The sequence below is a fragment of the Pontibacillus chungwhensis BH030062 genome (genome assembly GCF_000770675.1).
Classification (GTDB): Bacteria; Bacillota; Bacilli; order Bacillales; family BH030062; genus Pontibacillus; species Pontibacillus chungwhensis.
In genome coordinates, this window is sequence record NZ_AVBG01000014.1 from 1 (window position 1) to 57,671 (window position 57,671).

Here is a 57,671-nt window from a genome sequence, read left to right on the forward strand (position 1 = left end):
GACAGGGTGGAGGTCGCTGGTTCGAGCCCAGTCGGAATCATACGTGAAATCCCTAGAGCCTGAATGGTTCTGGGGGTTATTTATGAGCAAAGATTCCCTCTCTTCATATTCAAGCGTGTTTGAAGAGCACCTCTCATTAGATAAAAACCGCCCTATAAGGCGGTTTAGTTAATCTCTATGTTCTTTAATACTTCTATAGCTAAGTCTTCGTAGTTAGCTTCTACTTCGTTACCAATGTTAAACGAGAACTTGTGATTTGTTTCATTGACAATCTTAAAAACCTTATATCGTACTTGAGTTCCATCATCAATTATTTGTCCAAAATCATACTTTCCTTCAAGTTCTGGATATTTGCTAAAGTCCATTTCCGTTACTTTAGGTTCAACTTTAGCTGACATTCTTATATTAGCTTGTCTTTCAGCTATCATGATCTCGAAATCAAGATCTGCCTTCGCTTGACTAGTGGAAGCAAACAACCTAATTTCTTGAAACGCTTCTTCACCTTCAAGTAAGAAGTTATCATCATTGTCTCTGATAGTAAAATTTGCAGGAACCTTTATGTTCTTTGCAGCTCCATTTTTTGGTGTAACCTCTTGAATTTCCACTGATTTCTTCGTTCCATCAATTTCATATGTGATAATATTTTTATCCACAGTATTCTCTTCTTTTTTTACAGCCTCTTTTTCATCTTTAGTAGCACCATTAGCTTCACTGTTGCAAGCGCTTAATACTAAGGCTGTAGCTAGCCCCAAACTAAATAACAAAATTTTTCTCATTCTCAACTTCCTTTTTATATCAATTTATGTAGCTTTTACATTATAGACTATTTCTTGGATAGTTGAAATAGTTGGTACGAGAACCTTGCATTATTGCTACATGAAACAGGTTGTTAACGGCCTTGTTTCATAAATGATTAAAATACATCTATGTTTAAGAATAATAGATGACCAGTATCAGACTATTACCCTAGCTATTGAATAAAAGCAGTAGACTTAGAATGTGAGGACGTTACATATTTTCGACACAAATTAGGAAGCATTGGTCCCGAACCGTCCCCGTGCCTCCCTAGTCTAAATAAATGAACACGGGGAGGAATATACATCTTATTAATTGAACTTTTTTAAGTAAGAGAACCTCATAAAATTAATTTACAAACTTTTGAGAAAGAAGTGGGGGGGACTTATGTTACCAGAAACAACTAGAGGAAGACTCAGTGGTCTATTGGTTACCGCTAATATCTGTGTTCTCGCTATCGTTATTGTATTTGTTAATAACGGTGGAAGTATATATAGTGTTGTATCTCTATGCGCAATAAGTTTACTTGGAATAGCTCTGAGTGGGAAACCTATCAGGGAAGAACAAGGTTATAGAAAATCAATACCTATTATGTGCACCTTTTTAAGCGTAATATCAGTTGGTGGTATGGGATTGCTACCTTATATGTTATCTTAGCTTTAACTTATTATAAAAAGGAGCTGTCTAATAGACAGCTCCTTCTTTAAAGAACTAGCACGGCCGAGCATAGGAGTACGAGGGCGGTTCCTGTGCTCCTTTGATCTATAGTTCTACTTTTCAAGAAGAGCATAGAAATAGGGATATATATTTTGTTCTACCTGATTGTTTTAAAGATTCAGTATAATATGAGATAGTAAGATAAAATGTTTAGATACGAAAATTGGAAGCAACAGAACCGTCCCCGCGCTTCCACATTACTTTCAAAGGAGCTGTATTTAAGAATGGAGGAAAATAGATTTCTGAAATTAATTGGAGGTAAGACCTTTTTTTACATAGTAGCTTTCTTTCTTCTTGTTGGAATAACCATTTATATATACACTAAAATCTCATTTATCTTTTATCCACTAGAGGTCATTTTATCTACGATAATACCTCCAGTAATCCTGGCATTCATAGCCTACTATTTATTTAATCCAATTGTAGATTTGCTCGAGAGATTACGGATTAAAAGAATTTGGGGAGTCATCATTCTTATTCTAGGTTTTAGTGGTGCTTTAACTGGAATGATCTTGTTAACTGCTCCATCTATCGAAGCGCAGATTAAAGATTTAGTTCAAACCTTCCCTGATTATCTAAAACAGCTAGGGGAAACGTTGACTCAATGGGTACAAAGTTCATTCTTAGGTCCCTATTATGATGATGGGTATAACTGGGTAATGGAAAGGTTAAGTGAATTGCCACAATTAATTGGAACTTATATTTCAAATGGTTTTCAAGGGGTACAGAATGTCGCTAGTACGATTACAAATACGATTGTGTCCATTGTAACCTTTCCATTTATCTTATTTTTCTTATTAAAGGATGGTAAAAGATTTCGACGTTTTATCATTAAATTATTTCCACCGAAATTTAGAGATGATACGAAACAGATCTTAACTAATATTGATATTCAAGTTGGTTCATATATCCGAGGGCAGATTATTGTCGCTACTGTTATTGGAATTCTATTATTCATTGGTTACCTTATCATAGGTCTTGATTATGCATTCACATTAGCAATTATCGCCGCTGTAACAAGTGTTGTACCTTATTTAGGACCAACCATTGCCATTATTCCAGCTGCTATCATTGCAATTGTTAGCTCCCCATTTATGTTTATAAAGCTAGTCATTGTATGGATCGCAGTCCAATTTTTAGAAGGGAATTTCGTTTCTCCGAATATCATGGGTAGAACTATGAAAATTCATCCATTAACGATCATCCTTGTTTTAATGATTGCGGGTAATTTATTTGGTGTGGTCGGTGTGATTCTTGGTATTCCAGGCTACGCAATCGTAAAAGTAATTGGTTCTTATCTTTTCTATAAGTTTAAGCAACGATATAACCAGTATTACGGGGAAGATCGTGGATATTATGAAATGGAAGAGTAATTATGGTTTTAATTAGAAGCACAGGGACGGTTCTTGCGCTTCCTTTTCTTATAAATAATCGTACCAGCCGGCGGGGTGGTACGATTTGAATGGATACTGTTTAATATAGTAGTAAGTATTTTTTTACCATTTGGAATGAAAGGGGTGGTTAAATGAGAGAATACATCTACATATTGAAGCTTATACCTCGATTACATGAAGAGAAAAATTGGACGGAAAAGGATGAAGGTCTCGTTCGTGACCATTTTGTTAGACTGAAAGAGTACTGTGACGAGGGGAAAGTCATCACTGCTGGTAAGACAGACAGAGAAGATGACAAAGGCTTTGGGATTGTAGTTTTTAAAGAAGAGAATGACGAAAAGGCAGAAGAATTTATGAAGGAAGACCCTGCTGTTAAACATGGAATCATGACAGCAGAAGTTTTCTCTTACAAGACAGCTCTTCGAAGTGAAAAGTAATCGAAGAAGATAAAACGCTTAGAAATTTTTCTGAGCGTTTTTTTACGATCTATCATCATCTTCTGAATATCGCATCCCGCATTTTGCTTGAGAGGGTTTCCGCTTGTTCCTGATATTTAGTGACAATTTCTATTGTCCTGTAACTAATCAACGTTCTACTTTACAGAACAGCATAGAAATGGGAATATGTATTCCTGAATGATATAAAAGGTTTACTAGTATGGAAGATAGTGAGATAAAATGCTTTAGAAATGAAGGTAAGGAAGTACCAAAACCGTCCTTGTGCTTCCTAAGGGAGAGAAACTAATGATTATACATATGATGAGCAAATCAGAATGGACCATCGTCCAAGATGAGGGCCTTTATCGACCAGATAGTTTAGAGAGTGAAGGTTTCATCCATTGTGCTACACCAGACCAAACGGTGTATGTAGCCAATACATTTTTCAAAGGGCAAAGTGGGCTCGTCTTGCTCGTTATTGATCCTCATAAAGTCCAAGCGGATCTTGTATATGAAGATTTAATTGCAGCAGGCACTTTTTTTCCACACATCTATGGCCCCCTTAATTTAAATGCGGTAACGAAAGTTGTTTCATTTGAACCGAATGAACTAGGGGAGTTTATACGACCGACAGAAATATAATCCGAGAGAGGAGTTCAGTATAGATAGGGAGGACTTTTATGAAGAAAAATTTTGTTATTCTTTCAATAGCAATACTGATCACCTTGATGAGTGCATTTTTGGACAGTACGGAAGTCAATAATTCACAAGAGTATAAGCAGTACTTACAACAAGCAGTTAATGGAGAATTAGTATATGGTTATCCTTTCCCGTATATTAAAATGCATGCTTCTGACTTAACACCACCATTTCCTTATACTTTCTTATTTGAATATGAAAATGCAGGTGAAGTCTTAATGGGTGCTTTTTTCCTTAACACTATTATTTACTTTGCTTTATTATGGTTACTAGTCGTTCTCTTTAAAGCTATAAATAGATTCTTACCTAAATAGGTGTTGATCAATTCTGTTGAGAACAACTCACATAAGGCTTTTTTAAGTCTTTGTGAGTTGTTAAATGGATGTATGTTTGATTTTTATTTTATTGATTTGGCTGAAAGATAGTGTGTGGGTAATCAAAAGACTAATCTTGATCTTGACTAAAAGCTTTTTCAATCCCTATTACAATGGCTGTTCCACACAATCCACCGAGACTCAGAGCAATTATCCGCCCCCAATCTATTACTTCATTTCTCCACAGGACTATAACTACTTCTGCTACAAGCACTCCAATACTCCAAGTTAACCAAAAATTGAATAACCTTTTAATAACGATCTTCTCCTTTTATGTAAGGTATTGCTTAGTGCTACTAGTCTATCTAATTGAAAACTGTTGCTTTAGCTCGATAATCCAATAGCTATAGGGACGGTCCTGAGCTTGTTTGCCTTATCATTACTCAATGACAGACTTACTAAAAGTAGAACAAAATATAACTCATCTTCTTTTATCTAGGAAGCACTAGAACCGTCCCCGCGTTTGTCCTTAATGCTTTCAATAGTTCTAAATACATTAGAATATATACTGCTCACATTATCTTTTACGAAATTCTTCCCATTGTGTAGATAACGGTATTTATAAGCGAAGTAGCCTTTATCGTTTTCTTTATAAAGGAGACCAGAAATATAAGTCTGAGATTCATCTACTCTATCAGCGTAGGTCTCATATGTAACCTCACTATTATCAACAAATGGGATAGTTGAAGCTTTAGAACCTACAAAGAAAAATGGGATTTTGCTTTGTTTATAAATTTTGTTATAACGTTTTTCTGATGTTTCAGAAAGATATTTAGGCATTATGAAAACTGCATCATAACGATCCAGGTTTCTTTTCGTTAAATTTTCTAAGTTAATGTTTGTAAACGATATGTTTTTCTTTTCTCTTATATTGGGGTTATCCCCTACCACTAATATATCTAACTTTTCACCTTTATAAATTTTAATTTCAGTTATTTCGTTATCATCTTTAGTCTTGGTAGGGTTATCCTCATTAATCCCATTAAAACTATTACTGAAGCTACATCCAGCTAAACTCAACATTATTAAAGAAAACAAGAATAACCGTATAAGTTGTTTCATTCTTTTCCCTCCCAGTATAGAAGCACGGGGGCGGTTCCTGTGCTTCTTTTTCTTATAACTGATCTAAGACAGACTTTCTAAAAGTAGTACAAAATATAACTCATCTTCTACTTTGCAGATCGAAGAAGGTTTACTTCAATGATAATATTTATTTAAATACTTTACGAACGAAATTTAGGAATCATAGAACCGTACCTGCCCTTCTGCGCGACTGGAGGAGCAAGTGAAGTAGAAGAAAAAAACGATACTCCCAAAGGATTTGTAGAGTATCTTTCCAATCAAGAGCGAGAAATGGCCCACGATACTTATTAGAAAAGAACAAGAAAAGTTTATATATTAACCAAATAATGGTAAAATGCAATGGGAAGTACTTCATGTTTCGATAGAATCTGGTGAGACTGCTGAACTTGAAGGTGGAGATGTAGTCCGGATTACCTGCATTCAATTATGATTTAAATTATGATAATGTTTCTACTCAAATTGGTAGCTTGGCTCACAAGATTGTTGGAGGCGCAGGTGGAAAGGTAAAAGGTTACGTATATAACCCATAGAATTAGGGGGGATAAGGTGATTCAAGAAAGAGGAAAAAAGATTCTTTGGATAACAGTTATTACAATACTTACGCTATTGGTTTTATCCACCATTGTAGGTATAGCAGGAGTTAATAGGTAACTAACCTGAGGCTGCCGGTTAAATCGGCAGCTTCAATTTTATGTTTTACTTGCTCCCGGAACATGTGAAAATGATGAAGATAATGCGGGAAGATCTACCTAAGGGGACGGGTACCTTGGAAAAGTAAACTGTTTCAGTGAACCCCTCCCTATGGTTCTCAAAGGTATTGATTAATGCTGCTTTATGTAACGAAATAATTGTAGCTCTAGCTCAATATTTCACTATCCATGCAAAAACTCATTAAAGTTATAGAATAGAATGAGGCTAACAACTAGTACCACTACTGTACTGATATATTGTTTTGACCCTTTTATAAAGAAAAATTCCATAACCGCCTGGAATCCTAGTAAAAAGGTTAAATAAGTCATGAAATAAAGTTTTGTTATCAAGATTGAATCATTCTTAACTACAAACCACAGTGTACTTACAAAAATTAAAAGAATAACACCTCGGCCAAAGCGGTCAATCTTCTTACCAGATGTCTCCGATATCATAATCTTTTCGACCTTAAGAATCTTAGTTGTTATTTTTTCTACCATGAAAAGCAAGATGGAAAACACTAATAAAAGCACAATAACATTCATTCTTCTCCCCCCTTAATAAATTTCTGTAAAAAGTGTACCTTAAGATAAATAAATCGTAAACAGATATTTCCAAGTGAGGGTTTCTGTACTTGTCAGTAAGTTAAACTCGTTACGTTAAAATTTTTATATCAAACAATGGCCTATTCCGAATGATTTCCTATATATGTTATCATGAAGAAAACAGCCGGAGGTGATCCTATGAACGGTATTGTATTATTCGACGGAGAATGCAACTTCTGTGACCAGAGCGTGCAGTTCATTATTAAACGAGATCCAAAAGGTTATTTCTCTTTTGCGTCATTGCAGAGTGAGGTAGGGCAGGATCTGTTGAAGAAATACGAGATCCCGGCTGACACGGATAGTTTTGTCCTGATTGAAGGTGGGCGTGCTTATACGAAATCTTCAGCGGCTTTACGTGTATGTAAGCATTTAAAAGGAGCGTGGAAGGCATTTCACTTGTTTGCGATCGTTCCTAAATTTGTGCGGGATTTTGCTTATGAGATCTTCGCTAAGAACCGGTATAAGTGGTTTGGTAAGAAAGATAGTTGCATGCTGCCATCGAAGGATATACGGAAGCGGTTTTTATAAAGAAAGAGGGAGAACCTCTTTCTTTTTTTGTATAGAGGAAAATGGAAATCATGGAGGTGTCTGGCTTCAAGAAGTGGATGTGTATTCTCTTTATAGTGGTTACTCTAGTAGTGGGCGGGTGTCGTTCAACTGAAGAGGAAATCATATACGAAGGAAAATCTGAGCATTGGAAGATACAATATATAAGTGCTCTTACCGAAAGAGGGAGAGAATCTAAGGTGACCATTGAATTTATAGGCTCTTCAGAACCCTCCCAAACGTTTTACTATGATGTGGGAAGATTCAGTGGTTCCGCGCCTTACAATGGCGATCAAGTTGTCATTGGGCCTGGAATTTGTGAGCATTGCGAGGTATTGGTGCAAGAAGAAGAAAAAGTTGGACACATCAAATGGGAAAACACTAGTGAAGAAATAAAGTTAACACTTAGATAAGTTCAACAAGCTCTGGAGGACGCCTGTTAAGTGAGTTGCTAAGGACAGCACCTTAATGGGGGTTCTTTTTTATTTGTATAGGAGGTTATGTGGGGTGTTTACATTTAAGAGTTTGAGGGACAATGAACCTGTCCCCCTGGCCCTGTTCGCTCATTTAAAATTCCATTTTAAATGACGTATTGTGGTGGTGCTCATCTCTCCAACCTCGTTATAATACGCTTCAATTGTATCGTAATCTCCGTATTTGTCTGAAATGGCAAGTAGCTTTTCGAAATCATTCAAAACATGTTTAAAATCTTCTTTAGACTCTTGGTCATTATTTAGAGAATAGCTACCATCAGTTAATCGTTCAGAATTCTGCACTCTAAGGAAATCGTGTTTTATATGAGAGAACTTATATTCATATTCCTTAAAGGTATCGGTTGTCCTCAAATCAATGTAAGGGCCAAGCTCTGACATTTTACTGTTTAGTTTATTCGCGCTTTGGACGATATCTCTTATGGATTCTGTACGCACTTCTCCGGAATCTAAGCTGTCTCTGAGAGCCTGAACAATTTGTTCCGTTTCATAGTGTATGATGCCATTACTTATTTGAACATAATGTTCGTGAAACGTAACGGCCTCATTAATTTTGATGCTAGCCGCAATAAGGCAGAAGAGTACAACTAACATAAGTAAAATTTTATAGGGCTTTTTCAAATAAACCACCTCTTGTAGAAAATAACATGGTGGGATTTTACCATAAATAGGTAGTTTGGGTAATGGGGAATGTAAGGGTCTTATGATATAAAAAACTAGCCAGTCCAAAAGACTGGCTAGTTTTTATGGCTTATATATATTGTTGATGGCGTTAACTAAAATTAACTCCCAAACGTATTCCCGCCATTCACATTCATATTCTGCCCAGTCACAAATGAAGCATCTTCGCTGCATAAGAAATTGACCATTCCGGCGATATCCTCTGGTTTACCTAACCGTTTCAAGGGTACTTGGTTAATATAACCACTTGCACTCTCTTCGGTAACGTCACCGTGGCGTTCAACTGGGGTGAATCCAGGGTGTACGGCATTTACCGTAATCCCGTATTCACCAAGTTCATTAGCCCATGAGCGTGTCATGCCGATCACAGATGATTTCGCTGTAACATAATTGGAGAAGTGGCTGTTTCCTAAACCAACAACTTCACTGCCAATGTTGATAATGCGTCCCCATTGATTCTCTTTCAGTCCGTTCATCACTTGCTTCGTTAAAATCAGAGGTGATTTAACGGAAAAATGGAGCTGGTCGAGATAGTCTTGCCAGGTTACATCTTCTAACGATTTTTCAGGTTGAGGGCCTGTTGCGTTATTGACTAAAATATCGACCGGTTGGCCATATTCTTTCTCTACATTTTGAATAAGCTCCTCAACTTCTTGCTCATCTGTTATATCTGCCTGCAGCATAATAGCTTCTCCGCCGTTTGTCTTTATATCATGTACGACACGCTCTGCATTAGTAGCATTACTATTGTAGTTAATCACAACTTTCGCACCATTTGCAGCAAGCTTTTCAGCGATGCACTTTCCTAATCCTTTTGAACTTCCTGTTACTAATGCGACTTTACCGTTAAGATTCACTTAATCATCATCCTTTCTGGTCTGACTATGTCCATTTGAATTCAAACAGCCAATACGCTGACATAAATCTAAATGAACTATAAAACTGTACTTAAATTCTCAATACACAACATACCCTTAGTGACTCTTATAGAAACGGATGCTTACTTAATCAATCTTTCTAATCTTGAGTGTTTGGAATACATACCATGAGCAACACAGACATACACTTGTCATGCTTGTTTAATTTTAGGGAGGGGAATAAATGGAACGATATGCGCGTATCAAAAGCTTAAAAGGTTTCATGTTTATAAGTTTATTCATATTTCTTCTATTAGGGGCTGCAGGTGGCATAGCTGCTGAAGAGAAGGAATGGACAGGAAGTGAGAAAGTCGTTCCGGCTGATAAGAAGTGGACAATCACATTCAATACTTCCGTTGTTTATGATCAGAATAGCAGTGGGATTACCGTCGAGGATCAAAGTGGGACAAAGGTGAATGTGACAGTCAAGCAAGCCGGTGAGGAAAAGGTAGAAGTGTTGCCGCCTGCAAAAGGGTATACAGCTGGTAAATCCTATGTGCTGCGCATTAAGGATATCGCCTCAACTCAGAAGGTAAAAATGAAAGACGACATTACAATGACATTCACCATAGAAGAACCCTCCTCGACAAATAAACAGACTTATATTGATTTGGTTGAATCTACCAACTCAACCATTCGGAATATACTGGTAAGCGGTTGGGACCAGGAAACCTTATCACCAGGGGATTTCTCTGACATAGAAGGTGAGCTTGAGAAAGTGGCCACGGTGCGCTTTATTCAAGATACATTAAAGCCGTATTTCGAGGCTGAGATGTGCTATCCATGTGATTCGTCCATGTTTCCTTTTAGCATAGCACCTGATCTTCATTTTAAAGTGATCAAAGCTACAAAAGATGAACGGATCTTTCAAACAGCAGAGTTATCAGATGAGTTGTCTGAAGGTAAGCTTGTCACCTATACATTTAAAAATGAGGACGGTAAATGGCTGTTAGATGATTATAAGGAAGAAAGATTTAGCGGGGACGGACTTGGGGTAAGTGCAGAAGCAGCCCAAGACTATCTAAATAACTTGTATCTTAACCAGAACTACGGTTATGAAAATGTAGTCGTAACGTATTTAGAAAAGGGTGAAGAGGAACAGTATGATTGGTATTCCAACCGAAGTTACAATCGGGAATATTATGTATTTCAGGTGAATACAGATAAAGGGGATTTTAAGAGGAAGTTCTTTCCTTTTGATGGGTATATCGTATATCTGAAGGAAGGAAATTGAACCTCGATGAGGAATAGAATGACAGGGAGAACCGGGACTCTAAAGCATAAAATGTAGCTAAAGAGTCCCGGTAAAAATAAAGTTAGCCCCGGGCTTTGAGTAGCTAACGAAAAAGAAAGAACTTCTTAGAACGTAGTTCATCGTAACAAATGATATGTGGCTTGATCTCAAAAGGATAATATTCCAATCTTACTGGAGTGATTTCCATGAAAGATATAAGCTGATCATTAGAAGTCAACTCCAGTAGGTTAGAGAATTGCACGACATTATATTCGTCATGAAAACTTATTCTAGTAAAGTTTTCTTTTTTTAAAAGATTTAGAAGTTCCATTAAATTCCCCCTGAAGAAAGGTTACCCTAAAAAGGCATTATGAAACCTACTATTACTCATTATTACTGGGGTGGTGTTGCCTAGATATAGAGTTAGTAAGAAATCTTGGAACTAGATAAAAGATGGAAGAAATTATATATTAATAGAATTTTCTTTAGGTTCTTTGTTCATTTTCAGGTCTCCTTTAGGACAACTCCAGATAAACGTGGTAAGATAAATGCGTATATTTTATTGAAAATTGCTACATCTCAGGAGGTCATAATGGAGAATATAAAGAATCAATTGAGAGAGAATGGATATAAGATCGTAAAGGAGACGACGAAATCGATTGAAATTGAGGATGCAAGGACGGGGGAAGTGGCTTACGTGCTTCCATATAAGGAAATGACACTCGCTCTTAATCCAAAAACGGTTGAAGCGGATCAGGAATTGATCGATCAGTCTGAGGGGTTAACCCATAATACCTCGTTTCTCCAATTCCCCAAAAGGCAAAATACCGGTAAGAGCCTGATCCAATACGGATATGCTTTCAAATTTCAATCAACTGAGGAAGCAGTAGGTTTTCTTAATAGAGTCAGCGCTAAGGTGTTCACAAGGAGATTAACTGATACATACATGTAATACGATAATAACATATCGCATACCACAAAAGCCCCCTACTATAGGGGGCTTTGCTCGTTTGTTAATTTGTCTTCACATTCATGTGCTTCCTGCTGGTGTTATACATCACAACAGCCACTCCTATATAAAGTGCAATATACATAAATCCAAGAGTCATAGAAAGTTTAAATGCACTTATAGTTGAACTGATTGAGAAGTATAGAAAAATAGCCACCATAACCATCAATCGCTCTTTACTCTTTACTGCGTACGTCTTAAACAAGACGAGAAATAACGCAGCTATAATCGCACTTATGAGAAACAATCCGGTGAAAAGCAATATTCCGTTATCGAAATCAGGACCTACCTGATACATCTTTTCCCCTCCTAAACGAATCTTATCAATATTTTACCAAATGTACGGTTGGATCAAAAACAAAATCCCTTATCCCTTCAGTCCAACATCCACGGGTGGTTGTCATTCTCTCAGTCTTACTCGACCTGCATAGAGTCTAAAGGTTTCAATCCCCACCCAAATGGTAAAAGTCTTACAAACTGACGTAATGGAGGTGGGTGGGGTGAAGAAGAAATTTAGATATGGAGGCATTGCTGCCATGGTAGTTGGGTTGCTCGCATTTTTTATAGGGCTGCCACTATTCTCAGGCGGTGGTGAACCTACTTTAGGTGATGGACTTGTGATCCTTGTAAGCTTTTTGTTTGTATTTGCTTTTGGCCTTTGTTTGACGGTTGTTAGTGCATTCCTAAGAGATTGGTAGGTAGAGTTTGCAAATGAAGGGACGAGGAACCCGTCCCTTTGTGCCGTTTGATTTGACCTCTTCCTGATTGTGTTATATAATTATCTTGAATTCGAGATAATTAATTAAACAAACCAAAAAGGTGGTTAGAATATGAATTTATTAGGTATTCATCACGTTTCAATTTTGACGGGTAAAGCTGAGAAGAATTTTGAATTTTATACAAAAGTGTTAGGAATGCGACTTGTGAAGAAAAGTGTGAATCAGGACGATACTAGTTCGTATCATTTGTTCTATGGAGATGCGAAAGGAAATCCTGGTACAGAGCTTACTTTCTTCGATATTCCCATGCTCGCACCTACGCACCCAGGCGTATCTAGTATTTCAAGTACCTCTTTACGAGTAAGGGATGAAGAATCCTTACAGTATTGGAAGAAGCGCTTTGAAGAGTTTGGCGTGACACATGAGGAGATCAAGAAACGCGCTAACCGCAATACGTTAGCCTTTGAAGATTTTGAAGGAACGAAGCTTATTTTAGTAGCGGATGACGGGGAAGATGGTGTAGCTGCTGGTGAAGCGTGGAGCGATTCAGATGTGCCGGTTGAACATGGGATTGTAGGACTTGGTGCTGTACTGCTTCGTGTCCGTGATCAGAAACCGACCGCTCGTGTCTTAACGGATGTGTTGGGCTTTGAACACGTCGGCACGTATCCTTCAGTTGATGGAGACGGACTGCCAGATGTTCACGTGTACTCAACAGGTGAAGGTGGTGTAGGAGCTGAGGTTCATATTCAAGAACGACCTGATTTACCAAAAGAACGTATAGGTCGTGGCGGTGTGCACCACGTTGCCTTCCGTATTCCGAATGAGGAAGAGTATGACAAGTGGGCTAAAAGGATACAAGAAGCGGGACTTATGAACTCGGGCAAAGTGGACCGTTTCTATTTCAGGGCGCTGTACTTTAGAGAACCAAACGGAATTCTGTTTGAACTATCAACAGACACCCCGGGCTTTGATGTCGATGAATCAGTAGATTCCTTAGGTCAGAATTTATCCCTTCCACCATTTTTAGAAGATCAGCGGAAGCAGATTGAACAGAAATTACGTCCGTTGACGTTAAGTGAATAGAGTAACTTGTTAGGGTCAAGGCGAACATGCCTTGATCCTTTTTTGTGATTGTCTCTTCTAACCTATGCTACACTTTTATGTGATTGGGGCCCGCCACGTTTATAAGTGCAAGGGCAGGCTTGGGGACAACTCGCTTTCCTGCGGGGAGCTGGGAAGCCTCCTCAATCGCTACGCGCTTTCCGGGGTCTCCCCTAGATTTAAAGTGCAGGAGTGGTGCCTAGGACCGTACGGATAAGCCAGCTTTTTGGAAAAGGCGATTAGCCTTTGTAAAAAAGATGGCTTATCTCGCTAGGTCCTCCACTCCGGAACTGGATAGGCTCCTTACCCCGCGGGAGTCTCGCAGTCCCCAATCCTACCCTGACGTTAATGTGGTGAACGGACCCGCTTATTGTAATGGCTCTTAAGCCTCCTATCACCCAATATGTCTTGTTTCCGTCTATTCTCATTTGGTAAAGGTGGGCCTGGAAATTGCGAGACTCCTGCGGGAGAAAGAGGTAGGCGAGATCCCACAGAGAGCGTAGCGAACGAGGAAGCTCGGCAGCTCGCCCGCGGAAAGCGAGTGATTTCCAGGCCAACCTTTCGCTCTACTCAAGCTGACGGAAACGTCTCTATCTAACGTAATATTGAACAATCTCGTATTCACATCTTCCATATAAGGCGTATATGGAATGAAATCATCACTAAACATGAACAGAGCAAAAAGATATTAGTAGAAGGTGGGAGCGGTATGGAGTATGTGGCTTCTTTTGACATAGGAACGACAGGAATAAAAGGATGCCTTGTGAGTAGAGACGGCGAAATGGCTCATATGGCCTATGAGCCTATTCATACATATGAAGGGAAAAATGGAGAAGTCGAGCAAAGTCCAGATGACTGGTGGAATGGTGTGACGAGGATCTTTCAACAGTGGAAGGACCGAGATGCTAGCCTTACTAAAGGGATAGAAGCAATTACATTTAGCGGGCAAATGGAAGACGTCATTCCGGTTACAGCGGAAGGTTCCCCTGTTCGAAGAGCGATTCTGTATTCAGATGGAAGGGCCGTTGAGCAGGCTGAAGCTATACGTGAACATTGTGCTCCTTGGAGCGATAGCGTAGTCAATTCCATTACAGGAACGACGCCTGTGGCTAAGATCGCCTGGATGATGGAAAAAGAAATGGATCTTTATAATCTGACTTCGAAATTCCTTTTTAGTTCAAAAGATTACATCATTTATAAATTAACAGGAAGAGCTGTAGCTGATCCAACTACTTCTGCGACAACGGCCATGATGAACATCCACACGCGAGACTGGGAAGAAAAATGGGTGCGATTCAATGGCATCGATCTATCCAAGATGCCTTCACTAGTAGCTCCAGAACAGCGAGCGGGAAAGGTGATGGAGGACTTAGCATCCTCCCTCGGACTAGATGGAGATGTTGCGGTTTTCTGTGGAGTCGGAGATGCAGGTGCGACAACAATCGGTGCAGGAAATGTAAGAGAGGGAAGTATGTACGCATACCTTGGTACGACCGGTTGGGTGGCTACAACAAGCGCTGATTCGGCTTCAGAAGCTCCGTTTACATTGTCGCATTTAGCAGAGGATCGTCTAATTAGCATTGCTCCGGTACTTAATGCCGGCAATGTACATCACTGGGCTGTAGAAACGTATACGGATGATGTTTCAGACGAGGGGTATAAGGCTTTTGATGAAATGGTGGATGGAGCAGATCCAGGGAGTAAAGGCGTGTTGTTTCTGCCGTATTTACACGGGGAACGATCGCCTGTGCAAGATCCTGATGCAAAAGGGGCTTACATTGGCATAACAGGGAGTGTTGAGAGGCGTGATATGGCTCGTGCTGTTATGGAAGGACTCTCGTTTTCTATTAGACAACTGTTTGAAGATGTTACCACTTCAAAAGTGGAGTGGATTACATTAATTGGCGGAGGGAGTAAAAGCAAAGCCTGGTGCCAGTTGATTGCGGATGTTCTTCAGGTTCGGGTCCATGTTCCGAGGTTAGGTGAATACTTGCCCTCGTTCGGAGCAGCGTCAACAGCATTTGTCGGCCTTAGATGGTGTGAGGATTATGAAGCGTTTGTTGAGGATTACTTAAATCATTATGTTAATGTATATCACCCTAATGAGAGTGTTCAAGGAGTATACGATAAACAATATGGACAGTTTAAGAAGATTTATGAGCAAGTGCGAAAGATTGATGGTTGAAGAGAGAGGGCCATAGGGACAGGTCCCTCGTCCCTTCGTGTTCCGAATCAATTTGGTTAAAAGGGACAGTGTACCTGTCCCCCTTTCCCACAAAAAGAGGGCTGCCGGTGATCGGCAGCCCTTGTTTATTATTTTGTTAGAAAGTTCTCTGTATAATAAGGCTGAGCTTCTTCATTAAAAGCGACACCTACAGCCAAGCGCTCAAAATCCTTGTGCAAGATATTTTCCCTGTGGCCGATCGAGTTCATCAACCCTTCGTGTGCAAAGATACTACTAGATTGGCCTGCCGCTAAGTTTTCACCAGCCGTACGATAAGCAATCCCGTCTTCGGTCATACGGTCAAACGGAGACTGACCTTCAGGATTTGTGTGGCTGAAGTAGTTGTTTACAGCCATATCTTTACTATGATCGCGAGCAGTCGTCTTAACGGCTTCGTCCCAAGAGAGGACGCCTAAGCCGTGCTCGACGCGGGCAGCGTTTGTTAAATCAAACAATTGATACTCAAAGCCTTCTTTTAGCGCGGCACTTGGCTCACCGAAGAAGCCTTCCTTTTGCTGCTCCAGCTCTTCGCTAATAATTTGCACAGCGGTAACCGTATTCTGTTCGTGTTTATCATAAAATACAGTCACATAGCTCTGGTCTATATTAAATAAGTCATACTCGTCTTTGTTCTGGACTTGATAGCGAGTCAATCCTTTGCGGATGCTAGATTGAGAATCAGGCATGGCAGACTGGACGGACTGCTTGGAACTACCAATTTGGATGGACTCTTTAGATGAGACCAGGTCCTGATTCGTGTATAAGCCCACAACTTGATTCTGATCATTGTAAGCGACCATGAAGAAATTTTGATAGTTCTCATGATAGGCTACCCAGTTCACGCCGTATTCATTTAATGAAGCACGCTTGGGAGCTCCGGCTTGCTCTTCCACCGTTTGTCTCGTATCTCCAAGTTCAATATTGTGAACAGAGAAAGATTGATCAGATGGTGCATCTAACGATGGTTTCTCCACATCTGGAACTTCAGGGTTTGATCCTGGGGTTGGTTCTTCTCCGGTTAACCGATCAAATAAGGACTGCACTTCTAAAGAAATGGCGTTTACTGTCCGACGAACCTCAGGGTCCTGGCTGATCTCGACCACATCCGTTTTCATTTCTTCGTACACACCCTGCACGCCAGACTCGTTAAACGTATCACCATATATATACCACATACCCCCTGCAATAAGGAGTAGTAAAAACACTCTTCTTAATTTTGGCATTGTCTCACTCCTGCCTGAATCTTGAGTTGTTCTTATCATTGTAGCACTGTCTCTATCCAATATGCATCAAAGAAGGCGTTCCTAAACACTCTCCAAATAATGGAGCAGAGGGACATGTTCCTTGTCCCTTCGTGTTTCGAACTAATTTTGGTAGCTAAATAATTCGAGACGTGAGGAGGACAATGTACCTGTCCCTCTGACCCTGCTATACTTTTAATAGATTACATAAGAAAAGGAGCATCATAATGGCAAATATCAAATACGAAATTATTTCTGAAATCGGGGCGATCTCTGAAAATCCAAAGGGATGGAAGAAAGAACTGAATGAGGTAAGCTGGAACGGGCGTGAGCCAAAGTATGATCTGCGGGATTGGGCTCCGGATCATGAAAAGATGGGGAAATGTTTGACCCTTACAAAAGAAGAACTTGTGCAGTTAAAGCATATGTTAAATGCGCTGGATTTGGAAGATTAGGAAATGAGTAGGGAAGATAACAACCTGGCAAGCAAAGAACGCATTCTACATATGGTTGACCAGGAACTAACAAACTTAGTAGAGGAGCATAAACAAGAAGTTGATCAGTATGAACGTCAGCTCCGTCAAATGTCAGAGGAAATTTTAAAGTTACAAGAAGAGAACGAACGAATTCGTGTAATAGAAAGAACGACTAAGCAACAAAAGACAGACTTAGCCTCTGATCAGTCATTTGAAAGATTCAAACCGTTTATCACACATAATGTTATAGATCAGTGGATTGAAGCATCATCAGAAGAGGATGGGCGATTTATAATAGAGGTTTGTAAGAAATTTTGGATTAAAGGTGACATTGAAATGGTCACGACAATTTTCCGCAAACTTGCTCGTCGTCCTTATAGCTTATTCCATAATGACCATGAAATTGAAGAAAGCATTCAATTTTTGATGGAGCAGACTCTTGTAGATGACGAGATGTTGGAAGTGGTAAATGATGCGTTGGTTTGGGAGTTCTTTAATCTTATTATTCATCTTCATGAAGCTCCTTATCGAGACAAAATTTCTTATTTTATTTTCGATCATGCAGATAGCCTCACAGAGAATATCTATTATATGAATGAACCCTCAATTATGGTCATTTACCTACGTGCGCTTATGACTTATGATTTAAAGGATCTTCTGAAAGCGTCTCTTCATCATTTGATCGATGTAGAGTGGGAATATATTGAGGATGTTATAAAGAAGAAGGACGTCGCCTTTTTGTTTTGGTATAGTTACCTATTTGGTATGGAAGAAGCGTTTATAAATACCGTATCGCTTGAATGGTACTTCCCTAAAGAAGAAGAGAATGAAATTAAATTATTCAGGCTTCTAGAGAGACCTGTCAAGCTTTCAGAGGAAGACATTGAAGGATATATTAATCGTCTTAGGTCTTTGTTAAACGTAAAGGAAACAACATTGCTGAAAGAAAAGTTAAATAATGTTTCTGAGAATAGTTTTGCTTGGCCACATACAGAACTTACAGAAGACTCGACCTCAAAGGAGCATTCCTTGAATGAAAAGAGCGCTCTTAAAGAACTGGGCTACCAAATTAGTGGCTTAACACCGTCCTCAAGGTGGGAAATCCTCCAGAAGGCTGTCCCAGAACTCGGGTTAAGAAGAGTGGTCATGACTATTTCGTATAATATTAAATTACGAAAGGATCAGAAGAATGGGGCAGTTACGTATCAGCGTGCCATCGCAGAATGGGAACATGATCTGGCGAAGCTAAAAGAATGTTATTATCAAAAAGATTTTACATGGCCTAATCCATAAAGAGTTAGGCTTTTTAACTAAAGAGGAAGACCGAGAGTTTGCTATAATAGAAGAAAAAGAGGAGATTACAAGTGAAAGATCGATTCGACTTACCTCATGTCTTAGAACCGTACAGAGAACAATTGGCTAAAACTATGAAGCCTTACATAAGCATTACAACTGAGCTACGTAAGACAAACCTACGAGAAAGTAAGTTTGGAGGAAATCCGTATTTTCCTAAGGAATTGGACTATCCAAAAGACCTAGAAGGAGCAAATATGCGTCTCTTGGCGCAAATAAACTTTAGTGAACTTCCCCCTTTTGAAAGCTTTCCTGAATCAGGGATTCTGCAATTCTTTATTTCCCCTCATGATGACGTAATGGGGATCGATTTTGACGAAATGACGAATCAATCGTATTTTAAGGTTCTTTACCATGAAGAGGTTTCACAAGATGATGAGAACCTATTAGAGAATGTAGGGAACTATGAGATAAGCGAAGAATTTGATTTTCCTGTAGAATATGAGCTCTCACTTTCGTTTGAGATAGAACAAGAGCCCATTTCTTGTGAAGATTACCGAGTGGAAGATCAATTAGACGGTACGATCGATGAGCTACAAGACGAGGATTTTCATGGGGAAGATTTGTGGGAAGTATACTTTGAACACTTCTCTGGTGAAGGCCATAAAATAGGGGGCTATCCATACTTTACACAGAATGACCCTCGCGAAGAGGAAAAGCGCTACAAGGATCACGAAATCCTCCTCCTGCAGATCGATACAGAAGATGATAAAGGTATTATGTGGGGAGACGCAGGCGTTGCGAACTTCTTTATTAAGAAAGAAGACTTGGAAGGACGAAACTTTACAAATGTCGTGTATAACTGGGATTGTCACTAGAATGACAAAAGCCTTAACTTAACGTTAAGGCTTTTCATTTTGTTGGGGCAGAGGGACAGGTTCCTCGTCCCTTCGTGTATCGAACTTATTTGAGAATGCTTAAAGGGACAACGTACCTGTCCCCCTGTACCAATTTATGGTACATATGTTAAAATGTTTCTGGTATAATTTGGTGGTGTGTATGGAAGGGGGAGGTTTAGTTGAGGAAGACGAGTGATCTTGATCCAACGATTGTGAAAGTAGCGATCATTGTTGTAGGCGTTATATGTGCGGGGCTTCTTCCGCTTATTCTAGTAACGATCCTGCAGGATATATTCTACTTCTCTCGCGATCACATTTACTTTGAAGCGCCATTAGCAGCATACATTTGGGGTGGTTTTGCAATTCTATCAATCCCCATTTTTCTTGTGATCGATTTAATCGCTGGGAAGTGGAATGACAAATGGGGGAAGAAAGCGTTAGGCGTCCTAATGACTATTGGTGTAGTTGTGTTTAGCTTATCTATGTTGTTATCTGTCAGGTCCTATTTTTACTTCGATCCGAACGGGTTGCATGTAAATGGTGCATGGACTCTTGATGAGCACAATATCCACTGGAATCACGTAGAGGAAGTTGTGAAGAAAAACGAGAAGAAGAACGGAACTCTTTCTTTAAAAGAGGTTGATTTCGTAACCAAAAATGGAGAGGTCTATACAATTACAAACAACAAGAATTGGAGTGATTATCAGTACACGATTTATGACTACCTCGAAAAAGCTGATGTAACCATTACAGAGAAAAGAATAGAGGCTAAGTCTTAATAGAGTGCTGTCGTTCTAGCAAGCATGTATGTACATAATCCCCTAAGCAGAAGCCTGTTACAGCAATAAGCTGTAACAGGCTTTATTTAAATAGCTATCTGTAGGATTTCGTATAAATAGCTTCTACTGCGTTCTGAAGCGTTGAGTAGATAGCCATTTCTTTTGGCTTATCGTAGCTTGTGCTCCATTCTTTAGCTACAGCTGGTCGAATGCCTGTTAGCGTCACGTTAATGCCAATGAGCTTCACGGTTTCCATTAGCTTTTCAATCTTATTTAAGAACTCCAGGTCAACCGATCGTATAGCTGAGAAATCTAAGATCAGGTCGTGAATGTTCATTTTAGAAATATTTTCTACGCCTTTATCAAGGATGTAGTGAAATTCCAAGTTGTCGATAACCGGCTGTAGAGGGAAGAGGGCAATCTGGTTTGTCACGGGAATAATGGTAACCGACATGTCTTCCATATTCTTAACCAAATCTTGCTGTTTTTCATGATATGCGGTAACGTCTTGGAACTCTGCTAGTGCACCGATTCGTTCATTTCCTTCGGTAAGAGCTTTTGTCTTTAGTGAAAGGTAAAGGCGGTACTTCCCCCATTGATAAGGCATGGCGTCGAGCTCAACCTCTTCTCCTGTTGTTGCTGTTCTTTCTAGATGTCGAATGTCTTCAGGTGCGTCTTTGAAAAGATCATACACATTCTGTCCAATCGCTTCATCCTGATTCACTTCAAGCAAACATGCCCCAACTTCGTTCAATGCCGTAATGCGAAATTCCGTGTCGATCGCCAATATTCCAAACGAGAGGTGGTTCATCATTTGATTCGACATTTGGTTCATAAGAAACTCCCCTTAAAAGTAGATTGCGATTCCATTCAATGATTCCTTGACTATTAATATACGACAATAAGAATCCATCTACCTTTATACTACCTTTATTATTCTAGTAATGAAAATTTGGATGCCTAAAATTTAAGAAACGTTCATACTTTAAAGAACTTTTTATGAACAGTTACTCGTTTGAAGGGGTTCGAATAAAGCCAAAAGCTAGAACAAACAAGATTCCTAGTAAAATCATACCGATAATCAGTGCATCCAACAGATTTCCTTGATAAACAGAAAAACCGATTGGTGGGAGTGAAAACAGGAAGAATACAATAAAAGCCCTAATGAAAAGTGCTTTACTCATATAAAATCTCCTCTCTAACGTTGTAAAAGCCCCATACTCTTATAATGGGGCAATAGAGTCTTTCATTACTGATTCGTACCTTGAAGCTCTAATTTCTCTGCGATTTTGAGCAAATCTTCCTTTGACAATTCAGGGTTATGACTGAGAAGAGAATAACGAAGGCCATCTTCATCCCATGTTAAGCTCTGAATGACATCTGTTGTATATTCACCATCAACCCCACGAACTGTAACTTTTTCGGCAGATTCAAATCCCATACTCATGCTTTCTTCCGGAGTAGGGAAGACACTTAAGGTAAACTGAACCACATCTTCTTGTTTGTATTGAATGCTGATTTCTGTTCGATTCATACTCTCTACATCGAATTTTTCAACTTTATCAATCTTGTATTCTTCTTCAGGCAAGTAAAGGAAAGGTTGACCAAGGCCCTTTTGAGCATCCTCGAGTGTGACAGTTTCAGTCGGGTCTAAAGCGTCAAAAGGCAGTATTTCAACTCCTTCAGGTAAATCTAACGTAAACGTATTCTCGTTAAAAGAAGGATCGAGCTCAAGGTCTGTTACCGTATATTCGATTTTCATATCGCCACTTTTGGAAATGGTTTTAACGATCATCCAACTTTCTTTCTCAATCCAGTATTCCTCCTCACCTCGAAGGCTTCCTTTTTCTTTTGGTGTAGCTTTAATGTGATAGGTTTCGATCCCATTTACTTCTTCTTCGCCAAGCAATTCAATCGTGTGCGTCTTCCTTGTTTCGTTTAAGGTATTCTGGATTTGTTCACGTTGATTGGAGCCCATTAGGTTAGGGTTCGAAAGGTCAGGGGCTTCCATTTCATAAGCTTCTTTGTCTCCCTCGGTATAAAGGGTAACGGTTTCCCCGTCATTTAAAGATTTAGACTGCTTGCCGCTTTGGTCCACGGCAATGACTTTTGTTTTCATCGTTTCATAGTCCATCCATTGTTCCATGGAAGAATCATCGATTTGCTCCTCACCTTGATAGACATCAAACTGAGCTTTCATATGAAATCCCTTCAAGTCTTTCCCTTCTTCAACGGCGTTTGCCACAATCGCTTCTGGTGATAATCCATTTGCATCTTCCACTGAACATGCCCCCAATACGAATAATAGTAGTAATCCAATTGAGCTGATCCATTTATTCATGCTTTCCATCTCCTTTAGTTCGGTCAGTAAATGTCATTGTAAAGACAGTTCCTTTTCCTTCTGCCGACCAGGCGCTCATACGCCCGTTATGCCGTTCAACAATCATTTTAGCTATGCTTAAGCCAAGTCCTGAATTCATATCCTCTTGTTTCGATCGTGCAGGGTCCCCTTGATAGAAAGGGGTGAAAATCTTCTCAAGCTGGTCGGTTTGAATCGTAGTGCCTTCATTTTGAACGATAATCATCGACTTCCCCTCGCGCCACGATTGGAGGTTCTCCCTCACGTCTTCAAAAATCCAGTCCGGAAGAGAGGTGGAGGTGTCGTACGCCCCGATGCATATGGTTCCGTGAGGAGATGTATAGCGTGAAGCGTTGTTTATGAGGTTATCCATCACTCGAATCATTTGCCGATCATTCATGCAATAGGTTCCATGAAATTGGTTCTCTTTGTGTAATCGAATCGATTGTTGATGTAACGGCTCTTCGTATCCTTCAAACAACATCTCTATAAATTCAGGTCCATCAACAGGGCTTCGATCAAAGTGATACCCCGCTGATTGAAGCTGAGCAAAAGTCGTTAGATCTTCAATCATTCCTTGTAGGTAATGCGTTTTGGCAATGAGAGTACGTCCATATGTTTGTCGTTCTTCCTTACTCAAAGACGTTTCATCGGTAAGTGCCTCAGCATAGGCCCGTACTGATGTTAAGGGAGTCTTGATGTCGTGTGAGAGGGAGGCGATCATCGTTTGTTTTTCGAGTTGGGCTTTCTTTGTTTTCTCTTGAGCATCTTCAATATCCATCTGCATTCTTTCAAAGTGCTTCATCAGGTTTCCGATTTCGTCTTGTTTCTTGCGTTGGAACATAGTTGTTTTCTGAGTTGATGCAAACTCCTCCATACCTGTCATAAGCTGCTTCAATGGACGAGTAAACCGTTTATGCAAAAGCCAAATGACAAAACTATAGAGCGTGAGGAAGAAGAGTCCTAGAGTAATCAGCACCCACATTCGCCGATCTTCAACGCCTTCGATCCAGTCTGTTCGTTTCAGCTGAATTTCATAGATCCCTCTCATTGTTTCGTTTTGAAAGACAGGCTTTTTCACTGAAACCGTTTGGTAACTGAAATCATATTGGTAGAGATTCTTCAATACTTGAGATTTGTCTTGAAGCATCAACATGTGCTCAGGGTCATCTGAACGATAGACATACAGCCCGTCACTTCGGTAAAGGTTGATTTGTAAATCATCTCTCTTGCTCACCGATCCTAACTGGTCTTCTATATCTTCCCGAGGCTGCACGTTATAGAGAGAAGGATCGTCGAGCTGCTCTTCAATGGCTTGGATTTCAGATGTTAATTCAAATGAATCGACTAAACTTTGCTGGCCATCCCATTGTGTGAGTAAGAGGTAAAACCCATACGCTGCAGCTAAGGGGAGAATCATAACAAGTAAATACGTACCCATAAGCCAGGTTCTAATCTTCATGTTTGTTCTCCGATAAATCGATACCCTGTTCCCCAAACGGTTTCAATCCATTTGGGTTGTTTTACCTTTTCTCCTAGTTTCGTTCTGAGACTCTTTACGTGCACATTAATAGTGTTGTTTCCTTCGGTGTCCGCTTGATCCCAGATGTGTTCGTACAGTTCAGCTTTAGAGAATGTGCGATGTGGATGATCGGCCATTAATAGAAGAAGCTCATATTCTTTCGAAGTAAGTGGGATTACCCGTTCTTCAATCTTCACTAATCGCTTCGACACGTCGATTTCAAGGTTACCCGTATAAAGGGTGACAGAGGAAAGAACGCTCACACCTTGGAATCGCTGATACCTTCTTAAATGAGACTCAATTCGTGCCGTTAATTCACTAAGACTAAAAGGCTTTGTTATATAATCATCAGCCCCTAGTGATAACCCTTTTACTTTCTGCTTATCTTCTTGCCTGGCGCTTACGATTAAGAGAGGTACATCGCTTTTCAACCGAATGTTCTTGCACAACGTGAATCCATCCATTTCAGGGAGCATGAGATCGACTAACACTAATTGGTAGCGTTCCTTTTTAAAGTCCTCCCAACCCTCTTGCCCGGTTGATGCCCACGTCACTCCGTACCCTGTTCTCCTTAAATGGTCCCCGATAATCTTTGCGATCTCAGGGTCGTCTTCCACTAGTAGAATCCGTTCTTCTGTCATGTGTGGTGCCTCCTCTTACATCTTCATTGTAGTCGCTTAGACCTCGGTTATTTAAAATTTAATAAACATTTTATAATTTGTTTGAACATGGGTATTATACTAGATTTTGGATAGAAAAGAGAGGGAGTAAAATGTTGAGTTAAATTTTTAGTAAAAATTTATTGATTTATTTACTGAAAGGTTTTATCCTTAATGTGAAAGCGATTACGGTAACGAAGTTTCATATAGGATGATTAGGCATCGGGAGGGGTATACATGAATTTTCAGGATATAGAATCACAGTATAAACAAGTATTTGGTGGGGAAGAAGCTCGCATATTCTTCGCACCGGGACGTATTAACTTAATCGGGGAACATACGGACTATAATGGGGGCAATGTGTTCCCGGCGACGATAACGTATGGAACGTATGCGATCGCTAGTAAACGCTCTGATCGACAAGTGCGTTTGTATTCTATGAATTTCGAGGACAAGGGGATCATTTCTTTCTCTTTAGATGAACTGGATTACGTAGAGGATCATGAGTGGGCAAATTATCCAAAAGGTATGATTCGCTACTTACAAGAATCGGGACACAATCTTTCAGGTGGCGTTGACGTCTTATACTACGGAAACATTCCGAACGGAGCTGGCTTGTCTTCGTCTGCTTCTATTGAAATGGTGACGGGAGTTTTGCTGGAAGGGTTGTTTAACTTAGACATCAATCGTGTAGATATGGTGAAAATCGGTCAGCAGGTCGAGAACCAATTCATTGGTGTAAATAGTGGCATCATGGATCAGTTCGCCATTGGAATGGGAAAGAAAGGCTCAGGCATTTTGCTTGATTGCCATACATTAGAGTACGAGTATGCCCCACTAGAGTTAGAGAATGAGAAAGTAATCATTATGAACACCAATAAACGACGTGAGTTATCCTCGTCTAAATATAACGAAAGAAGACAAGAGTGTGACGAAGCAGTTCAACAACTACAAGAGCAGCTTGAGATTCAAACGCTCGGTGAGTTAACGGAGGAACAATTCGAACAGCATAAGCACCTGATTCAGAATGAAACAGTAAGAAAACGAGCGAAGCATGCTGTTTATGAAAATCAGCGTACCCTCAATGCTCTTCAAGCATTGAGAGATAAGGATTTGAATCGCTTTGGAAAACTGATGAACGAGTCGCACTTGTCTCTTCAACACGACTATGAGGTGACAGGGCAGGAGCTAGATACATTGGTTGAAGCGGCCTGGGATCAAAAAGGCGTAATCGGTGCTCGTATGACGGGGGCTGGATTCGGAGGTTGTGCCATTGCTATTGTTGAGGCGGATAAAGTTTCTTCCTTTATTGATGGAGTAGGAAACGTTTATCAAGACAAGATTGGCTACGAAGCAAGTTTCTATGTTGCTAGTATCGGAGACGGAGCAAGAGAAATAGAATCGGAAGAGGTGGTTGTATGAGTATATTAGTTCTAGGTGGAGCGGGTTACATTGGCTCTCACGCTGTAGCGCAGTTAGTTGATCGTGGATATGAAGTTGTCGTTGTAGACTCACTAGAAACAGGTCATAGAGGTGCGATTCATTCTAAAGCGACCTTTTACAACGGTGATATTCGAAATAGAGAATGGCTAAGAGAGGTTTTTCAACAAGAGGAGATTCAATCTGTTATACACTTTGCGGCCAATTCTTTAGTTGGGGAATCCATGGAGGATCCTCTTAAATATTTCGATAACAATGTGTACGGTACGCAAGTGTTGCTTCAGGTAATGAATGAATTTGGCGTGAAACAAATCGTCTTCTCTTCTACAGCTGCAACGTACGGAGAGCCTGATGTTGTTCCGATTACAGAAGACATGGTAACAAACCCGACCAATACGTATGGAGAAACGAAGTTAACAATGGAGAAAATGATGAAGTGGTGCGACAAAGCTTATGGGATTCAATTCGTTTCCCTTCGTTATTTCAACGTGGCTGGTGCGAGGCAGACAGCTGAGATCGGGGAAGATCATCACCCTGAGAGCCATCTCATTCCAATTGTTCTACAAGTGGCTCTTGGGCAACGAGATCATATCACGATCTTTGGTGATGACTACGATACTCATGATGGCACGTGTGTACGTGACTATATTCATGTTGAAGACCTAATTGATGCTCATATTCATGCGGTCGAATATTTAGATAACGGAGGCGAAAGCAACGTCTTTAATCTTGGGAGCAGCCAAGGATTTTCGGTGAAGGAAATCGTAGATACAGCCCGTGAAGTGACGGGACACGAGATTCCAGCTAAGATGGGGCCTCGCCGCGCAGGGGATCCTAGTAAGTTAATTGCTTCATCTGACAAAGCAAACTCCGTTCTTGGATGGGTTCCAAAACGAACCTCTATTCATCAGATTATTGAAGACGCTTGGCGCTGGCATCAGCAACATCCAAATGGATATAACGACAGGGGGCAGTGAAGATGAACATTCATGATCGTATACAACAACTAGTCGATCTAAGCGTAAGTGAATCGTTAATTGAACGAGAGGATTCTGTTTACACGCGAAACCAAGTGCTAGCTTTAATGGGGCTAGAAGAATTTACACCTGAGGGAAAGAATGAAGATACGGATCTCACCATCCCTGATGTATTAGAAGAGTTGATCAACTATGCGGTAGACGAAGGATTAATCGAAGATATGCTAGATGAGAAAGAACAGTTCCAAGCCAAAGTCATGGATGTCTTCCTACCACGACCAAGTGATGTGAATAAGGAATTTTACAAGCGATACGAACACGATCCGGTTGAGGCTACGGACTACTTTTATCATTTAAGTAAGAAGAGTAACTATATTCAAGAGAAGCGTGTGAAGAAGAACATCAACTATACGGCTCAGACAGAGTATGGTGACTTGGATATTACCATTAACCTTTCGAAACCAGAGAAAGATCCGAAACAAATTGCGAAAGAGCGTACGATGAAGAAAACGAATGCCGCGTATCCAAAGTGCCTTCTATGCGTGGAGAACGAAGGGTATGCAGGGAGAGTCGGTCATCCCGCCAGGTCGAACCACCGCTTAGTAAGAGTGAATCTGACAGACCAAAACTGGCTGCTCCAGTACTCGCCGTATGTATACTACAATGAGCATAGTATTGTCTTATCAGAAGAGCACGTTCCAATGGAAATTAATCGAGAGACGTTTGACCAAGTATTAGAGTTCACGGAGAAGTTCCCTCATTACTTTATTGGGTCAAATGCCGATCTTCCGATTGTAGGCGGATCAATTCTGTCACACAACCATTACCAGGCAGGGCATTATGAATTTCCAATGGCGAGAGCTGAAGAGGTGAGCCGCTTTGAACTCGGATCGTTCCCTGGGATTACAGGTTCTGTCGTGAAGTGGCCGATGTCTGTTCTTCGTTTAAGAAGCGAGAGTAGAAAGGAATTAGGCCAGGCAGCTGAGAAGGTTCTAGCCCACTGGCGCGAATATAGTGATCCGGAAGTGGAGATCTACGCTTATACGGAGGATGAACCTCATAATACGATCACGCCAATTGCCCGTCGTCGCGGTAATGAGTACGAACTTGACCTGGTACTTAGGAACAATCGTACGAATGATGATCATCCAATGGGAATCTTCCACCCTCACAAGGAAGTTCACCACATTAAGAAAGAGAACATCGGACTGATCGAAGTAATGGGATTAGCCGTATTGCCCGCTCGTCTTAAAGATGAATTAAAAGAAGTAGAGAAGTATATTCTCGGTGAACCTAATGCTATAGCGGATGCGCATATTCCATGGGCAGATGAGTTGAAAACGACGTATGCCCACGTTGCTAAAGAAGACGTAGAAGACATGGTACGAGAAGCGGTTGGGAAGAAGTTTGAGCAAGCCTTGAAGCATGCGGGTGTATTTAAACGTGATGAACAAGGTCAAGAAGCCTTTAAACGCTTCATAAATACGTTACAATAGATAGAAGGGAGAACTCGAGTTGTGGGAAGCATAACCCGAGTTCTCTTATCTTATAGAGAGGGTTCGTTTCATATGGCGACTATAAAAGATATCGCGCAGAAAGCGGGAGTCTCGATTGCGACCGTTTCTCGTGTTTTAAATTATGATGAATCATTATCGGTAAGTGATCAAACGAAGCAGAAGATCTTTGAAACAGCAGAAGCACTATCGTATAAGAAAAAGCAGCCTAAGAGGCATCCGGTCAAAAAAGTAGCCATCGTTCACTGGTACACCGAACAGGAAGAACTAGAGGACTTGTATTATATGTCAATCCGTATCGGTGCAGAACAGCGCTGTCAGGACCAGGGGATACAAGTCGTCAGGTACTTCCAAAATAACTATCAAAATCTAGAGTCAGAAGATATAGAAGGCATTATTGCGATTGGGAAGTTCAGTGACACACAGGTTCAAGAATTGCAAAAGCTTGCCCCGCATCTTGTCTTTGTGGACGACTATGATCGTGATGATCGAAATGGAGATCATGTAGCCATTGATTTCAAGCGTGCCACATGCAAAGTGTTAGATCATCTTCAAGACAAAGGCGTCACAAAGATCGGTTATATAGGAGGGAGAGAGTCTTATAAAGACGAAGCAACTCTTATTGCAGACCCCCGTGAGGAAACATTCCAATCTTATATGAACGAGTTGGGGATGTTAGAGCGGAAGTGGATGTATAGCGGTACATTCTCCGTTCATGATGGGTATGAGCTAATGAAGCAAGCGATTGAAGATCATGGGGATCAGCTTCCAGAGGCCTTCTTTGTCGGCAACGACTCTCTTGCCGTTGGTTGTCTCCGTGCATTGAATGAAAGTGGAATAAAGGTTCCAGAACGCGTTCAAGTGATCGGCGTGAATGATATTAGCGTTGCAAAATATGTCTACCCACCACTTAGCACAGTCAAAGTCTTCACAGAAATGATGGGTGAGTCAGCTATTGACCTGCTGATGGAGCGTATAAATGGTAGGAAAGTGGCTAAGACGGTTTATATTGCTACAGAACTAGTGGTACGAGAAAGTAGTCGATAATAAAAGATTTAATTTCATATAAAATTCTCTCCAAAACGCACAGAACATTGTGCGTTTTTTGTGTTTACTGTGGATCAGACAACCACGCCTGTATGAATCAAATTCAACCCCACTCCTATAAAGAGTAAACTCAGACACAACATAGACATCAATTCTGCACACATTCTCCACAGTTTTCGATTACAATGAAGGGGCTTATATAAAGAAAGATTATACCAACAGAAAGGATGACCAGAATGTTTTCTAAGAAATTAGGTGCTGCAATCTTATCTCTTACGTTTGTCTTAGCCGCATGCGGACAAGATGAAGGAGATACGAGTACAACAGATCCAGAGCAATCTAAAGAAGAGAGTCATACGACTACTGAAGACCAATCTAAAGAAAAGAATGATTCATCTTATAAAGAGCCATTTGAAGGAACAATCGATCATGTACATGGAGTAGGGTACATAAATGGAGATTCTCTTGCTTTAGCTGCTCACGACGGATTGAAATTTTATGAGGACGGCAAGTGGCATCGAACAACAAAGCAAAACAATGATTACATGGGGTTCAATGCAGTTGATAATGGGTTCTACACGAGCGGGCACCCAGGTGAGGACTCATCGTTACCCAACCCAATTGGAATTCAAAAGAGTGAAGATCTCGGTCAAACGTTAGAAGAAGTGGCTTTTGAAGGAGAGTTTGACTTCCACGTAATGGGAGTCGGGTATCAAAACCATGCCATCTATGTGCTGAATGGGCACGGCAATAATACATTAGAGTCTGGATTACACAAGAGTCTAGACGACGGGGAGAGTTTCGAGAAGGTCGAAGTGAGCGGGATCCAAGGACAAGTGATGGGTCTTGCTGTTCATCCTACGAATGAAGACACCCTAGCCGTTGCGACAAAGGAAGGTATCTTTCTTTCTCGTGATGGAGGAGAGACGTTTGAAGGCGTGTCAGAACAAACAAACGGAACGTCCGTTTATTTCTCTGAAGACACGTTGACGTATGGATCATTTGGTAGTGAGGCTCATTTGACTCGCTACACATTAGAAGACGGTAGCTCTGAAGAGATTTCGATCCCTGACTTTGAACAGGACGCTGTAGCGTATTTCACCGAGAACCCTGAGAATCCTGAAGAAATGATGTTCTTATCGTTTGAGAACCATGGCTTCTATACCCAGGATGGCGGAGAGAACTGGAGAAAGATAGTTGATGCTGGTCAGGTAAAAGAATAAAAAATCGGAATAACCATTACTATTGCATCGAATCTGCAAAATTAATGGTTATTTTATTATTGTCCGGTGAGGGGGGAAGGTTGTGTATGAAGCGTTCAGTGTGTTCACGAACATGATTGCAGATCCACTGTTAAGCCTTGCATATGGATTTGAGCAAGTGCCTATACTCGCTGCTTTATTCTTAGGGATCGTAGGTTCTGTAGCCCCCTGTCAAATTACAGGGAATATAGGAGCCCTAACGATATACGGGAACCAATCGTTGCAAAAGAGTGTTTCCTGGCGTCATGTTGGCTTATTTTTATTAGGAAAAATGATTGTGTTCTCCGTATTAGGTCTCTTGTTTTGGGGATTTGGTCAAGGAGTTCAATCCGAACTTGTTAGTATATTTCCTTGGTTACGTAAAGCGATCGGACCTTTGCTCATTGTTGTAGGTTTATTCCTAATGGGAGTGTTTAAGGTTCATCGTACGTTCACGTTAGGGAAACTATCCGATCCGTTGACCAAGCACCCTTCGCTAGGAAGTTTCTTTATGGGGGTAAGCTTTTCATTAGCCTTCTGTCCGACGATGTTTGTCTTATTCTTTATCACGCTCATGCCCATTGTTCTATCCACTTCTTATGGAGCGCTATTACCCGGGGTCTTTGCGATTGGGACAACACTCCCGCTGCTTCTGATTCTTTTCTTAGTATGGTATTTTGGCATGGGAGGCGTTTTGCTGAAACAGAGTCGCAAAGTAGGGAACCTTGTTCAATTTCTTGCTGGTATTGTCATAATGGTTCTTGGGGTTCTCGACACACTTACGTATTGGACATAATGATTAGATAAGCGGGGCGGGCGAATGAATAAACTTTCATTTAAGTTAGGTGTATTTATATTTACGATCATCATCATTGTTGAAGCGATATTATTTCTTTTCTTATATACAAACTTAGCTACCAGTCGGGTGGAAGAGGTATTAGAGAACTTATTAGCGAGAGGAAACAGCCACAGGGATGTATTAGAGAAGCGGTTCGATGAGTCTACGCTCAATCACGTTGCCTTAATGGAATCAGAAGCAGAATCGCTTGTTGTCATTACGGATGAGAATAAAGAGGTGATTGTGAACTCTGAACCCCTTAGTCCGGAAATACAGGCTAGGCTTGACGAACCACTTTCAAACGTGAGTCATTCAGGGAAAGTGTTGGACGAAGAATGGAGGACGAGTCAATATGTAGCTACTGTAAGTCCGATTACAATTGAAGGGGAGAAGACAGGGTATGTGTACATGTTCTCTCCTACAATGGCCGTTCAGCGCGTCATTAATCAATTAACAAATCAATTCTTACTGGTTGGTTTCATTGCGCTCCTTCTAACGATTGTAGCCATCTTTATTCTGAGTCATTTTATAACAAGGCCCTTAGTGAGGATGAAAAAAGCTACAGAAGGGTTAGCAGAGGGAAGGGAACAGGTGAACCTTTCATACAAACATAATGATGAATTAGGTCAGCTTGCTCAGTCGATTGTCACTTTATCCAATGAATTGGAGCGACTTAAACAGGACCGTAAAGATTTCCTGGCAAGTATCTCGCATGAATTACGAACGCCTCTTACGTATATCAAGGGCTATTCCAATATAGCAAGCCGAAAAGAGATCACGGAAGAGGAACGAAATCATTATCTTGGTATTATTAAAGAAGAGACAGAACACGTCACCCAGCTCGTGAAGAACTTATTTGATCTGGCTAAGATGGACCAAAATGAGTTCTCTATTGATAAACGGCCTGTATCTTTGTGCGATTTACTTGGTAAAGTTCATGAAAAGATGAACCCGATCTTACTAGAATACCATCTTGCCTTGCACATCACGTGTGATGGAAAGGTAATTGTGAATGTGGATGCTGAACGTTTTCAACAGGTCTTGTTAAATTTATTAGATAACGCGATTAAACATGCTCCTCCACATTCTAATATGTACATGAGTGTTCAAATTAAAGATGGTAGAGTGGCCGTTACCGTTCGCGACGAAGGAGAAGGAATCCCTGAGGCCGAGTTACCGTTCATTTTTGAGCGTTTGTACCGGGTTGATAAATCACGTTCAAGAGAATTTGGGGGATCTGGTCTTGGGCTCTCCATTGTAAAAGAAATTGTAGAGAAGCATGGAGGAGAAGTTCAAGCAAGAAGTGCATTAGGGGAAGGAACTTCAATGACCATTGTATTAAAGAAGGAGGACCTACTTTCCTATGAGTAATCTATTGTTAGTAGACGATGAACCACGAATGTTAGACCTATTGGAGCTTTATCTATCTCCCCATGGATATACATGTACGAAGGTACAGTCTGGTAAGGAAGCGATTCGGGCAGTGGAAGAGAAGCCGTTTGATTTAGTCTTATTAGATGTCATGATGCCAAAGTATGATGGCTGGAAGACGTGTGAAGATCTGCGTTCGATTTCTGAGGTTCCGATTATTATGGTAACAGCAAGGGATCAAAAGACAGACATCGTGAAAGGCCTTAATATGGGCGCTGACGATTATGTAACAAAGCCTTTCGATGAAGACGAGCTGCTCGCGAGAGTCAAAGCCTTACTAAGAAGGACTTCAAACGCCGATCAGATTGAAGTAGACGGGTTAATGTGGGACGGGGAGAAATACAAGTTAAGTTATAACGGTCACTTTATCCCGGTTACTCCTAAAGAGTTTGCGATGATCGGTCATTTAATGCGTAACCCTGAACGTGTATTTAGTCGAGAACATTTAATCGATATCGTCTGGGGCATCAATTCAGAAACAGAAGGCCGTACCATTGATTCGCACGTTCGGAACATTCGAGAAAAGGTAAGGCAAACAGGCTTCCCGATCGATGATTATTTTCAAACTGTATGGGGAGTCGGTTATAAATGGGTAAAGGGAACAGGGGAAACGAACTCCTAACTCCCTTTAGCCATTAACCTAGAGACATGTATACAATATAAATACCCATGCGTGTATTGGGTATATTGGAGGCGATTGAAATGATGAATGGACAAGGTATGGGCGGATTTGGAGGAATGGGAATTACGTGGATGCTCTTAATTGGCATCATTCTCATTATTGCAGCAATCATTCTGATGAAAGCATTTAATTCTAACACGAGCAACAAACCTTCTTCTTCTCTCGATTCATTAAAAGAACGCTTAGCTAGAGGTGAAATTTCCGAAGAAGAATATGATCGCTTAAAAAAGAAACTAGAGGAACACTAAAGGAATAACAACTGACGATGTGGAGGGTTTTATATGGATCATGAACATCATCAACATTCTGGTAAAGAACACGAAGATCACGAAGGACATGATGAACACGAAGGCCACGAAGGACATGATGAACACGAAGGCCACGAAGGACATGATGAACACGAAGGCCACGATCATCACGATCACGGGGCCATGGTTGAAGATTTCAAGAAGCGTTTCTATATCTCTTTACTTGTAACAATCCCTATATTGCTTCTTTCTCCCATGATTCAAGATTTTATTGGGTTGGAGTGGAGCTTTCCGTATGACCAATACGTATTATTCGCTTTAGCTACATTTGTGTTTTTCTATGGAGGTCTTCCTTTTCTGACAGGAGCTAAAGATGAATTAAAACAGAAGAACCCAGGTATGATGACCTTGATTGGTCTAGCTATAGCTGTAGCCTATCTGTACAGTTCTCTTGTTGTATTTGGTCTTGAAGGGCGCAACTTCTTCTGGGAATTAGCGACACTTGTTGATATAATGCTGCTCGGTCATTGGATTGAAATGAAGTCTGTAATGGGCGCATCCAATGCGTTAGAAGAGTTGGTTAAGCTCATGCCAAATGAAGCCCATAAGGTAGATGAAGATGGGAATGTGGAGGATGTAGAGGTTTCTGAGTTACAAACTGGAGATCATGTCCTCGTCAAACCTGGTGAGAAGATCCCTGTAGACGGAAAATCATCGATGGAAAGACAACAATCGATGAATCGATGCTTACCGGTGAATCCGTCCCTGTTGAAAAGGGTGAAGGGGAAGAGGCCATCGGAGGAGCAGTCAACCAAGAAGGTTCAGTGACCATCGAGGTTAAAAAGACGGGCGACGATACGTATTTATCCCAGGTGATCAACTTAGTTAAAGAAGCACAGGAATCAAAGTCCAAAACACAAGATATTTCCAACCGTGCAGCGAAATGGTTGTTTTACTTAGCGCTAGGAAGCGGACTTCTTACATTTATTATATGGTTGGCTCTTGGATATTCGTTGGACGTAGCAATGGAGCGAATGGTAACGGTCATGGTCATCACTTGCCCCCATGCACTTGGATTAGCAGCCCCACTCGTTGTTGCGGTTTCAACATCCATTTCAGCGAAGAAGGGACTTTTAATTCGAAATCGTGCCAACTTTGAAGGGGCAAGAGAGCTAAATGCAGTCGTGTTTGATAAGACAGGTACATTAACGAAAGGCGAATTTGGCGTCACGGACATTATTCCATTAGAGGGTCATGACGAACAAGAGGTCTTACAATGGGCTGCCTCTCTTGAGCAAAATTCTGAACACCCTCTTGCAACGGGGATGGTAGAGAAGGCCAAGAAAGATTCGGTATCCCTGAAGTCGATTGAAGAGTTCGAATCGATGACTGGGAAAGGCTTGAGAGGTACAGTAGAAGGCAATGAAGTAAATGTGGTTAGCCCAGGATATGTGAATGACCACAATTATTCATACGATCAGGATGCTTTCGCTGATATGTCTGAACAAGGAAAAACCGTTGTCTTTGTACTTGTAAATGAAGAGCTCATAGGTATGATTGCATTAGCAGATATCGTGAGAGAAGATGCCAAAGAGGCCATTGAATCGTTGAAAGAGTTAGATGTCCACTCGATTATGCTAACTGGTGACAATCAAAAAGTAGCGGATTGGGTGGCTGAACAACTAGGCATTGATGAGGTGTATGCAGAAGTTCTACCGGATCAAAAAGCTGAACAAGTGAAAAAGATTAAAGAAAAGGGTTGGAAGGTTGCCATGACGGGCGATGGTGTTAATGATGCCCCTGCCTTAGCAACAGCCGATCTTGGAGTAGCCATTGGAACGGGGACCGATGTTGCTATGGAATCAGCTGATATTGTTCTCGTTAAAAGTAATCCAAAAGACGTTGTTTCTATTATGGAACTATCCAGGAAGACCTATAGGAAGATGATTCAAAACTTATGGTGGGCGGCTGGTTACAATATTCTAGCGATCCCTTTAGCAGCTGGTGTACTAGCACCAATTGGCATCCTATTAAGTCCGGCTGTAGGAGCGGTTCTAATGAGCTTAAGTACAGTTGTAGTTGCGATAAATGCTAAATTGTTAAAAGCTTAAGATGTAAAAGTCAGGGCATATTGCTCTGACTTTTTTATTTTGTCACCGGATGTTTATAGGATCTGCACCTTTCTTGCACATTTCACGGCTATAGTACGGTTGGGGGTACATAAATAACTAGAAAGGATGAAAGATATGAAAAAAATCACCATTCCTATTTTATTTGGGGCAGGAATCATCTTAATCGGGATGTGGGCTTTCCTGAAGTTTCAAGATGGCTCAGAAAGTGCTGCCTCTCTACTGAATGAAGCAGAAGGGAAGAGTATTGTAGATTTAAAAGGTGATGATCAAACTGGGCATCCCGTTAAGACATTTGATATAACCGCCTCTGAAAAACAATGGCAAATTAACCAGGATAAAAGCGTTCAAGCCTGGACATATAATCAATCCGTTCCTGGTCAGGAAATACGGGTTCAGGAAGGAGACTATGTAAAGGTTCATTTAAAGAATGACTTAGATGTTCCCGTCACTATTCACTGGCATGGTGTTGTATTACCAAATAAAATGGACGGGGTTCCGGGGATAACGCAGGACGCTGTTCTACCGGGGGAAGAGTTCACCTATGAATTTTTAGCAGATAACCCGGGGACTTACTGGTATCACTCTCATCAGCACAGCTCTAAGCAAGTGGACAAAGGATTGTATGGAGCCTTCATTGTTGAAGAAGACCAGACAAATTATAGTCAAGATCACACGTTTATTTTAGACGAATGGGCGATTAATAGTGAGAAACAAAGTATTACAAATATGGGCAGTATGATGACAGGCGGAATGTCAGGAGACGGAGAAGCCGACACGAAAGCCATGTACGATACATTGACCATTAACGGCAAGAATGGAAGTTCTTTAAGTCCGATCGACATAAAAGAAGGGGAGTCAGCCAGACTTCGATTTGTAAATGCGGGCTACCAAACCCATGTTGTCCAATTCACAGATCAAATGCGCGTCATAGCTGTGGATGGGGAAGACGTAACGAGTAATGAACAGCAATCAAAGTTAGAAATTGCCCCAGGCGAGAGGATCGATGTGGAATGGAAAAACGAAGGTGGATCTATAAGCTTACTGTCACAGTCTGAAGGCACAAACGATGTAACGATTCCTCTCAGTGATGAAGGTTCCCAGATGACAGGTGAACAAGAAGAATCAAGTGGAGGACTCGCAAGTGGGACTAGCTATGAGAGTAAAGAGCTACTATTTGATAAAACACCCGAGAACCCTGACGTAACATATGAGATGAACCTCAACATGGGCATGAACATGGGAGAAGGTATGGTATTCCAAATTAACGAAGACACCTTCCCAGACACCCCACCGATTCAAGTGGAAGAAGGGGATCTCGTTAAGGTAGAGCTAAAAAACACTGGCATGCTCAACCACCCCATGCACCTCCATGGCCACAGATTTCAGGTCGTCTCTAAAAATGGAAAGAAATTAAACAACCCAATTGTCAAAGACCTCATAAACGTAAAACCAGGGGAAACCTATGAAGTCTATTTTAAAGCCAATAACAAAGGCGAATGGCTCTTCCACTGTCACGACAACAACCATGCAGATCGCGGAATGGTAACCATCGTCGATTACAAAAGTGTTTACTCTCCATTTGAAATAGGGAGAGGGACGAAGAACGCTCCTTAATAGACGTTCTATATGTAATGTGACAGAAAGAGGAGCTTATAGATCCGTTACTATAAAAGTGCATGGGGTGGATGTAGGGCAACGCCATTTCCTGGGGGGATTTGAACGGTCTCGAGGATTTTAAAGCTTTCCTTTCTATATATGGCATGTTTCCGTTTCTCTTATATGGAAAAGGTGGGCCTGGAAACTGCGAGACTCCCGTGGGAAGAAGAGTCTAGGTGAGACCCCGGAGGACGGCTTGCCGGCCGAGGAGGCTCACCAACTCCCCACAGGAAAGCGAGTGGTTTCCAGGCCCACCTTACACTCAATTCAAGCTAACGGAAACATTCTCTCAGTTTCGAGTTTTATGTAATAGCATGAAGTTTTTTCATCAACTTTCAAAAATGCACAAGTTCTGCACATTTTCTGGGCATAACATTTATGTAAAACAAATTAAAGGAGTGATTCGTAATGGCACACCAAACTCATCAAGAGGCCATTAAAGCGTTACATGAATGTATGGAGGCTTGCAATCATTGTTATGATGCTTGTCTAAAAGAAGATGACTTAAACGGTATGAGAGACTGTATCCGTCTTGATCGCGAGTGTGCAGACATTTGTGCATACTTAGAACAAGCAATTACAAGAGGTACTCCGTTTGTTTCAGAACTAGCACAAGCTTGTGCAGCGATTTGCGAGCGTTGTGGTGAAGAGTGCAAAAAGCATGACCATAAGCATTGTCAAGACTGTGCAGATGCATGTTTCAAATGTGCAGATGCTTGTAAGAAATTAATCGCATAAGTAGAACTTCCTTGAGCACCCACCTTTTACTAAAAAGGTGGGTGCTCTATTTGTTTTTCTGATATAATAATGTTATAGTGGGAACACGTCACATAAAAGAGGAGTTTTCATCCATGGAACTACTTCAGTTCTTGAAAGATGAAGGGTACTCCGAGACGATCGTCCACGATCAACAGAGTAGACCGATTTATTACAATTTGAATGATATAAGTGACGATATGCAGCTTTACTCTACGTTAAACATTCAGCCTGTTCGAATTGAATATTTCCCCTTCGACGCTAGACCGTATTTTGTCAGTGTAGAAGAGAGTCGCAAACAGATTATTTATGTTCAAAAAGGCAAATAAGATAAAAAAGAAAAAGTAAGAAGGGCCCCCTTCTTCCATTCAAACCATCAACAATCTAAAAGTAGAGTCTGACAGACACTCCCCCTCAACAAGGCTTTTGCAGGTTGTTGGTGCTAATTTGTTTACCGAAAATCTCCTTCCTATATTAAATCTTCAACACTAATTTTCCATATTTACTTAAACTAATTGAAAACAACAAACCGCTTTAAAGAATTAGGAATGTGAGCTTTCTTATAGATACAACGCTTTAAAGCGAAGGTTTCGCTGCTGAGGTCGGTGTGGAACCGAGCGATGGAATAATAAGGAACACCCTGGTCTTCGCGGCCAGGGTGTTTTTTTATGTGTTTTGAGGAGGTCGTATGGTGGGGATGGGTGGGTGCTCAGTGACCTTTTCGACTGATTATGTGGTCAAAAGGTAAGGGAGAGGCTTGATCAGTGACGTTTTCACCGGCTGAAAGGCTTAAAAGGTCATAGAAGGGCCCGTTCTCTTACCTTTTTACAGACAAATGATCATAAAAGGTAAGAGAGCGTTTTGATCAGTGGCCTTTTTGATAAGAATCCCTTCCAAAAGGTCAGCGATCATTCTCCGGTTTCACGCTGAAAAGGGTGGCAAGGTTAAAGGTGGGGGATTAGCCTCTGATATGAAGATTTTACATTTGTATATAAGCATTGACTTATATAAACGGATGCTTATATAATGTTGTTGGTTAAAAGAAATACATATCAAACGGTGTCAGGAGGTGAGGTACATGAATCAAACGCTTTTATCGGTCGAGGAAACGTCTAGAGTGCTGAAGTTATTAGGAGACCAGACTCGTCTTACGATTGTCGGGCTTATTAAGGATACGGAGTGCTGTGTGTGCGAACTTGTCGAGATTCTAGAGATGTCGCAGCCTTCCATTAGCCAGCATTTGAGGAAACTGCGCGATGCTGGGATTGTGAAGGAGAAACGGAAGGGGCACTGGATGTTTTATGCCTTGAATGAGGATCATGCTGCTTTTGATTTAATCTCACGTATTCTAGAACACATGCCAGATCAGAAGGAGAAGATTGTCGCTCTTGAGCAATCTGGTAAACGTATTGTGTGTGAGTAGGAGGAGTTTAAGAGAATGGATGTAGGAATTGCTGTCGCCATATTCCTCATTACGCTTGTCTTTGTCATCTGGCAGCCGAAGAACCTTGGCATCGGCTGGACCGCATGTGCGGGCGCGATTGTGGCATTAGTGGCAGGCGTTGTTGATTTTGGTGACGTTGCAACCGTGACAGGCATTGTGTGGAATGCGACCTTAGCGTTTATTGCCATTATTATTATTTCATTAATCTTAGATGAAATTGGATTTTTCGAATGGGCCGCCCTTCATATGGCTCGTCTGTCAAACGGGAATGGACTGAAAATGTTTATCTTAATATCGGTGCTTGGAGCAGGAGTAGCCGCGCTTTTCGCCAATGATGGTGCAGCGCTAATCTTAACACCGATTGTGCTTGCGATGGTGCGGGCACTGAACTTTGAGGAGAGAAAGATCTTTCCTTTCATTATGGCAAGTGGATTTATCGCGGATACGACGTCGCTCCCGCTTGTAGTGAGTAACCTTGTGAATATCGTATCTGCTGACTTTTTTGATATCGGATTTATCGAATATGCGTCGCGCATGATTATTCCGAATATGTTCTCGCTTGTCGCCAGTATTCTTGTGCTGTTCTTGTATTTCCGAAAAGATATCCCTCGTAAATACGATGTTACTCAGTTGCGTGAACCGAAAGAGGCGATTCAGGATCACACGATGTTCCGCCTGTCCTGGTGGGTACTTGCGGTACTCTTAGCTGGTTACTTCGCCAGTGAGTTCTTGAGCGTTCCGGTATCGATTATCGCAGGAATTGTCGCGATCTTCTTCTTACTAATGGCACGTAGAAGTTCGGTTGTCGAAACTGGAAAAGTCGTCAAAGGAGCACCATGGGCGATTGTGTTCTTCTCAATCGGAATGTATGTCGTAGTGTATGGCCTTCGTAACGTTGGATTGACTGACGTGTTAGCGAGCGTCATTGAAGCGGCTGCTGATCAAGGGCTGTTCGTCGGGACAGTAGCGATGGGCTTCATTGCAGCTATATTGTCTTCTGTTATGAATAACATGCCAACCGTTATGATTGACGCGATTGCCATCGCTGATTCGAATGCGACCGGCATTATGAAAGAAGGACTTATCTATGCGAACGTAATCGGAAGTGACTTAGGTCCGAAGATTACACCAATTGGATCTCTTGCCACGCTTTTATGGCTACACGTTCTGTCGCAAAAAGGCGTGAAGATCTCGTGGGGGTACTACTTCAAGATTGGAATTATCCTAACGGTGCCAACGCTATTCATTACGCTAGTAGGACTGTATCTCACGTTGTTATTGCTGTAAGTCATGACTCTTATATAGGAGAAAAGAATGCCATTCGTTATACTCGTTTCATTCGTATTATTCATCTATTTAACATTTAAAGTACACCATCTAGGAACGATGCTAAAACAGCAACAGAAAGACCAAGAGGAGATTAAGTCTCTGCTAAAAATAATTATTAAAAACAATGAGAAATAAAAGGAGCAATCAACATGACGAACCAAAAACCCGTTCTATACTTCTTATGCACAGGAAACTCTTGCCGCAGCCAGATGGCTGAAGCGTGGGGCAAACATTATCTAGGTGACACTTGGGACGTAAAGAGTGCTGGTATTGAGGCGCACGGCCTGAACCCAAATGCGGTAAAAGCGATGAAAGAAGTCGATATGGACATCACCGATCAAACATCAGACATCATCGACCCAGAAATCCTAAATAACGCTGAATTTGTCGTAACCCTTTGTGGAGATGCAAACGACAAATGCCCAATGACACCAGCTCACGTTCGCCGTGAACACTGGGGCTTCGACGACCCAGCCAAAGCAGAAGGAACAGAAGAAGAGAAATGGTCATTCTTCCAGCGCGTCCGCGGCGAAATTGGCGAGCGTATTAAGCGTTTTGCTGAGACAGGGGAATAAGAGTTAAGGAAAAGTCTAAAAGAAAGTAGTTCAGTTTAGCTGAACAAACATATGGAATAGCATATGAAGAAGGAGACCAAATCTTAAAAGATTTGGTCTTTTTATATATCAACATTTATTAGGTGTTAACACTGGAACTGTCATAAAGAGTTAAAACTTAGATAATATAACGCCAATAGCTAAATTGAAAGTTCTAATATGGAAAGTGATGAATTGTTATTTTATGTTAAAATTGAAGTAGAGTTGGTGAAGGAATCTACTTAAACTAACGGGGCAGTTTTGTTGAAGAAGATTGTTGAATTGATATTAAATGTAATTTAAAAGTTTTGGGAGGAAGTATGAATAAATTCATAAATTTCTTAGAGAATCACTTAGGTGAGATTGAATGCGGATGGTCTAAAAACGAAGACGACGAGGAACTTCCATTTCAAGTTGTCAAATATGGTAATGGACCTTTCGAGGGTACGGTGACTTATTCAACATTGGGGTTGAGTAATTTTCCGTTTGTATCATATATGAGCGAAAAAGAAATACATCAAGAACTTATTTTTGTTGCAGACTCAAGTATTGGAGATATAAATATACCATCGTTACTGCAACAAGTAGGTTTAATGATATTTCAAAAAAATCGTGCCCTTTTAAGGGGAGATGTTATAGGACCTTATGGCTCATTATTTAATAACTCAAAATTAGAAGCCCTATACTCAACAATGCCAGTTTATTTCCCTGATGATTTTCACTCTTATTCAGTAAATGAAGATATTACTATTGTGATGACTTGGCTTATTCCGATTACTTCAAAAGAAGCTCTGTTTGTTGAGGAAAACGGATGGAGTAGCTTTGAAGATAAACTTGAAGATTTAGACCCTGATCTAATTGACTTCAACCGAGAAAGTATTATTTAGTATAATCATTCTTTAACTAAAGGGTGCGAATGTTGAACAAGAACAGTCGCTTCTTTCAATAGCGGAGCAGGCTTGATCAGGAGGATTATATGGTAAAGAAAAAGGCATTACTCGTCGTTACGCTTTTACTACTTACAATTTCTTTAATAGGCTGCTTAAAAGAAGATACAGTTAAGGGGAAAATTAAAGGTACTATTGAAGAAAAGTATCCACAACAAAATATGATATTAGTACAGGATAATTCTAATACCCGAAACAAAATCCCTGTTGATGATATTGAAAAATATGAAATAGGAGACAAAGTAGAAATTACTGTGTATATGGATCCTGAAATAAACGGTGCTACAACATATAAAAATTCGAAATTTGTAATAAAAAAGTAAATTAACTCACTTAGGAAAAGGGATGAAATTTCTCCATAACTTATTAAACTATTGGGTGCAATAGTGAAATAAGGAGTTGTCGATGCGGCAGCTCCTATTGTGTTAATGCGGCAGTAGAGTTTAATACCAATTAAAGTGTACTGTAACGCTCTCATATATTTATCGTCTAAATAGTAAGGAGGTTAGTATGATGAAATTTAGATTTTTATTCTTTGCTTTAACTCTTATATGTCTTTTATCAATAATGGGTTGTTCTGGCATAAATGATACGAATGAAAAAGCTGATAATGATAGTGAAGTTAAGGAGGTTAGTAACAATGAAGAGTTGGACGGTTCTTCAGGGGATGTTATTCCTAAGCCACCAAGTCTAACCGTTTTTGTTGGAGAAGAGACTATTAGACCATCGCTTGGTACTCATAGTTGGAGTATAGACAATGGAGACGGAACAGCAAGTGGAATAGAGGCAGGTTCTTCTGCACCACCAGAATTGGTTAAAGATAGTAATCCAATGCAGGTAACAGCCGATACCAATGTTGAATTGGACTTCGAAGAACAGCCAGAAAGCTATACTGTTAGAATATGGGGTGAGGACAACAATGTTGTATACAGCTCTGATGAGGTTGTTCTGTCTGAAAAAGGAAAAATTGTTTACGAGGTGTTAGCACATTGGGAACAAGGTACTGCAAGTTATGCCTTTTCTTTAGATGTTGAATAACTTCATTATTAAGCTAACGGGTGCGATTGTTGAAGAAGAGAAATCACATCTTCCATTAACGGACCAGAATCGTTGAATGAAATATTGAAAAAAAGTTTGCATCTAGGATGTGATAAAACTTTATGGTATGGTTTGATTTACTTTTTCTAGTAACCATATGGGGGGTATTTCTTGCGGTTTCAAGAAATATTAAATTAACACTAATTGTTTTAACAATAGCATCCTTCATTTGTATAGTTTTTAACTTAGATATTTTTTATGTCGTACCGATTTCATCTTTTGTTAATTTTATTCTTGGAAAGAATAGAAAAAACCAATAAAGTTATTCCACTAACGGGTGCGATTATCCAAGAAGAGAATCGTTCTCTAAGCTATAAAAACGAAAGGGGAATATTAAATGTTTAAATATAAAATCAACGAAGACACTGAACTTCGTTTACTAGAAGTACGTCATGCTGAAGAACTATTTCAACTCACTGATGCCTCAAGGAATAATCTACGTAAATGGTTACCTTGGATTGATCGCACAAAGACAGTAGAGAACTCAAAGGGATTTATTGAGGGGACATTAAAGCAATTCTGTAACAATGATGGCTTCCAGGCGGGGATCTGGTATAAAGGAGAATTAGCAGGGATCGTAGGGTTACATACTATTAATTGGTCAAATAAATCTACTTCCTTAGGTTACTGGCTTGGGGATTCTTTTCAAGGAAAAGGGTTAATGACAAAGTCGTGTTAAGAAGTCATAAACTATTGCTTTAATGAACTTGAACTTAAGCGTATAGAAATACGAGTAGCAACTGAGAATGAAAAAAGTTTAGCCATCCCACATAGGTTAGGTTTTACAAAAGAAGGATGTCTTGAAAAATCAGAATTATTGTACGACGAATATGTAGATCATTATGTTTTTGGCCTAATTAACGAAAATTAAACTAGATCTCTTGATTTCAACTCTTCAAGTATAGGGGGCGATTGTAGAAGAAGAGCATTTGTCCCTTTCAGCAAATTTTTCCAAAAATAAAAGACGTCCTATGAAGGACGTCTTTGCGTATTGCGGCGAGAGACAGCACTCCACATAGTGCATTGCCATAAAGGCGCGTCAATCTCGTCTTATGCAATTCAGCTCATCGCTAGACTAGTATAGCATAATGCAACCATTATATCTAATAGAAAATTTTCCTTATAGTATTAACGGGTGATTTAGTGGAACAGGTAAGTATTATGACGTAGCCAATTTATAATTCCTATACATGCCTAGAGCAGATATGGGAGCACCGATTACACAAAACCAAGCAAACCATTCTGAGTAGCTACCTTCAGAGCCAAAAGAAAGCTGATAAACCCCAAGACCAAATAATAAAATACATCCAATAATTCCAATGACAAATCGGATACCTTTTCTCATAAAAGCCTCCTATTCAATACCAACTATTCTATATGTTAACACAATCTTACCAAAAGTTAACATACAACAAAACTTACATCTTACATGAACTGTGGTTCAGCACCGAACCAACTCCAACTCAAATCAATATGCACTCAAGCTTTCAAGACAATGTTATTTTTTTAGTAGCAAATAAATATTAGTGTTGAAAACGATTACAAACATGTGTTAAGTTATGTGTAACCGGTTACACATAACAGGGAGTGAAAACATGATTACCATAAAAGACGTTGCCCGTGAAGCAGGTGTATCAGTCGCCACCGTTTCGCGAGTCTTAAACGAAAATGGTTACGTAGGGGAAGAAACGAAAAAGAAAGTCCTCAAGGCCATGAATTCATTAAACTATAGTCCGAACGAAGTGGCTCGCTCCCTGTATAAACGGGAATCGAAACTGATCGGACTGTTGCTACCAGACATAACGAACCCATTCTTTCCTCAGTTAGCGAGAGGGATTGAAGATACCGTGAATCAGTCAGGGTATCGCCTGCTGCTTGGAAATAGTGATGAGGAGTTAGAGAAAGAACTTGATTATATACAAACGTTCGTACAGAATAACGTCGTTGGGATGATTTCAGCGACAAACCATGTCGATCAAAACATTTACGATGCCTTACAGATTCCGCTTGTCCTTTTAGACCGTACAACCGATCAGTATCCTTCTGTCTACAGCGATGGCCGGGAAGGTGGAAGACTAGCGGCGCGTACGCTCGTCGACAAGGGAGCCAGAAGAGTTACGTTGATGAAAGGGCCTGCTCACGTGAAACCAGCACAAGATCGCTTTAAAGGAGCGGTTGACGTGTTGAGTGATGCAGACATTGACTTTTCAGTGCTTGCGACAACGTCTTATTCTTTTGAAGATGCCAAAGGTTGGGCGGAAGAGCTGTTTCAGAAATACCCGAATACAGATGGGGTTATTGCGAGTAATGATATTGTAGGGATTGCGATCATCCATGAAGCGCTGAGACTTGGTAAGCGAATTCCTGAAGATCTGCAAATTATCGGGTACGATGATATCCCGCAAAGCAGTCTTTCCTATCCGCCGCTTTCAACGATCCGTCAGCCAGCTTACGAAATGGGACAAGCGGCAGCGGAGTTACTTTTACAAACGATTAAGAAAGAGCCAGGAATCGAAACGAAAATCGAGATGCCTGTAGAATTTATAGAACGAGATACGACTAGAAAGGAATGAAGATCATGAATAAACCAAAGATTGCCGTTATAGGCAGTTCGTCGATGGACTTAGTGGTGACCTCGAACAGACGTCCATTAGCAGGGGAAACGGTTTTAGGGGAGTCTTTTGAAACCGTCCCAGGAGGAAAAGGCGCCAATCAGGCTGTTGCGGCGGCTAGACTTGGAGCTGACGTCTACATGATTGGACGTGTAGGAGATGATCCATATGGTACGGAAATTTTGGAGAACCTGAAACGGGAAGGTGTTCATACCGATCATGTGGAACCGGTTACACATTCAAAGAGTGGAACGGCTCACATTATATTAGCTGAAGGAGATAACAGCATTGTCGTAGTGAAAGGGGCTAACGATTACGTTACGCCAGACTATGTGAATCAAGCTCGTGCTCGATTGGCTGAGTGTGATCTCGTTCTCATTCAACAGGAGATCCCAGAAGAAACAGTGATCGAGACAGCGAGGTTGTGCAAGGAGTTAGATGTTCCGCTTTTACTAAACCCGGCACCTGCGAGAGAGATTCCTGAAGCGGTCATCGAACAAGTCAGTTATCTTACACCAAATGAACACGAAGCCGCACAGTTGTTTGAGGGAGAAACTCTTTCAGCTATTCTGAAGCGTTTCCCAAATAAGCTATTTATTACAGAAGGAAAAGCGGGCGTTCGCTTCTTTAACAATCAGGAAGAGGTCGTTGTTCCGTCCTTCCCAGTTGAAGCTGTTGATACAACCGGAGCTGGAGATACGTTCAACGCAGCCTTTGCCACAGCGATTGCCGAAGGGAAGTTACTCTTTGAATCGTTGCGTTTCGCCAATCAAGCAGCTGCCTTATCTGTCACAGCATTTGGAGCTCAAGGCGGAATGCCAACACGAGCTGAGGTAGAAAAGGAGCTGAACAAATGAAACGTAACGGCATACTAAACAGTCATATAGCCAAAGTACTCGCTGATCTTGGTCATACCGACACCATCGTTGTAGCCGATGCAGGGCTCCCTATACCAGAAGGGGTGCCAAAGATCGACCTATCCTTACAGCAAGGCGTGCCACGTTTCTTAGATGTAGTCGCATTGTTAAAAGAAGAAATGGTTGTCGAGAAAACAACGGTCGCAAACGAAATGGAACAGAATGAAGAAGTGCATATAGGTTTTAAGGGATATTTCGATGAGGTGGAGTACATCTCACACGAATCGTTGAAACAACAACTGAAAAACGCTAAAGCCGTTATCCGCACAGGAGAAGTTACACCTTACGCAAACTGTATCCTGCACGCTGGCGTCACGTTTTAACAAAGGGGGATGAAACATGCAGATCTCTATGGAAAACATCCACAAAGCCTTCGGGACCAATCAGGTGCTCGAAGGTGTGGATATGGAAATTAAACACGGAGAAGTTCACGCTTTAATGGGCGAGAATGGAGCGGGAAAGTCGACTTTAATGAAGATTCTCACAGGCCTTCATCAAAAAGACGAAGGGACCGTTACGATTGACGGAGAAGAGAAGACTTTTGCTAATCCAAAAGAAGCCGAGCAATTCGGGATTGCGTTTATTCATCAAGAATTAAATGTTTGGCCGGATTTAACCGTTTTAGAGAACTTATTTATAAATAAAGAGCCTGTTACGAAGTTCGGTCTTATTCAAACGAAAAAAATGAAAGCGATTGCGAGTGAGCAATTTGAGAAACTAGCGGTCTCGATTCCCCTTCATAAAGAAGCCGGTCAGTGCTCAGTCGGGGAACAGCAAATGATCGAAATTGCCAAGGCACTCATGACCGATGCGAAAGTGATCATTATGGACGAGCCATCGGCTGCTCTTACAGACCGAGAGATCGAGAAGCTATTTGATGTCATTCGCTCGTTGAAAGCTTCAGGCGTATCAATCGTCTATATTTCGCACCGTATGGAAGAGATCTTTACGATATGCGACCGGATTACTGTGATGCGCGATGGACAAACCGTTGATACAACACCGATTCCTGAGACAAGCTTTGATGATGTCGTTAGGAAAATGGTCGGCAGAGAGCTGACAGACCGATTCCCAGAACGAACGCCCGATCCTGGTGAGGCAGTGCTTGAAGTGAAAGGCCTTGGGCGAAAAGGGGTCTTTCAGGATGTAAACTTCAACGCTCGCGCTGGTGAAATTGTTGGTGTAGCCGGATTAATGGGAGCGGGGCGTACTGAAATTATGCGTACCCTGTTCGGATTAGACGGCAAGTATGATGGCGAGATTTTTGTAAACGGTCAGAAAGTAGACGTGAAGAATCCGAGTCAGGCAGTGAAGCTAGGTCTAGGTTTTATCACAGAAGACCGTAAAGGAGAAGGCCTTGTCTTAGACTTCCCGATTAAAGACAACATCGCCTTACCAAGCTTACGAAGCTTTACGAAGAATAGTCTGATTCAGGAAAAAGAAGAACAAGAATTCGTTGAAATGCTTATCAAACGCCTCACGGTTAAAACGGAATCTTCTAGCACAGAAGCGAAGAATCTCTCTGGCGGAAATCAACAAAAAGTCGTTATCGCCAAATGGATTGGAATCGGCCCGAAAGTGCTAATTCTAGATGAACCAACTCGCGGAGTCGACGTTGGTGCCAAGCGAGAGATCTATCAATTAATGAATGAACTAACAGACCGCGGGGTCGCGATCATTATGGTTTCTTCAGAACTACCAGAAGTTCTGGGCATGAGCGACAGAGTTCTCGTTGTGCATGAAGGGACCATTGCTGGAGAACTCCATCGAGACGAAGCCGACCAGGAGAAAATTATGACATTAGCAACAGGGGGTCAAGTAAATGGATAGTGCAATCAAAGGGGCAAAACAGGTAGGAAACATCACACAAAAATTAGGTCCGTTTGTCGGGCTGCTCGCTCTTATTGTAGTTGTATCAATTTTTAATTCTAGTTTCTTAGAACCGTTGAACTTATTAAATCTATTAAGACAAGTCGCGATTAATGCGCTGATCGCTTATGGCATGACGTTCGTTATTTTAACAGGTGGCATTGATTTATCCGTCGGTTCTGTACTCGCGTTATCGAGTGCTTTAATGGCCGGCATGATGGTGTCTGGTCTTGATCCGATTCTAGCGATTATTATTGGTTGCTTACTAGGTGCTGTAATGGGAGCCGTAAACGGTCTTCTTATTACAAAAGGGAAAATGGCACCGTTTATCGCAACACTAGCAACCATGACGATGTTCCGGGGATTAACGCTCGTGTATACAGATGGTAATCCGATAACAGGACTTGGAGATAGCTACGCATTCCAGCTGTTCGGACGTGGGTATTTCCTAGGTATTCCGGTACCGGCGATTACAATGTTTCTTGCTTTCGCGGTTCTTTGGGTGATTTTACACAAAACGCCATTCGGTCGTAAGACATATGCGATTGGTGGCAATGAGAAAGCAGCTCTTATTTCAGGTATTAATGTATCTCGCGTTAAGGTTATGGTTTATTCGCTTGCAGGCTTATTATCTGCCCTTGCAGGTGCGATTCTAGTATCCCGTCTTGATTCTGCTCAGCCTACAGCAGGTGAAGCGTACGAGTTAGACGCGATTGCCGCTGTTGTGCTAGGTGGTACGAGTCTATCAGGCGGACGTGGGTTGATTATAGGAACACTAATTGGTGCACTCATTATCGGTACACTGAATAATGGATTGAACCTACTTGGCGTTTCTTCCTTCTTCCAGATGGTTGTGAAGGGTGTCGTTATTATCATCGCCGTATTAATTGACCGAAAGAAAGCAGCATAGGGGGATAAACATGAGAAAATTACGTCTATTATTAATGATGAGCCTCGTCCTAATTTTCCTAAGCGCCTGTTCCCTGCAACCGCCAGAGTGGGCGAAGCCAAGCTCAGGCGACGGAGAAGGAGACGTGAAGGTCGGACTATCGGTTTCTACATTAAATAATCCTTTCTTCGTATCGATGAAAGAAGGAGTCGAGCAAGAGGCTGAAGCACAAGGAATGGAAGTCGTTGTCGTTGACGCTCAAAATGACGCAGCGAAACAAGTAAATGATGTGGAGGATTTAATTCAGCAAGGGGTTGATGTTCTCTTGATTAACCCAACAGACTCAGCAGCCATCTCAACAGCGGTTCAATCTGCTAACAGTCTAGGCATTCCAGTGGTTACACTTGATCGCTCCGCTGAAAAGGGAGAAGTCGCGACGTTAGTCAGCTCGGATAATGAAAAAGGTGGCGAAATCGCTGGGGAGTATATCGTCGAACAAGTTGGTGAAGGCGCGAAAGTCGCTGAACTAGAAGGCGTACCGGGTGCCTCCGCTACCCGCGAACGTGGAGCAGGCTTCCATAACATCGCTGACGAAAAGCTAGACGTCGTCGCCAAGCAAACGGCGAACTTTGACCGTACAGAAGGGTTAACGACGATGGAGAATATGCTACAAGGGAACCCTGAGATAGAAGCCGTCTTCGCTCACAATGACGAAATGGCACTAGGCGCTTATCAAGCCATCCAAAGCTCCGGTCGCGATATTCTCGTTGTAGGATTTGACGGAAATGACGATGCGATGAGCAGTATCCGTGATGGGAACCTCTCCGCAACTGTGGCACAGCAGCCGATTGAGATTGGGAAACTAGCGGTTCAAGCTGGGGATGATGTTCTTCAAGGAAAAGAAGTTGAAGACACGATTCCTGTACCGCTTAAGCTCGTGACGGAAGAGAATGTAGACGAATAGGATTATTAGCGAACCCGGATGAGTGGCATCCGGGTTCTTTTAAATGGTGAGAGTCCTACCTAATTTCTTAATTGATTCTTAAAGAATAATACTGTCTCTAATTCATCTTCGCGGTCCTCAAACAAGTTCAGTTGCTTTCCGGTAGCAATCGCGAATTCAATATACGCATTTCCTTCAGCTGTAATCAGGTTCTCACATACGGTTACATCCGTTTTACTTTTATAAGTCGGGTTAAAGAAAGCTTGGAATTCTTCTATTTCAATAGAGGTCGAATATTCCCTTTCTCTCAACACAGAACTAGCTCCCAAGAGAGTAGAAGCTCCGCAAATGGCAGCAATCCACTTGTTCTTCTTATCAAATTCCTGAATGAGGGTCGTAATTTTGCTTTCCTCTAAAAGAGGCACAGGATCTCCTCCTGGTATGATTAAAAGATCATATTCTCCCGCAGTGCATTCGTCTATCGTTTTAGTGACCTTCACCGTAAATTGGCCGCAGTGCTTCACTTCCGACTGGAGAGCCGTCGTCTCAATCTCGCAATCTGTAACGCTTAGTATGTAAGAAAGGGCGCTAATCTCCCAATCGACATAGCCTTCATACAATAAGAATAATGCCTTCAAAGAATCATTCCTTTCTGTAGTTTTTCCTACTAGTGTCAGCAATCTTCTACTCTCTTGTTTGTGCTTACATACTGTTTTCTTCAAAAATTTTCAAAATCCTTGTTATAATGTTACGTAGAAATAAATCCATCGCCTTCAGTGGTTGCAGCAACAGTAGGGATATGGAAATAAGGAAGGAGTAATGAAATGGAGAGAAATGTCTTCTGGGAGCATATCGAACATTCAGGAAGTGAACATTTAAAAATTAGTAAAGATGAAGAGTCCATTACCGCACAAGGAGCGGTCCTTTTCGCAACGAAAGAAGCTATTCATCCTATTACATATAGCATCCTAATGGATCAGAATTGGCTGACCAGACGTGTTGACCTAACAGATGATGGGACTGACCACTCCTTATCCTTATACTCAGATGGGAAAGGGAATTGGTGGACCAGAGATGAGCCTTTATTAAAAATGAAAGGCGCAATCGATGTAGACCTTTCTGTAACGCCATTTTCTAATACATTACCAATCAATCGTTTTAATTGGAATGAAGGACAAGAACGAGAATTGGAAATGGTGTATATAGAAGTCCCCGAATTCACATTAGAAAAAGTGAAGCAGTACTACACCTTCTTAGGGAACGACGGAGACCTAAGAAGGTTTCACTATCACTGCAGGAACTATGAAACAGTGATCACCGTAGATGAGGATGGAATCGTATTAGAATATCCAGGGGTTTTCATGCAGAAGTATTAATCCTTCTGGCTTTGGATATCTTTGCTTATATTCAGTAGAAATACTAGATGGTAAGGTGTATAGAAATAGCACACAAGCAGCAAGACAGGTGAAAGCGATCATGAATAAACTTAAAACCAATCAGCAAAGCAAAAAAGGTAAGATACGTTCAAAAATCGATAGCTTCTTAGAAAGTTGCCTTAGTACAGGATGTCTAATACTCATCATCTTTGCTTCATCTATTACAGGAGTCTTTTTATGGATCATTTAATGTGTGTTCTTATTTGTTTTTTTCAGAACGGTCTCAAAGCTAGATTAGTGTGGGGGGTATATGATTTCCTTATCTGGCATGCTTCCGTTTCTGCTACATATGGCAAAGGAGGTTCGGGAAATTGCGAGACTCCTGCGGCAGGAGGAGCCTAGGGGAGACCCCGCAGGAACGAGGAGGCTTCCCAGCTCGCCGCGGAAAGCGAGTAATTTCCCGAACCACCTTCCTCTCATTCTAAACTATCGGAAGCATATTCCCGTTTTTGCCTGAATGATCAGGAATAAATCCACCCCATTCAGGGAAAACAGAAACCAAGATCATTCGATTAAAGGAGAGGGACCATGGAGGAAAAGAAGACCTATCAACAACGATTAAAAAACTTAAACCCCGCACGTGCCATAGAACGAGGCCGAGCTTATTTCTCTGAAAAAGAATTCGGAGAAAAAGTACGCGCCTACAGCGGCCGCCTAGGAAAGAAAGGCGTATACTACAGCTTGCTTCTTTTCTACGCATTCAAAAATCCTGATACACCGAAGAAGGCGAAGCTAACGATTGCCGGGGCACTTGGATACTTAATTCTACCTGTCGATGCTATCCCCGATTTGATCCCAGCCGTTGGGTTTGCTGATGATAGTGCCGTGATTATTTATGCGGTGTACCAGGTGTTGTCTCATATCAATGACGACGTGCGCGCTCAAGCGAAGGAGCGAGTGAAGAAGCTATTCGGCGACTCGATTGATGTGGATGAGCTTGAGGATCCTAAGGAATCCGACCGACCGGCTGAAGGGTAATCAACAAGACTTTTCTGAGTAGGGTAACTTAGGAAAGTCTTTTTTTGTATGATGGAAGTAGAATGAAATTCGGGAAGGGCGTGGGAATGGTGTTTGAATGGGCATACGTCCCGGACTGGTATGTGTGGATGACGGCGGTTGTAGTCGTATTGTTTATAGCAGCGACCGAGTATTTCTTAAGGTAAGGGACTTTTCCCATCGTGCGTGTTATTGACATTTGGTGAAAATTAATGGTATAGTTTCTAACCATAATATAATAATAACTCTCTCTGACAATAGAGGCGCGAGTATGATGAGTAGCTTTCCGGAGGACAATGGGTCCAGCGAAGGAAAGGGAAAGGCAGATCGCCGAGATAGAGAATAGCCATTCTATTCTTTGTTGGGCTGGTATTGAACAAATGCCAGACTGTCGCAATGCGAAGTTGTGGAGCACTATTGAAGAGATGTTGTACATATCTTCAAGGTCTATTTCTAGAAGAACCGTATGAACATCGCTTCATACGGTTTTTTTGTGTTGCAGAGGAGACAAAAGGAGATTTATAGATGCAAACAGTAGAAGCGAACGTACAGACGGATATGGAAATCGGTGGGGTGAGTACGGATAAGCTAGTTGAAGAATATGGGACGCCACTTATGGTTTATGACGAAGGGAAGATCCGTCAGCATGCTCGAGCATTTCGCGGTGCGTTTAAGTCGAGCGGTCTCAATTTTCAAGTCGCTTATGCGAGTAAAGCGTTCTTGTGTAAAGAGATGGCGCGCTTGGCTAAACAAGAGAAGCTATCTCTTGATGTGGTCTCAGGGGGCGAGCTCTACACAGCGCTTCAAGCAGGTTTTCCGGCAAGTCGCATTCATTTTCACGGCAACAATAAATCAGAAGATGAATTAGCGATGGCGCTTGATGCTGAAATTGGCTGCTTTGTTGTTGATAATTTTCTAGAGGTTGAAATGCTTCATGATCTTGCTAGCAAGCGCGAGCAACACGTGAACATTTTGCTACGAGTAACGCCAGGTGTGGAAGCTCATACGCATGAATACATTATGACGGGGCAGGAAGATTCGAAGTTCGGATTTGGATTATCAAACGGGCAAGCGGAAACAGCGGTCCAAATTGTGACTCGTAAACCTCACTATAACCTGTTAGGCATCCATTCTCATATTGGGTCGCAAATGTTTGAAACGGACGGATTTGACCAGGCGATTCAGATTTTAACTGGATTCGTGTACCAGATGAAAAAGAAATACGGTTTGGAATTACCGGTTCTAAATGTAGGAGGGGGATTTGGCGTTCGATACACAGAAGACGACCAGCCTCTAGCCATTTCTGAATACGTTCAAGCTATTTCAGAAAGTGTGAAAAAGCATTATACCGACCATGAGCTATCCTTCCCTGAAGTATGGATCGAACCAGGTAGAAGTATGGTAGCAGAAGCGGGAACGACGTTGTATAAAGTCGGCTCGAAGAAAATCATCCCGGACCTCCGTACGTATATTACGGTCGATGGAGGCATGACGGATAATATTCGTCCGGCCCTTTATCAGGCAAGGTACCAGGCCATGTTAGCCAATCGTCCCGACGAAGAGGCAACAGAACTCGTGAGCGTAGCCGGGAAGTGTTGTGAATCAGGCGATATGCTGATCTGGGATTTGATGTTGCCACCTACAAATTACGGGGATATTCTCGCTGTGTTCAGTACAGGAGCTTACGGGTATTCGATGGCGAGTAACTATAATCGTATTCCGCGTCCGGCTGTCGTGTTTGCACAAGACGGGGAATCGCGTGTTGTGATTGAGCGGGAGACGTATGATGATTTGGTGAGGAAGGATCAGTAGATGTAAGCCCTTATGTGTTCTCAAGTAAAGTTCGTTATGGTACGCTGTGTTTACCAACTTTTGGATATTTGGTGGTCCAAGTTGGGTATTGAATGAAACAGCGAATACATAAGGGTTTACGGAAGAGCACTCCTTAAAAGTTCTTCATTAATAGTTAATTCAGCTGTTGGTGTAGAATCTGAGGAGAGTAGGGGGCAACTTATGGTACGAAAAGTGAATTTGGTATTGCCGGGTGTAGTGCTCGTTTTATGCTTTTATGACCTATTTATTAACTCTCTAGACTGGCCGATTGAGGTCATTTTTTCCTTGGTGGCATTGATGTTTTTCTTTCTTGGTCTTGAAGAATTAAGAGAAAAGAAGAAACTACGCGGTGGTGTATGTATTTTTACCACCCTCGTTCTTGTAACAGGGGTAGTTGTCGATTTAGTACGAGAAATTATGTAACACTATAGGAAAGCGGCCTCGTCAGGTTTAAAAGACGAGGCCGCTTTTTTCTAGCTTATTATGCGGTTTTTTTAGTAGGATCCTGTTTATCTTCCGATTTATCCACAACCGCAGCTCCAACGATATCGCCGAATACGTTCGAAGCTGTACCTGCCATACCAATCAGAACGTCAACACCTGCAATAAGCGCAACGATCTCAAGTGGAAGGTTAAACATCGTTAAGACAGCTGATAGAGTAACGAGTCCAGCTGCAGGAACGCCTGCTGTCCCGACAGATAGAAGTGTACCGATAACAACGATAGTGAAGAAGTCGCCGACAGACAAGGATAAGTCTGTAATGTTCGCGGCAAACACAATTGACACACCCATGCGCAGGGCGCCGCCATCAGAGTTAAAGACCGCACCGAGCGGAAGTGTGAAGTGAGCGACGCGTTCTGATATGCCAGCTTTCTTCGCCGTATCAATCGCAACTGGTAAAGTAGCGACACTGCTTGAAGTGAAGAACGCCGTCGTATAGGCGTCCTTCGTAGCTGAGAAGAACGGCTTTAACGGATGACCTGATAGCTTCAGGAATGTTGTGTAAACGAGCACCCATAGAAGAGCAACCCCTGCATAAAAGACAGCCGTAAAGCTAAGTAAGGACTGAAGCGTTTCCCAACCTTGGCCGCCAAATGAAGAAGCGCTAATTCCGAAGATCCCAATTGGAGCGTAAAAGAGAACGCCGTTTAAAAGTTTATAGAAGAGTTCATTCAGCGCCTGGAAGAACCGGTCTAACAACTCACCGTAGCCTTTCATCTTCTCTTCACTAGAAAATTTCATCGTCGAGATGGCAATTCCGATAATGACAGATAAGAAAAGAATCGACATAAGATCACCATTCACAAACGGTGCGACGATATTATCAGGAATGATATTCATCAAGACATCGCCAAATGAAGGCGTATCTGGTTTCTCAACCTCTGCGTTTGGAAGCTCCAGATTCTTACCCGGGTCGACTAAGAAAGCCAGTCCTAGTCCAATAAACACCGCTGCTGCCGTCGTGGCGATGTAGTAAAGGATGAGTTTACCGCCCATCCGACCGAGTGTAGGTAAGTTCATCTGATCCACTGCCAACACAACGGTTAGGAAGATGACCGGAATGGCGATGAGTTTTAATAGATTGATTAATAGATCGCCGAGTGGCTTAACTACCGTTGCTTGTTCCCCGATGGCTAAGGCGAGCAGGGTACCTGCAAGAAAACCAATAAACATTTTAAGAACGAAAGATGTTTCTATGTATTTGTTGAAGAGTGATTTCAACGAATTTCCTCCTTCATTTGTATGATAAAAATAAGTAAGATGTCCTTACGAATTTTATCATGGATCGCTTAGAAGAGATAGTTATAAAGAGATAAGGGGACAGGTCCCTTGCCCCGCAATCTATCTGTAACGT

Annotated in this window: 61 protein-coding genes, 2 pseudogenes and 1 riboswitch; of the genes and pseudogenes, 48 read left to right on the forward strand and 15 right to left on the reverse strand. The window is 41.4% G+C overall.

Annotated elements, in window-relative coordinates; translation table 11 throughout:
• Positions 1-164: 164 nt before the first annotated feature.
• On the reverse strand, positions 165-776 hold the full coding sequence (locus tag N780_RS15505; protein WP_036786266.1) for a hypothetical protein: 612 nt from the start codon (positions 774-776) through the stop codon (positions 165-167).
• A gap of 406 nt (positions 777-1,182) precedes the next feature.
• On the opposite strand from N780_RS15505, the gene N780_RS15510 reads away from it, so the two are divergent.
• From N780_RS15510 to N780_RS15530, 5 genes are all read left to right on the forward strand, one after another.
• On the forward strand, positions 1,183-1,452 hold the full coding sequence (locus N780_RS15510; RefSeq protein ID WP_036786269.1) for a hypothetical protein: 270 nt from the start codon (positions 1,183-1,185) through the stop codon (positions 1,450-1,452).
• 284 nt (positions 1,453-1,736) lie between these two features.
• The gene (locus N780_RS15515; RefSeq protein WP_036786271.1) at positions 1,737-2,885 is read left to right on the forward strand and encodes an AI-2E family transporter; all 1,149 of its coding nucleotides are present in this window, start codon (positions 1,737-1,739) and stop codon (positions 2,883-2,885) included.
• Between the two features lie 152 nt (positions 2,886-3,037).
• On the forward strand, positions 3,038-3,343 hold the full coding sequence (locus N780_RS15520) for a YciI family protein (protein WP_036786273.1): 306 nt from the start codon (positions 3,038-3,040) through the stop codon (positions 3,341-3,343).
• 306 nt (positions 3,344-3,649) lie between these two features.
• A complete protein-coding gene (locus N780_RS15525) occupies positions 3,650-3,985 on the forward strand; it encodes a DUF952 domain-containing protein (RefSeq protein WP_036786275.1) in 336 nt (111 codons plus the stop codon).
• Between the two features lie 38 nt (positions 3,986-4,023).
• Entirely contained in the window at positions 4,024-4,356 is a 333-nt protein-coding gene (locus N780_RS15530) for a hypothetical protein (protein ID WP_036786277.1), read from the forward strand.
• Between the two features lie 495 nt (positions 4,357-4,851).
• On the opposite strand, the gene N780_RS19335 is transcribed toward N780_RS15530, so the two are convergent.
• Both N780_RS19335 and N780_RS15540 read right to left on the reverse strand, forming a co-directional pair.
• Entirely contained in the window at positions 4,852-5,478 is a 627-nt protein-coding gene (locus tag N780_RS19335) for a hypothetical protein (RefSeq protein WP_052115117.1), read from the reverse strand.
• Between the two features lie 893 nt (positions 5,479-6,371).
• A complete protein-coding gene (locus N780_RS15540; RefSeq protein WP_036786279.1) occupies positions 6,372-6,734 on the reverse strand; it encodes a DUF4181 domain-containing protein in 363 nt (120 codons plus the stop codon).
• 198 nt (positions 6,735-6,932) lie between these two features.
• Between N780_RS15540 and N780_RS15545 the strand changes: the two genes are divergently transcribed.
• Together N780_RS15545 and N780_RS15550 are read left to right on the forward strand one after the other, a co-directional pair.
• Complete coding sequence (locus tag N780_RS15545; protein ID WP_036786281.1) at positions 6,933-7,322, forward strand: thiol-disulfide oxidoreductase DCC family protein; 390 nt, start codon at positions 6,933-6,935, stop codon at positions 7,320-7,322.
• 50 nt (positions 7,323-7,372) lie between these two features.
• A complete protein-coding gene (locus tag N780_RS15550) occupies positions 7,373-7,753 on the forward strand; it encodes a hypothetical protein (RefSeq protein ID WP_198135871.1) in 381 nt (126 codons plus the stop codon).
• Between the two features lie 150 nt (positions 7,754-7,903).
• Here the strand turns inward: N780_RS15550 and N780_RS15555 are convergent, their stop codons facing one another.
• Both N780_RS15555 and N780_RS15560 read right to left on the reverse strand, forming a co-directional pair.
• Positions 7,904-8,452, reverse strand: coding sequence for a hypothetical protein (locus N780_RS15555; protein WP_036786286.1), 549 nt, complete (start codon positions 8,450-8,452; stop codon positions 7,904-7,906).
• Positions 8,453-8,613: 161 nt separating this feature from the next.
• Positions 8,614-9,369 (reverse strand): SDR family NAD(P)-dependent oxidoreductase, encoded by a 756-nt coding sequence (locus N780_RS15560; protein ID WP_036786288.1) that lies wholly within the window; start codon positions 9,367-9,369, stop codon positions 8,614-8,616.
• 244 nt (positions 9,370-9,613) lie between these two features.
• Here N780_RS15560 and N780_RS15565 point away from each other — a divergent pair, with 244 nt between their 5' ends.
• Both N780_RS15565 and N780_RS15575 read left to right on the forward strand, forming a co-directional pair.
• Entirely contained in the window at positions 9,614-10,663 is a 1,050-nt protein-coding gene (locus tag N780_RS15565) for a hypothetical protein (RefSeq protein WP_036786290.1), read from the forward strand.
• 592 nt (positions 10,664-11,255) lie between these two features.
• Positions 11,256-11,615, forward strand: a complete 360-nt coding sequence (locus tag N780_RS15575; protein WP_052115118.1) for a hypothetical protein — start codon at positions 11,256-11,258, stop codon at positions 11,613-11,615.
• Positions 11,616-11,676: 61 nt separating this feature from the next.
• Here the strand turns inward: N780_RS15575 and N780_RS15580 are convergent, their stop codons facing one another.
• Entirely contained in the window at positions 11,677-11,970 is a 294-nt protein-coding gene (locus tag N780_RS15580; RefSeq protein ID WP_036786293.1) for a hypothetical protein, read from the reverse strand.
• Between the two features lie 202 nt (positions 11,971-12,172).
• Here N780_RS15580 and N780_RS15585 point away from each other — a divergent pair, with 202 nt between their 5' ends.
• The 3 genes from N780_RS15585 (at position 12,173) to N780_RS15595 (ending at position 15,680) form a co-directional block, all read left to right on the forward strand.
• Positions 12,173-12,370: a hypothetical protein gene (locus N780_RS15585; protein WP_036786295.1), complete on the forward strand. Its 198-nt coding sequence runs from the start codon at positions 12,173-12,175 to the stop codon at positions 12,368-12,370.
• 132 nt (positions 12,371-12,502) lie between these two features.
• On the forward strand, positions 12,503-13,477 hold the full coding sequence (locus N780_RS15590; RefSeq protein ID WP_036786297.1) for a ring-cleaving dioxygenase: 975 nt from the start codon (positions 12,503-12,505) through the stop codon (positions 13,475-13,477).
• Between the two features lie 727 nt (positions 13,478-14,204).
• Positions 14,205-15,680, forward strand: coding sequence for a xylulokinase (locus N780_RS15595; RefSeq protein WP_036786298.1), 1,476 nt, complete (start codon positions 14,205-14,207; stop codon positions 15,678-15,680).
• Between the two features lie 128 nt (positions 15,681-15,808).
• On the opposite strand, the gene N780_RS15600 is transcribed toward N780_RS15595, so the two are convergent.
• Entirely contained in the window at positions 15,809-16,942 is a 1,134-nt protein-coding gene (locus N780_RS15600) for a CAP domain-containing protein (RefSeq protein WP_036786303.1), read from the reverse strand.
• Positions 16,943-17,187: 245 nt separating this feature from the next.
• On the opposite strand from N780_RS15600, the gene N780_RS15605 reads away from it, so the two are divergent.
• From N780_RS15605 to N780_RS15620, 4 genes are all read left to right on the forward strand, one after another.
• Positions 17,188-17,415 (forward strand): YdbC family protein, encoded by a 228-nt coding sequence (locus N780_RS15605; protein ID WP_036786305.1) that lies wholly within the window; start codon positions 17,188-17,190, stop codon positions 17,413-17,415.
• A 3-nt stretch (positions 17,416-17,418) separates the two neighbouring features.
• On the forward strand, positions 17,419-18,729 hold the full coding sequence (locus N780_RS15610; RefSeq protein ID WP_036786307.1) for a hypothetical protein: 1,311 nt from the start codon (positions 17,419-17,421) through the stop codon (positions 18,727-18,729).
• Between the two features lie 71 nt (positions 18,730-18,800).
• Positions 18,801-19,607: a YwqG family protein gene (locus N780_RS15615; protein ID WP_036786309.1), complete on the forward strand. Its 807-nt coding sequence runs from the start codon at positions 18,801-18,803 to the stop codon at positions 19,605-19,607.
• Positions 19,608-19,807: 200 nt separating this feature from the next.
• Positions 19,808-20,407 (forward strand): hypothetical protein, encoded by a 600-nt coding sequence (locus N780_RS15620; RefSeq protein WP_036786311.1) that lies wholly within the window; start codon positions 19,808-19,810, stop codon positions 20,405-20,407.
• Positions 20,408-20,501: 94 nt separating this feature from the next.
• On the opposite strand, the gene N780_RS15625 is transcribed toward N780_RS15620, so the two are convergent.
• The 5 genes from N780_RS15625 to N780_RS15640 all read right to left on the reverse strand — a co-directional run bounded on the left by N780_RS15625 (position 20,502) and on the right by N780_RS15640 (position 24,929).
• Positions 20,502-21,242 (reverse strand): STAS domain-containing protein, encoded by a 741-nt coding sequence (locus N780_RS15625; protein ID WP_036786312.1) that lies wholly within the window; start codon positions 21,240-21,242, stop codon positions 20,502-20,504.
• A gap of 172 nt (positions 21,243-21,414) precedes the next feature.
• Complete coding sequence (locus N780_RS19945; RefSeq protein ID WP_156969205.1) at positions 21,415-21,591, reverse strand: hypothetical protein; 177 nt, start codon at positions 21,589-21,591, stop codon at positions 21,415-21,417.
• A 65-nt stretch (positions 21,592-21,656) separates the two neighbouring features.
• Positions 21,657-22,748 carry an outer membrane lipoprotein-sorting protein gene (locus tag N780_RS15630; RefSeq protein WP_036786314.1) on the reverse strand — a complete coding sequence of 364 codons (1,092 nt, stop codon included), beginning with the start codon at positions 22,746-22,748 and terminating at the stop codon, positions 21,657-21,659.
• Positions 22,741-24,228 (reverse strand): sensor histidine kinase, encoded by a 1,488-nt coding sequence (locus tag N780_RS15635; RefSeq protein WP_052115119.1) that lies wholly within the window; start codon positions 24,226-24,228, stop codon positions 22,741-22,743. Before N780_RS15635 ends, N780_RS15630 begins: the two co-directional genes overlap by 8 nt.
• Entirely contained in the window at positions 24,225-24,929 is a 705-nt protein-coding gene (locus N780_RS15640; RefSeq protein WP_036786316.1) for a response regulator transcription factor, read from the reverse strand. The genes N780_RS15635 and N780_RS15640 overlap by 4 nt, the downstream gene beginning before the upstream one ends.
• Before the next feature lie 255 nt (positions 24,930-25,184).
• Here N780_RS15640 and N780_RS15645 point away from each other — a divergent pair, with 255 nt between their 5' ends.
• The 21 genes and pseudogenes from N780_RS15645 (at position 25,185) to N780_RS15740 (ending at position 45,191) form a co-directional block, all read left to right on the forward strand.
• Positions 25,185-26,369 (forward strand): galactokinase, encoded by a 1,185-nt coding sequence (locus N780_RS15645; protein ID WP_036786318.1) that lies wholly within the window; start codon positions 25,185-25,187, stop codon positions 26,367-26,369.
• Positions 26,366-27,364: a UDP-glucose 4-epimerase GalE gene (galE, locus tag N780_RS15650; protein WP_036786320.1), complete on the forward strand. Its 999-nt coding sequence runs from the start codon at positions 26,366-26,368 to the stop codon at positions 27,362-27,364. The genes N780_RS15645 and galE overlap by 4 nt, the downstream gene beginning before the upstream one ends.
• A gap of 2 nt (positions 27,365-27,366) precedes the next feature.
• A complete protein-coding gene (gene galT, locus N780_RS15655) occupies positions 27,367-28,860 on the forward strand; it encodes a UDP-glucose--hexose-1-phosphate uridylyltransferase (protein ID WP_036786322.1) in 1,494 nt (497 codons plus the stop codon).
• A 72-nt stretch (positions 28,861-28,932) separates the two neighbouring features.
• Positions 28,933-29,925, forward strand: coding sequence for a LacI family DNA-binding transcriptional regulator (locus tag N780_RS15660; RefSeq protein ID WP_036786324.1), 993 nt, complete (start codon positions 28,933-28,935; stop codon positions 29,923-29,925).
• A gap of 236 nt (positions 29,926-30,161) precedes the next feature.
• Positions 30,162-31,148: a F510_1955 family glycosylhydrolase gene (locus tag N780_RS15665; protein WP_036786326.1), complete on the forward strand. Its 987-nt coding sequence runs from the start codon at positions 30,162-30,164 to the stop codon at positions 31,146-31,148.
• Positions 31,149-31,230: 82 nt separating this feature from the next.
• The gene (locus tag N780_RS15670) at positions 31,231-31,962 is read left to right on the forward strand and encodes an urease accessory protein UreH domain-containing protein (RefSeq protein ID WP_036786328.1); all 732 of its coding nucleotides are present in this window, start codon (positions 31,231-31,233) and stop codon (positions 31,960-31,962) included.
• A 24-nt stretch (positions 31,963-31,986) separates the two neighbouring features.
• Entirely contained in the window at positions 31,987-33,375 is a 1,389-nt protein-coding gene (locus tag N780_RS15675) for a sensor histidine kinase (protein ID WP_036786330.1), read from the forward strand.
• The gene (locus N780_RS15680; RefSeq protein ID WP_198135872.1) at positions 33,368-34,057 is read left to right on the forward strand and encodes a response regulator transcription factor; all 690 of its coding nucleotides are present in this window, start codon (positions 33,368-33,370) and stop codon (positions 34,055-34,057) included. Before N780_RS15675 ends, N780_RS15680 begins: the two co-directional genes overlap by 8 nt.
• An 80-nt stretch (positions 34,058-34,137) precedes the next feature.
• The gene (locus N780_RS20295) at positions 34,138-34,365 is read left to right on the forward strand and encodes an SHOCT domain-containing protein (RefSeq protein ID WP_036786332.1); all 228 of its coding nucleotides are present in this window, start codon (positions 34,138-34,140) and stop codon (positions 34,363-34,365) included.
• 33 nt (positions 34,366-34,398) lie between these two features.
• Positions 34,399-36,476: pseudogene (locus tag N780_RS15690) on the forward strand (heavy metal translocating P-type ATPase).
• Between the two features lie 135 nt (positions 36,477-36,611).
• Positions 36,612-38,111, forward strand: coding sequence for a multicopper oxidase family protein (locus N780_RS15695; protein ID WP_052115121.1), 1,500 nt, complete (start codon positions 36,612-36,614; stop codon positions 38,109-38,111).
• A gap of 450 nt (positions 38,112-38,561) precedes the next feature.
• Positions 38,562-38,891, forward strand: a complete 330-nt coding sequence (locus tag N780_RS15700) for a four-helix bundle copper-binding protein (RefSeq protein WP_036786334.1) — start codon at positions 38,562-38,564, stop codon at positions 38,889-38,891.
• A 113-nt stretch (positions 38,892-39,004) separates the two neighbouring features.
• Complete coding sequence (locus tag N780_RS15705) at positions 39,005-39,238, forward strand: hypothetical protein (RefSeq protein ID WP_036786336.1); 234 nt, start codon at positions 39,005-39,007, stop codon at positions 39,236-39,238.
• A gap of 749 nt (positions 39,239-39,987) precedes the next feature.
• Positions 39,988-40,332 carry an ArsR/SmtB family transcription factor gene (locus tag N780_RS15710; protein WP_036786338.1) on the forward strand — a complete coding sequence of 115 codons (345 nt, stop codon included), beginning with the start codon at positions 39,988-39,990 and terminating at the stop codon, positions 40,330-40,332.
• A gap of 15 nt (positions 40,333-40,347) precedes the next feature.
• The gene (locus N780_RS15715) at positions 40,348-41,640 is read left to right on the forward strand and encodes an arsenic transporter (protein WP_036786340.1); all 1,293 of its coding nucleotides are present in this window, start codon (positions 40,348-40,350) and stop codon (positions 41,638-41,640) included.
• A gap of 27 nt (positions 41,641-41,667) precedes the next feature.
• Positions 41,668-41,817 (forward strand): hypothetical protein, encoded by a 150-nt coding sequence (locus N780_RS19950; protein WP_156969207.1) that lies wholly within the window; start codon positions 41,668-41,670, stop codon positions 41,815-41,817.
• Between the two features lie 14 nt (positions 41,818-41,831).
• Complete coding sequence (arsC, locus tag N780_RS15720; protein WP_036786342.1) at positions 41,832-42,257, forward strand: arsenate reductase (thioredoxin); 426 nt, start codon at positions 41,832-41,834, stop codon at positions 42,255-42,257.
• Positions 42,258-42,595: 338 nt separating this feature from the next.
• Complete coding sequence (locus N780_RS15725; protein WP_036786344.1) at positions 42,596-43,162, forward strand: suppressor of fused domain protein; 567 nt, start codon at positions 42,596-42,598, stop codon at positions 43,160-43,162.
• 89 nt (positions 43,163-43,251) lie between these two features.
• A complete protein-coding gene (locus N780_RS15730; protein WP_036786346.1) occupies positions 43,252-43,545 on the forward strand; it encodes a hypothetical protein in 294 nt (97 codons plus the stop codon).
• Between the two features lie 187 nt (positions 43,546-43,732).
• Positions 43,733-44,260 (forward strand): hypothetical protein, encoded by a 528-nt coding sequence (locus tag N780_RS15735; RefSeq protein WP_198135873.1) that lies wholly within the window; start codon positions 43,733-43,735, stop codon positions 44,258-44,260.
• Positions 44,261-44,657: 397 nt separating this feature from the next.
• Positions 44,658-45,191, forward strand: a pseudogene (locus N780_RS15740) (GNAT family N-acetyltransferase).
• A gap of 288 nt (positions 45,192-45,479) precedes the next feature.
• Here N780_RS15740 and N780_RS15745 read toward each other — a convergent pair.
• Positions 45,480-45,665: a hypothetical protein gene (locus N780_RS15745; RefSeq protein WP_036786348.1), complete on the reverse strand. Its 186-nt coding sequence runs from the start codon at positions 45,663-45,665 to the stop codon at positions 45,480-45,482.
• Between the two features lie 250 nt (positions 45,666-45,915).
• On the opposite strand from N780_RS15745, the gene N780_RS15750 reads away from it, so the two are divergent.
• From N780_RS15750 to rbsB, 6 genes are read left to right on the forward strand one after another with little or no spacing between them, the layout of a single operon-like run.
• Positions 45,916-46,893, forward strand: a complete 978-nt coding sequence (locus tag N780_RS15750) for a LacI family DNA-binding transcriptional regulator (RefSeq protein WP_036786350.1) — start codon at positions 45,916-45,918, stop codon at positions 46,891-46,893.
• Positions 46,894-46,898: 5 nt separating this feature from the next.
• On the forward strand, positions 46,899-47,789 hold the full coding sequence (rbsK, locus tag N780_RS15755) for a ribokinase (protein WP_036786352.1): 891 nt from the start codon (positions 46,899-46,901) through the stop codon (positions 47,787-47,789).
• Entirely contained in the window at positions 47,786-48,172 is a 387-nt protein-coding gene (gene rbsD, locus N780_RS15760) for a D-ribose pyranase (protein ID WP_036786354.1), read from the forward strand. The genes rbsK and rbsD overlap by 4 nt, the downstream gene beginning before the upstream one ends.
• A gap of 16 nt (positions 48,173-48,188) precedes the next feature.
• Complete coding sequence (locus tag N780_RS15765) at positions 48,189-49,679, forward strand: sugar ABC transporter ATP-binding protein (RefSeq protein WP_036786355.1); 1,491 nt, start codon at positions 48,189-48,191, stop codon at positions 49,677-49,679.
• A complete protein-coding gene (gene rbsC, locus N780_RS15770) occupies positions 49,672-50,628 on the forward strand; it encodes a ribose ABC transporter permease RbsC (RefSeq protein WP_052115123.1) in 957 nt (318 codons plus the stop codon). Before N780_RS15765 ends, rbsC begins: the two co-directional genes overlap by 8 nt.
• Positions 50,629-50,638: 10 nt before the next feature.
• Positions 50,639-51,571: a ribose ABC transporter substrate-binding protein RbsB gene (gene rbsB, locus N780_RS15775; RefSeq protein ID WP_036786357.1), complete on the forward strand. Its 933-nt coding sequence runs from the start codon at positions 50,639-50,641 to the stop codon at positions 51,569-51,571.
• A 59-nt stretch (positions 51,572-51,630) separates the two neighbouring features.
• Here the strand turns inward: rbsB and N780_RS15780 are convergent, their stop codons facing one another.
• The gene (locus tag N780_RS15780; protein ID WP_232299553.1) at positions 51,631-52,272 is read right to left on the reverse strand and encodes a DJ-1/PfpI family protein; all 642 of its coding nucleotides are present in this window, start codon (positions 52,270-52,272) and stop codon (positions 51,631-51,633) included.
• A 102-nt stretch (positions 52,273-52,374) separates the two neighbouring features.
• Here N780_RS15780 and N780_RS15785 point away from each other — a divergent pair, with 102 nt between their 5' ends.
• The 5 genes from N780_RS15785 to N780_RS15800 all read left to right on the forward strand — a co-directional run bounded on the left by N780_RS15785 (position 52,375) and on the right by N780_RS15800 (position 56,238).
• On the forward strand, positions 52,375-52,926 hold the full coding sequence (locus tag N780_RS15785; RefSeq protein ID WP_036786359.1) for a putative glycolipid-binding domain-containing protein: 552 nt from the start codon (positions 52,375-52,377) through the stop codon (positions 52,924-52,926).
• A 588-nt stretch (positions 52,927-53,514) separates the two neighbouring features.
• Positions 53,515-53,964, forward strand: a complete 450-nt coding sequence (locus tag N780_RS15790) for a YkvA family protein (RefSeq protein WP_036786361.1) — start codon at positions 53,515-53,517, stop codon at positions 53,962-53,964.
• Positions 53,965-54,026: 62 nt separating this feature from the next.
• Entirely contained in the window at positions 54,027-54,149 is a 123-nt protein-coding gene (locus N780_RS20300; RefSeq protein ID WP_269746719.1) for a hypothetical protein, read from the forward strand.
• An 83-nt stretch (positions 54,150-54,232) separates the two neighbouring features.
• Positions 54,233-54,407, forward strand: a riboswitch (Lysine riboswitch).
• Between the two features lie 100 nt (positions 54,408-54,507).
• Positions 54,508-55,794 carry a diaminopimelate decarboxylase gene (gene lysA / locus N780_RS15795; protein ID WP_036786363.1) on the forward strand — a complete coding sequence of 429 codons (1,287 nt, stop codon included), beginning with the start codon at positions 54,508-54,510 and terminating at the stop codon, positions 55,792-55,794.
• A gap of 201 nt (positions 55,795-55,995) precedes the next feature.
• On the forward strand, positions 55,996-56,238 hold the full coding sequence (locus N780_RS15800) for a hypothetical protein (protein ID WP_036786365.1): 243 nt from the start codon (positions 55,996-55,998) through the stop codon (positions 56,236-56,238).
• Between the two features lie 58 nt (positions 56,239-56,296).
• Here the strand turns inward: N780_RS15800 and N780_RS15805 are convergent, their stop codons facing one another.
• Positions 56,297-57,538: a dicarboxylate/amino acid:cation symporter gene (locus tag N780_RS15805; protein WP_232299554.1), complete on the reverse strand. Its 1,242-nt coding sequence runs from the start codon at positions 57,536-57,538 to the stop codon at positions 56,297-56,299.
• Between the last annotated feature and the right edge of the window lie 133 nt (positions 57,539-57,671).

Coding starts and splice junctions, on each gene's coding strand:
- N780_RS15505 (WP_036786266.1), bottom strand. CDS start 776: ATGAGAAAAATTTTGTTATTTAGTTTGGGGCTAGCTACAGCCTTAGTA.
- N780_RS15510 (WP_036786269.1), top strand. CDS start 1,183: ATGTTACCAGAAACAACTAGAGGAAGACTCAGTGGTCTATTGGTTACC.
- N780_RS15515 (WP_036786271.1), top strand. CDS start 1,737: ATGGAGGAAAATAGATTTCTGAAATTAATTGGAGGTAAGACCTTTTTT.
- N780_RS15520 (WP_036786273.1), top strand. CDS start 3,038: ATGAGAGAATACATCTACATATTGAAGCTTATACCTCGATTACATGAA.
- N780_RS15525 (WP_036786275.1), top strand. CDS start 3,650: ATGATTATACATATGATGAGCAAATCAGAATGGACCATCGTCCAAGAT.
- N780_RS15530 (WP_036786277.1), top strand. CDS start 4,024: ATGAAGAAAAATTTTGTTATTCTTTCAATAGCAATACTGATCACCTTG.
- N780_RS19335 (WP_052115117.1), bottom strand. CDS start 5,478: ATGAAACAACTTATACGGTTATTCTTGTTTTCTTTAATAATGTTGAGT.
- N780_RS15540 (WP_036786279.1), bottom strand. CDS start 6,734: ATGAATGTTATTGTGCTTTTATTAGTGTTTTCCATCTTGCTTTTCATG.
- N780_RS15545 (WP_036786281.1), top strand. CDS start 6,933: ATGAACGGTATTGTATTATTCGACGGAGAATGCAACTTCTGTGACCAG.
- N780_RS15550 (WP_198135871.1), top strand. CDS start 7,373: ATGGAGGTGTCTGGCTTCAAGAAGTGGATGTGTATTCTCTTTATAGTG.
- N780_RS15565 (WP_036786290.1), top strand. CDS start 9,614: ATGGAACGATATGCGCGTATCAAAAGCTTAAAAGGTTTCATGTTTATA.
- N780_RS15575 (WP_052115118.1), top strand. CDS start 11,256: ATGGAGAATATAAAGAATCAATTGAGAGAGAATGGATATAAGATCGTA.
- N780_RS15580 (WP_036786293.1), bottom strand. CDS start 11,970: ATGTATCAGGTAGGTCCTGATTTCGATAACGGAATATTGCTTTTCACC.
- N780_RS15590 (WP_036786297.1), top strand. CDS start 12,503: ATGAATTTATTAGGTATTCATCACGTTTCAATTTTGACGGGTAAAGCT.
- N780_RS15595 (WP_036786298.1), top strand. CDS start 14,205: ATGGAGTATGTGGCTTCTTTTGACATAGGAACGACAGGAATAAAAGGA.
- N780_RS15600 (WP_036786303.1), bottom strand. CDS start 16,942: ATGCCAAAATTAAGAAGAGTGTTTTTACTACTCCTTATTGCAGGGGGT.
- N780_RS15605 (WP_036786305.1), top strand. CDS start 17,188: ATGGCAAATATCAAATACGAAATTATTTCTGAAATCGGGGCGATCTCT.
- N780_RS15610 (WP_036786307.1), top strand. CDS start 17,419: ATGAGTAGGGAAGATAACAACCTGGCAAGCAAAGAACGCATTCTACAT.
- N780_RS15625 (WP_036786312.1), bottom strand. CDS start 21,242: ATGAACCAAATGTCGAATCAAATGATGAACCACCTCTCGTTTGGAATA.
- N780_RS19945 (WP_156969205.1), bottom strand. CDS start 21,591: ATGAGTAAAGCACTTTTCATTAGGGCTTTTATTGTATTCTTCCTGTTT.
- N780_RS15630 (WP_036786314.1), bottom strand. CDS start 22,748: ATGAATAAATGGATCAGCTCAATTGGATTACTACTATTATTCGTATTG.
- N780_RS15635 (WP_052115119.1), bottom strand. CDS start 24,228: ATGAAGATTAGAACCTGGCTTATGGGTACGTATTTACTTGTTATGATT.
- N780_RS15640 (WP_036786316.1), bottom strand. CDS start 24,929: ATGACAGAAGAACGGATTCTACTAGTGGAAGACGACCCTGAGATCGCA.
- N780_RS15645 (WP_036786318.1), top strand. CDS start 25,185: ATGAATTTTCAGGATATAGAATCACAGTATAAACAAGTATTTGGTGGG.
- galE (WP_036786320.1), top strand. CDS start 26,366: ATGAGTATATTAGTTCTAGGTGGAGCGGGTTACATTGGCTCTCACGCT.
- galT (WP_036786322.1), top strand. CDS start 27,367: ATGAACATTCATGATCGTATACAACAACTAGTCGATCTAAGCGTAAGT.
- N780_RS15660 (WP_036786324.1), top strand. CDS start 28,933: ATGGCGACTATAAAAGATATCGCGCAGAAAGCGGGAGTCTCGATTGCG.
- N780_RS15665 (WP_036786326.1), top strand. CDS start 30,162: ATGTTTTCTAAGAAATTAGGTGCTGCAATCTTATCTCTTACGTTTGTC.
- N780_RS15675 (WP_036786330.1), top strand. CDS start 31,987: ATGAATAAACTTTCATTTAAGTTAGGTGTATTTATATTTACGATCATC.
- N780_RS15680 (WP_198135872.1), top strand. CDS start 33,368: ATGAGTAATCTATTGTTAGTAGACGATGAACCACGAATGTTAGACCTA.
- N780_RS20295 (WP_036786332.1), top strand. CDS start 34,138: ATGATGAATGGACAAGGTATGGGCGGATTTGGAGGAATGGGAATTACG.
- N780_RS15695 (WP_052115121.1), top strand. CDS start 36,612: ATGAAAAAAATCACCATTCCTATTTTATTTGGGGCAGGAATCATCTTA.
- N780_RS15700 (WP_036786334.1), top strand. CDS start 38,562: ATGGCACACCAAACTCATCAAGAGGCCATTAAAGCGTTACATGAATGT.
- N780_RS15705 (WP_036786336.1), top strand. CDS start 39,005: ATGGAACTACTTCAGTTCTTGAAAGATGAAGGGTACTCCGAGACGATC.
- N780_RS15710 (WP_036786338.1), top strand. CDS start 39,988: ATGAATCAAACGCTTTTATCGGTCGAGGAAACGTCTAGAGTGCTGAAG.
- N780_RS15715 (WP_036786340.1), top strand. CDS start 40,348: ATGGATGTAGGAATTGCTGTCGCCATATTCCTCATTACGCTTGTCTTT.
- N780_RS19950 (WP_156969207.1), top strand. CDS start 41,668: ATGCCATTCGTTATACTCGTTTCATTCGTATTATTCATCTATTTAACA.
- arsC (WP_036786342.1), top strand. CDS start 41,832: ATGACGAACCAAAAACCCGTTCTATACTTCTTATGCACAGGAAACTCT.
- N780_RS15725 (WP_036786344.1), top strand. CDS start 42,596: ATGAATAAATTCATAAATTTCTTAGAGAATCACTTAGGTGAGATTGAA.
- N780_RS15730 (WP_036786346.1), top strand. CDS start 43,252: ATGGTAAAGAAAAAGGCATTACTCGTCGTTACGCTTTTACTACTTACA.
- N780_RS15735 (WP_198135873.1), top strand. CDS start 43,733: ATGATGAAATTTAGATTTTTATTCTTTGCTTTAACTCTTATATGTCTT.
- N780_RS15745 (WP_036786348.1), bottom strand. CDS start 45,665: ATGAGAAAAGGTATCCGATTTGTCATTGGAATTATTGGATGTATTTTA.
- N780_RS15750 (WP_036786350.1), top strand. CDS start 45,916: ATGATTACCATAAAAGACGTTGCCCGTGAAGCAGGTGTATCAGTCGCC.
- rbsK (WP_036786352.1), top strand. CDS start 46,899: ATGAATAAACCAAAGATTGCCGTTATAGGCAGTTCGTCGATGGACTTA.
- rbsD (WP_036786354.1), top strand. CDS start 47,786: ATGAAACGTAACGGCATACTAAACAGTCATATAGCCAAAGTACTCGCT.
- N780_RS15765 (WP_036786355.1), top strand. CDS start 48,189: ATGCAGATCTCTATGGAAAACATCCACAAAGCCTTCGGGACCAATCAG.
- rbsC (WP_052115123.1), top strand. CDS start 49,672: ATGGATAGTGCAATCAAAGGGGCAAAACAGGTAGGAAACATCACACAA.
- rbsB (WP_036786357.1), top strand. CDS start 50,639: ATGAGAAAATTACGTCTATTATTAATGATGAGCCTCGTCCTAATTTTC.
- N780_RS15785 (WP_036786359.1), top strand. CDS start 52,375: ATGGAGAGAAATGTCTTCTGGGAGCATATCGAACATTCAGGAAGTGAA.
- N780_RS15790 (WP_036786361.1), top strand. CDS start 53,515: ATGGAGGAAAAGAAGACCTATCAACAACGATTAAAAAACTTAAACCCC.
- N780_RS20300 (WP_269746719.1), top strand. CDS start 54,027: ATGAAATTCGGGAAGGGCGTGGGAATGGTGTTTGAATGGGCATACGTC.
- lysA (WP_036786363.1), top strand. CDS start 54,508: ATGCAAACAGTAGAAGCGAACGTACAGACGGATATGGAAATCGGTGGG.
- N780_RS15800 (WP_036786365.1), top strand. CDS start 55,996: ATGGTACGAAAAGTGAATTTGGTATTGCCGGGTGTAGTGCTCGTTTTA.